The organism is Azonexus sp. GW821-FHT04F04 (assembly GCF_059420025.1).
In genome coordinates, this window is record NZ_JBWKSX010000004.1 from 111,811 (window position 1) to 168,405 (window position 56,595).

A 56,595-nucleotide genomic window follows, 5' to 3' on the forward strand; every position below is an offset into this window, starting at 1 on the left:
AACCCGTCACGCCATGGCAAAACCAGAACACGCCCCCGAAACGCAAGCCACCAAGTTCCTCAAGGCCAACAAGGTAGCCTTCTCGACCCATCTCTACGACTACGAAGAGCACGGTGGCACCAAAGTGTCGGCGCGCGAACTCAACGTCGATGAACACGCCGTCGTCAAAACCCTGGTTTTCGAGGACGAGAACGCCAAGCCGCTGATCGTCCTTATGCATGGCGACTGCAAGGTATCGACCAAGGAGCTGGCGCGGCAAATCGGCTGCAAGAAGGTCGAGCCGTGCAAGCCGGAAGTGGCCAACCGCCACACCGGCTTCCTGGTCGGTGGCACCAGCCCCTTCGGTACCAAGAAGACGATGCCGGTGCATATCGAAAAAACCATCCTCGACCTGCCGCTGATCTACATCAATGGCGGAAAACGCGGCTTTCTGGTCGGCGTCCATCCGCACGACATCCTGCGCACACTACAGCCAAAGGTGGTCGAGGCCGCGCTCAAAGGCTGATTGTCAATAACAATCGACAGTATTTAAGCAATCGATTGGCACTATAGCTCCGCAGTTCGTAAAGTGGCACTCAAGACAAAGGAGCGCCACCATGACCCAACTCGTTATCCAGCACTACACCCGGCCGACTGCCCCTCGCCATCTGTGGATCGGCATGGCAATGGCCGTTGTTGCCATCGCCTTCGGCATCGAACAGGCCGTCCATTGGCTGGCTGCCCACCCGATGGCCGCCCAGGGGCTTGAAGCCAGCCTGCTGGCCGGCGCGGCGACCGGGCTCGGCGCCATTCCCGTACTCATGCTCCGCCGTCCGTCAGAACGCTTGATGGCCCCGATGCTCGGCTTGGCTGGCGGCATGATGCTCGCCGCCAGCCTGTTCTCGCTCCTCGTCCCGGCCGTGCAGACGGTGATGGCCAGCGACGCCGTGTGGTCGCTCGGCACCGCCACGGCCGGCGCCTTGCTGGCTGGCGTCGCGGCCATGCAGATGCTGGATCGTCGTTTGCCGCACGAGCATGTCGAAGAAGTCGAAAGCAGCGGCATGCAGCCCAACGTCGCCCTCGTCGTCGCCGCCATCGCCATCCACAACGTACCGGAAGGCTTGGCGGTGGGCGTCGCGGCAGCGGCCGGCGCCGACCACGGCATGAGCCTCGGCATCGCCTTGCAGAACATTCCGGAAGGCTGGATCGTCGCCAGCGCCATGGTGGCGCTCGGTGCCGCACCCTTGCGGGCTGCCTTGATCGCGCTGGGCACCGGCCTCGTCGAGCCGGTCGGCGGCTTGTTCGGCGTCATCGCCAGCACCGTCGCCGGCGCCGCCTTGCCAATGGCGCTGGCCGCCGCGGCCGGGGCGATGCTCTGGGTAGTCAGCCACGAGATGATTCCGGCCTCGCACCAGCCAGGGCGAGTCGGCGCCGGGACGGCCGGCCTGGCCACCGGTTTCGCCGTGATGACGGTTCTCGCGGCGGCGTTTTGAGCTGATTCAGCTGGGGAAAGCCATTCCCACGGTCAACCGGAAAAAAGCCTCAAAAATTGAAATGCCCCTCGCCCGCTGGTGAGGGGCAAGAATGCTCAGAGCGAGCGTTCGATGATGACGCCGACGCGCTTGACGCCCGGCATCATGCCGAGCTTGGCGACCGACACACGGACCCAATGCACGGCGAAGGTTTCCAGCACGTAGCTCGCCACGTGTTCGGCCAGCGCTTCGATCAGATTGAAGTGCACGGCGGCCAGGTCGGCGCGCAGGCGCTCAACCACCACTGCGTAATCAACCGTGTCGCGAATGTCGTCGCTGGCCCCGGCCGAGGCCGTCGATACGCCGATCTGCAGTGAAATTTCGACCGTCTGCGGCATGGCCTTCTCGCGCGGATAGATGCCTATCCAGGTTTCGGCGCGCAGTTCTTCGAGGAAAATGATGTCCATAGGGCGGTCGACCGCAGCAGCGGTGTAAAATTTGGCGCGATTGTACCCCAGCGACCAAAGCCACCTAAGCGCCCCATGCAAATTGCCCTCGCCCTCGTTACCGCCTACCTGCTCGGCTCCGTTCCCTTCGCCATGATTTCCTCGAAGCTCTTCGGGCTGGCCGATCCGCGCACCTACGGTTCGGGCAATCCCGGCGCCACCAACGTGCTGCGCAGCGGCAACAAGAAGGCCGCGCTATTCACCCTGCTCGGTGATGCCCTCAAGGGCTGGGCCGCCGTCTTCATCGCGCAGCAGATGGGCTTTTCGAGCACCGTCATCGGCCTCGTCGCGCTCGCCGTCTTCCTCGGCCACCTCTACCCGGTTTTCCTCAAATTCAAGGGTGGCAAGGGCGTCGCCACCGCCGCCGGCGTGCTCATCGCCCTCGACCCGCTGCTCGGCCTGGCCGTCGCCGGCACCTGGCTGTTCATGGCCTACGCCTTCCGCTATTCATCGCTGGCCGCCGTCGTCGCCGCCGCCATGGCCCCGGTCATTTCCGTACTCATGCACGGCGGCAACGGCCAGACGGTCGTCGTCGGCATCCTCGGCATGGCCCTGATCGGCAAGCATTGGCAGAACATCCAGCGCCTGATGGCCGGCCAGGAATCGAAGATCGGCAGCAAGAAAAAGGCTTGAGCCCCAAGCCTCGCCACCACAACGCCGGTTCGCCGGCGTTTTTCGTTGGCGCGATAGCCAATTCCAATCCGCCGCATTCGATCAATCGATTGGATCAACAAATCGGCACTGCCTACACTGAGCCCATCAGGTCATCACAACCCGAACCACTTCAGGAGGCCACCATGATTTCGAATTTCATTGATCGCTGGTTCGACGAGCTGCTGGCATGGCAACCCTGCGTCGACATCCTGGCGACCCTGCCCGACAACTACTGAGCAATGAACCAAAACGGAGCGTCCCCGTCAAACGGTGCCTCCGATCCCAACACCAAGGAAACCGCATGACCCAAACCGTAACCCTCGGCGGCAACGCCATCACCGTCGCCGGCAAATTTCCGCAAAAGGGCGACACGGCCCCGGCCTTCTCGTTGGTCGCCAAGGATCTCTCCGACGTCGCCCTCGCCAGCTTCGCCGGCAAGCGCAAGATCCTCAACATTTTCCCGAGCATCGACACGCCGACCTGCGCCACGTCCGTCCGCCAGTTCAACGCCAAGGCCAACACCCTGCCGAACGCTGTCGTCCTCTGCATCTCGGCCGACCTGCCCTTCGCCCAGGCCCGCTTTTGCGGCGCCGAAGGTCTCGATAACGTCGTCACGCTGTCCACCCTGCGCGGCCGCGAGTTCATCGAAGCCTACGGCGTCGCCATCACCAGCGGCCCGCTGGCCGGGCTGACCGCCCGCGCCGTCGTCGTCCTCGACGAAAACGACAATGTCATCCACAGCGAACTGGTCAGCGAAATCAAGAACGAGCCCGATTACACCGCCGCCCTCGCCGCCCTCTGAGGCCAAGCCATGCTTTCAGGCACCTTCGATGAATTCAAGGCACTAGCCCTCGCCGAAAGATTCGACGAGGTGCTTAACGCACCTGACCGGCCGATGCCTTGTTCGATTCGCACAATCATCCGTTCGCGCCAAAGGCCCGCTTGGTACGCGGTGACATGTGGCTGAGCGCCGGCGCCACCTACCGGGTGGCCCGTCGGAACTGAATGGAGGCCACCATGGGCAAAAAATGCTGCAAGCGCCATCCGCCGTGCAAGGACTGCCCTAAGCTGAAAAAACAGAAGAAAAAGGGCATTGCCACGGTCGACCGGAAATTTTGGCCAATTTTCAAATCGCCGCCTGACGACAACCTTCAACCCATGAGGTAACGTCCGATCAGCGCAGCAGTTCGCTCAACGGCCAGCGTGGCTGAATGGCAAAACTGCCCGCCGCCTTCGCTGGCGTCCCGGCCTGCAGACGCAGGCAACCGGCCAGCGCGATCATCGCGCCGTTATCGGTGCAGAACTCCAGTTCCGGGTAATAAACGCTGAACCGCTTGCGCCGCGCCTCGTCGTCGAGCGTCGCCCGCAATTGCTTGTTGGCGCCGACGCCACCGGCCACCACCAGCTGCTTGAGGCCGGTCTGCTTCATCGCTTTGAGCGACTTCTTGACCAGCACCTCGACAATTGCTTCCTGAAAAGCCCGCGCCGCATCAGCCTTGAAGGTATCGGTCATGTCGTCGGCGTGCTCGCGGACCAGCGTCAAAACAGCCGTCTTCAGTCCCGAGAAGCTGAAACTAAGATCGCCCGAATGCAGCATTGGCCGCGGCAATTCATAAACCCCCGGCGTTCCTGCCTCAGCGAGCTTCGACAGCAAGGCGCCACCCGGATAGGGCAAGCCGAGCAGTTTGGCGCTCTTGTCGAAAGCCTCGCCGGCCGCGTCGTCGAGCGTCTCGCCAAGCAGTTCGTACTCGCCAACGCCGGTCACCCGCATCAATTGCGTATGACCGCCGGAGACCAGCAAGGCGACAAACGGGAAGGTCGGCGGCGTGGCCGACAACAGCGGTGACAGCAAATGCCCTTCGAGGTGATGCACCGGAATGGTCGGCTTGTCGATGGCCAGCGCCAGCGCTTCGGCGAAGGCACAACCAACGAGCAGCGCCCCGGCCAGCCCCGGGCCACGCGTGTAGGCCACGGCATCGACCTCGTCGAGCGAGCGATTGCCTTGCGCCAGCGTCTCGCGCAAAAGCGGCACGACACGCCGGATGTGATCGCGCGAAGCCAGTTCCGGCACGACACCACCGTACTCGGCGTGCATCGCCACTTGCGAATGGAGAGCGTGCGACAGGAGACCGGCTTCGCTGTCGTAGAGCGCAATACCGGTTTCGTCGCAGGAAGATTCAATACCGAGGACTAGCATGCTGCGGATTTTAACACTTGGATCAGCAGGGTTTTTTCGCATATACTGTTGGGCTACCCGCAAAGTCTGCGGAACAAATTTTGCGCGCACTGCCGTTTACTTGACCTGGCAGGCGCCTAACGGAAGGGGGTGATTTATATGCCGAACATTCGTGTCAAGGAAAATGAGCCGTTCGAAGTTGCTATCCGCCGCTTCAAGCGCACGGTCGAAAAGACTGGTTTGCTGACCGAGCTGCGTGCCCGTGAGTTTTACGAAAAGCCCACCGCCGAACGCAAGCGTAAGGCCGCCGCTGCTGTCAAACGCCAGCACAAGCGCCTCCGTAGCCTGACCCTGCCGCCGAAACTTTTCTAATCAGAAAAATATCGCAGCACGAAAGAGCCGCCCGCCCAACAGCTGGCGGCTCTTTGCTTTAAGAAAGCCGAAAATGAGTTTGAAAGCCCGCATCACCGAAGACATGAAGTCGGCCATGAAGGCCAAGGAAACGGCCAAGCTGAGCGCGATTCGTCTGCTGCTCGCCGCCCTCAAGCAAAAGGAAGTCGACGAACGTGTCGAACTTGATGACGCAGCGGTCGTCGCCATCATCGAAAAGCTGACCAAGCAGCGCAAGGACAGCGTCACCCAATACGAAGCCGCCGGCCGCCAGGAACTGGCCGACGCCGAAAAGTTTGAAATCGCCGTCCTCGCCGTCTACCTGCCGGAAAAAATGAGCACCGAGGAAACCGCCGCAGCGGTCGCCGCCGCCGTCGCCGAAACCGGCGCCAAAGGTCCGGCCGACATGGGCAAGCTGATGGCTGTGCTGAAACCGCAACTCGCCGGCAAGGCCGACATGGCCGAGGTATCGAAACTGGTCAAAGCGGCGCTGGCCGGTTAAGCAGCAATACACGCCATGATTCCGGATTCCTTTATCCAGGATCTGCTGGCCCGGGTCGACATCGTCGACCTGGTGGATAGCTACGTACCGCTCAAGAAAGCCGGCGCCAATTACGCCGCTTGCTGCCCCTTCCACAACGAAAAATCACCGTCCTTCACGGTCAGCCCGACCAAGCAGTTCTACCACTGCTTCGGCTGCGGCGCCCACGGCACGGCGATCAGCTTCGTCATGGAATATCAGGGGCTCGGCTTCGTCGATGCCGTCAAGGATCTCGCCACCCGCGCCGGCATGCAGGTACCGGAAAGCGAAGGACGCAGCTTCAAGGACGAAAAGCCCGGCCAGACGCGCACGCTGATCGAGATCATGGCGCGCGCCGCCCAGTATTACAAAGACCAGCTCAAGGCCTCGCCGCGCGCCATCGAATATTGCAAAAAACGCGGGTTGACCGGAGAAATCGCCGCCCGCTTCGGCATGGGCTACGCCCCGGACGGCTGGCAGAACTTGCAGGCAGTTTTCTCCGACTACAACGCCGACGAACTGAAAATAGCCGGACTGGTCATCGAAAACGAGTCCGGTCGTCGCTACGACCGCTTCCGCGACCGCCTGATGATTCCGATCATCAACCCGAAAGGCGAAATCATCGCCTTCGGTGGCCGGATCATCGACCAGGGCGAACCGAAATATCTCAACTCGCCGGAAACACCGCTGTTCGAGAAGGGCCGCGAACTGTTCGGCCTGCCGCAGGCCAGACAGGCGCTACGCGAGACGGATACCGCCATCGTCACCGAAGGCTACATGGACGTCATCGCGCTGGCCCAGAACGGCGTCGGCAATGCCGTCGCCACGCTCGGCACGGCAACGACCGCCACCCACGTCACCAAGCTGCTCCGTCAAGTCGACCGCATCGTCTTCTGCTTCGACGGCGACAATGCCGGTCGCAAGGCGGCGTGGCGCGCCTTGGAAAACTCGCTGGAAGCGCTGGCCGACAACAAGCGCCTGGCCTTCATCTTCCTGCCCCAGGAACATGACCCCGACAGCTACATCCGCGAATTCGGCAAGGAGCAGTTTGACCGCCAGGTCATCCAGGCTATGCCGCTCTCCGACTTCCTGCTGCGCGAGCTGGCCCAGCGCTGTGACCTGACCAGCTCGGAAGGCAAGGCGCAGCTCATCTATGAAGCTAAGCCGCTGCTGCTCAAGCTGCCGACTCCGCTGCTGCGATTGCAACTGGTCAAGCGCCTGGCCGAAGCCAGCGGCTTTGCCCAGGGTGAAGTTGAGCGCCTGTGCGAACTCAAATCCTACACCCCAGCTGCCCCACCCCGGGCCAAGCGTACCGCGCCGTCGCTGACCCGCAACCTCCTGCGCATTGTGTTGCACAAGCCACAACTGGCCAGCCAGCTGCCAATAGATCTTCTGCCCGACACACCTGAGCGCGCTGCGCTGGTTCGCCTGCATGACTTGGTCAGCGCCAACGACGAAACCAGCAGCTATGCCGGCTTGCGTGAGCAACTGCGCGGCCAGCCCGAGGAAAGCATGATCGAAAACGCCGCATCGGAACTTCTCGGCCAGCCGTTTGACGAAGATGAAGCAGACGAAGAGTTTCGCGACACCCTCGATAAATTGCAGGAAGGCGGCCAGAAACGCGCCTTTGCCGAATTGCAGGCGAAAGCCCATCAATTTGGCGTGGCCGGACTCAGCGCTGCGGAAAAAATGGCTTACATACAACTGCTCAGCAAGCAAGCAAATCGCAGCTAAGTTGTGGTAAAATTTATGGTTTTCTCGAATTCTATGGATCGTGTTCATGGCTAAGGCAAAAGACCCCGTCAAGGAAGCCCCGAAGGCTCGCATCAGCAAGGCCAAGGAGAAGGCAGCCGAAAAGGCGCTGCTGCAAGGCCAGATGGCTGAAGTTCCCGAACCGCTCGACGCCGAAGCGCGCAAGACGCGCCTCAAGACGCTGATCAAGCTCGGCAAGGAGCGCGGCTACCTGACCTACGCCGAAATCAACGACCACTTGCCGGACGATGTCGTCGACGCAGAAAGCATCGAAGCAATCATTTCGACCTTCAGCGAAATGAGCATCCAGGTTTTCGACGAAGCCCCGGCTGCCGAAGACCTCCTGATGTCCGACACCGCTGCGGTTGCTGCCGACGACGAAGAAGTCGAAGCACAAGCCGAACAGGCACTGTCCACCGTCGACTCCGAATTTGGCCGTACCACCGACCCGGTCCGCATGTACATGCGCGAAATGGGCACGGTCGAACTCCTCACCCGCGAAGGCGAAATCGAGATCGCCAAGCGCATCGAGGAAGGCCTGAAGCACATGATCCAGGCGATTTCCGCCTGCCCGACGACGATTACCGACATTCTCGACATGGCCGCCAAGGTCGAGAACGACGAGATGCGCATCGACGAACTGGTCGATGGCCTGATCGATCCGAACGCCACCGAAGAAGTCGCCGCCGCTCCCGAAATGCCGGAAGCCGATGAAGAGGAAGCGGACGACGAGGACGAGGACGGCGAAGGTGGTGCTGCCGGTGCCGCATCCGCCTCGCTGCTGCAACTCAAGACCGATGCCCTGGAGCGTTTCAAGGCCATCAAGAGCGTGCACGCCAAGATGCAGAAGCTGCTGTCGAGCAAGGGCCCGCATGACAAGGCCTATCTCAAGCTGCAGCAGCAGATTTCCGATGAACTGCTCAACATCCGCTTCACCTCGCGCTCGATCGAACGCCTGTGCGACAGCGTGCGTGGCATGGTCGAACAGATTCGCGGCTCCGAGCGCAAGATTCAGCAAATCTGTGTCGACCGCGTCAAGATGCCCCGTCCGCATTTCATCCAGACCTTCCCGGGCAAGGAAACGACGCTCGAGTGGGTGGACGCCGAAATCGCCTCAGCCCCCAAGACTTACTTGGCGATCCTGACCCGCTGCGCACCGGATATCAAGGAAGAGCAGAAGAAGCTGATCGCGCTCCAGGAGCGCATCGGCATTCCGCTCAAGGACCTCAAGGACATCAACAAGCAGATGTCCACCGGCGAAGCCAAGGCGCGTCGCGCCAAGCGCGAAATGACCGAGGCCAACCTGCGTCTGGTTATCTCGATTGCCAAGAAGTACACCAACCGCGGCCTGCAGTTCCTCGACCTCATCCAGGAAGGCAACATCGGTCTGATGAAGGCGGTGGACAAGTTCGAATACCGTCGCGGCTACAAGTTCTCGACCTATGCCACATGGTGGATTCGTCAGGCCATCACCCGCTCCATCGCCGACCAGGCGCGGACCATCCGTATCCCGGTGCACATGATCGAAACGATCAACAAGATGAACCGGATCAGCCGCCAGATCCTGCAGGAAACGGGTGCCGAACCCGATCCGGCAACACTGGCCAAGAAGATGGACATGCCTGAAGACAAGATCCGCAAGATCATGAAGATTTCCAAGGAGCCGATCTCCATGGAAACCCCGATCGGCGACGACGACGACTCGCATCTCGGCGACTTCATCGAAGATCAACTGACGCTGGCGCCGGCCGATGCGGCGATGTACTCAAGCCTGCGCGGCGTTACCAAGGAAATCCTCGACACCCTGACGACGAGGGAAGCCAAGGTCCTGCGCATGCGCTTCGGCATCGAAATGAACACCGACCATACGCTGGAAGAAGTCGGCAAACAGTTCGACGTCACCCGCGAGCGCATCCGTCAAATAGAAGCCAAGGCGCTGCGCAAGCTGCGTCACCCAACCCGCTCCGACAAGCTGCGCAGCTTCCTGGATCAAAACGGCAACTAAGCTTTCCGGGCCTGTAGCTCAGTTGGTTAGAGCAGAGGACTCATAATCCTTTGGTCCACGGTTCAAGTCCGTGCAGGCCCACCAATTTGCAGTGCTGCGACCAACCCTCCGGGGTTGGCCGCATGTTTCAGAAGTACCCGGTAGACACTTCGACAAAAGCCATGTTGCTGACACGAAGTGGCAGGTTTTTTAGGCATTTTTTGTAAAGGCATTCGACATGAATACAGAATCCATCCTCACGCACCTGAAAAAGCACGGCCAATTGCTTGATGCGGATATCGCCAAGGGCACGGGCATTGCGCTGTCGGATGTTCGTACATCGATCCTCGAACTGTCCGCTCAAAAAGCCATTTCAGTGTGCAGCATGACCACCTTCAAGAATGGCACACCGACCGAAGGCATGTTCTGCCGCGTTTCCGGCTACATGCCGTCGGCTGCTCCTGGCCGCAAGCCGGGCGTCAAGACCTGAGAAAAGGGCCAGCCGAGCTGGCCTGGCAACTTCCTGTTATTCAACGACGCGGCCGCGCTGTAGTTTTACCTGGCCGCGTTTTATTTTGCTCTCGAGGCGCTTGCGCTGGGAGTTCCGACTCGGCTTGGTCGGCCGCCGTACAGGCGGCACAAAGGCCGCCGAGGCGATCAGTTCGCGCAGGCGAACCAGCCCGTCTTCACGGTTGCGCTCAAGGCTGCGGAATTTTTGTGCCTTGATAACGACGACACCCTCGCTGCTGATCCGCTGATCGCGCATGGACCGCAGTTTTTCCTTGACCTCATCGGGCAAGCTTGACGCAGCGATATCGAAACGCAGATGGACGGCATTCGACACTTTGTTGACGTTCTGCCCGCCCGCCCCTTGCGCGCGGATGGCTGTGAATTCAACTTCGCTTTCGTTGAGGGTAAGGGCGTTCATTTTTTTGCTTCGAGTTGGTCGTACACCGCCGTTGCCACTTTGGCCAATTCGCCCTTGGCGGTGCTCGCCGACAGGGCGTAGCCAAATTTACCATCAACCCAGTAGAACACATTGACCTCGCCTTCGCGGGCGAAGCGGTAGCCGGTTTCCGGCCGGGCAGCGTTTTCGGTCGTCACGTACAACGTCATGCGCTGGCCGGTGGCGTCCTGGTACATGAACTGGGCAACCGGACCGGCGTTGCCGGGGAGCAGACGACCGCCCACCAACTCGTAGCCAAGGGCACCGAGTTTGGGCGGGCTGACCGGCGAGCCCAGACGTTTGGACAGCCATTTGACCAGCGCCTCTTCCTGATCGGCCGTCACTTCGACGGGGCGCCTGGCGTCGGGGCTGTAAACCACGTGGGCGACGGCAGCCTGGCGAGGCAGCGGCACAACCTGGGCCATCCGCTCGACGCCTTGGTACTGGCCATGCCCCAGCCAGCCGGCGACGCCACCGAGCGTGGCAACCAGAACCCCGGCGGCTATCTGCTGCAGCGGCCAAAATTTCAAATTTAGCCTTTTTTTCCGGTTGACCGTGGAATTCATTGGTTGCACGGTCAGCGCCTGCAGGTGGTCGGGCAAAGGCTCGACCAGCACAGGATTGAACAGCGCCTTGAGCGCCTCATTCTGGGCGCGATAGGCACGGACGCGCTCGGCATCCTCCGGATAGAGAACCAGATAAGCTTCGATCTCGGCCCGCCGCGCTGGCGTCAAGGCGCCGTCGACGTAGGCGTGCAGATCGTCTTCGGTAATATTGAGCGGGCTCATCGCACAACCCTCAAATTGGCGCCGGCCTGCCGGCCTTCCATGATCTGGCGCAACCGTTCGCGTCCACGCGACAGACGGGACATCACGGTGCCGATCGGAATGCCCAGTGCAGCGGCGATTTCGGCGTAACTCATTTCTTCCAGCCCGACGAGCAACAGTACTTCACGCTGGTCGTCCGGCAATTGACGGAGGGCTGATTCGAGATCCATCACTTCCAGCCGGTCGCTTTGGGTAGCGCGCGTCGGCACCTCGCAGGCGCCATCGTCGAGCGCATAGGTCGGCAAACTGCCCCGCCGCAGTTGGTCGACGCGCAGGTTGTGCATGATGCCGAACAACCAAGCCCGCAAATCACTACCGGCCCGCCATTGAGCAAAACGGCTCCAGGCGCGTTCGAGGGTGTCCTGCACAAGATCGTCTGCTGCCGCGCGATCGCCCAGCATCGCCCGCGCATAGCGGCGCAAGCGAGGCAATTCGGCGATGATCGCGCGGCTATCCACGTTGCTCGATTAAGGCTTGGCGACGTGCCAGACGTTGTTGAAACCGTCACCGGTCTTGTCGCCAGCCTTCTGGTCCTTGATCCAGAAGTACAGCGGCTTGCCCCTGAAGGCCCACTGTTTCTTGCCATCGTCGCGCATCACGATGCTGTAGTCACCGCTCGCCATGTCGCCATCCATGGCCATCAGCGGCGGCCAGTTGGTGGCACATGGGCCATTGCACATGCTCTTGCCGCTACCGGCTGCGTCCTTGTCGAAAACATAAAGCGTCATGCCATTGCTGCCGGTGAGCATGCCATCCGACACCATGGCCGGGGCAGCGGCGCGCGTCCCGTAACCGGAACAGGCGGCCAGTATGGTTGAGGTGAGCAGCGAGAGAAGCAGGTTTTTCGTTTTCATGATGATCTCCGTTGGTTTTGGGGGGCTACACCAACGTATACGGAAGACGCCTTCAGTTTATTCCATCGGCCCGGCCAAGCCGCCACAACGAAGTCACCTCAGCCGCCCGCGCCGCGTGCAGTGGGTCACTCGCATCCTGCGCCTTGGGATGTTTCGGCCGGATATCGAGACGCTCGATGACTTTCAGCCCTGCCATCTCAATCCACCCCAGCAGCTTCTGCCGCGAGCGCAGGCCGAGATGTTCGGCAATGTCCGAAATGATCAGCCAGCCCTCGCCATCAACCTCCAGGTGCGCAGCCAGCCGGCCGAGAAAGCCGCGCAGCATGCGCGACTCCGGGTCATAGACCGCGTGCTCGACCGGCGAAGTCGGCTGCGCCGGCAACCACGGCGGATTGCAGACAACCAGCTTGGCTCGTCCTTCCGGGAACAGATCGGTCTTGACGAGGCGGATTGCTGCGGTCAACCCCAATTTCTCGACATTTTCGGAAGCGCAAGCCAAGGCCCGCTCATCCATGTCGGTCGCCACGATCTGCTTGACACCACGCCGGGCCAGAATCGCCGCGATGATGCCGGAGCCGGTCCCGATATCGAACGCCAGATCGCAATTGGCTGGCAACGGCGCCTTGGCGACAAGATCGACGTACTCTCCTCGCACCGGCGAAAACACGCCGTAATGCGGATAAATGCGCCCCTCCACCGCCGGCACCGGCACACCCTTCTTGCGCCACTCATGGGCGCTGACGACGGCCAACAATTCACGCAACGACACCAGAGAATCCTCGCCGCTCGGCTGCCCGTAAGCCTCGATGCAAGCCTGCCGGACATCCTGTGCCCGGCGCAAGGGGATGCTGTAATCGCCACCAAGCGGGACCAGCAACAGACCGAGCGCCTGTGCCCGTCGCCCCTGATTCTGCCGATGCTGCTCGAAAGCCTCGGCTGGCGTTGCCGGCTTTTTCTGGCTACCTGATCGCGGCTGACGGTCGGCACGCCGACTCAAGCCCTGCAACAGATGCCGGGCATTCTGCCAGTCGCCCCGCCACAGCATGGCAGTACCTCCGCCGGCCAGTTTCCAGGCGGCATCGACACTCAGGCGATCATCGACCACAACGAGCTGTTCATAAGCCGGCAAGCCAGCCTCGGAGCGCCAGCGGGCGGACTTTGTCCCGCCCCCTTCGGTCCAGGCAATCACAGGAAATGGTGCGCGCGTCATGCCCCGCATTGTAGGGCAGAAGCCACCGCCCACTGCCTGCCACTTTGATGCAAAGAGCCTAATTGCTGAAATTGTGAATTATTCGATAGTCGACTGCAGCCTCGACGTTAACAATGTCAGCAATCACCCATTTGTTGCAGCAATCCAAACTTACAGGATCAACCCCGTGGCCACTTTGAGCACACACTCTGCCGGCGGCATCATTGAATCGGCCACCGCCTTTTTCGGTAGCAGCCCCCTCAGGCCCAGCCGAATGACGAACTCCCCCAGACGCCAGGAAAACCCCGCGGACGAAAAACAAAAAGATGCAATGGCCCGTCGTCTCGAACAACTTCACACCGCTCTCGGCGAATCGGCAGTCGCCCCTGCCAAGGCCGTGACAGCCCATACTCTTCCGCCTGCGCTCGAATCCGTAAAATCGTTCGGGGCAGGCTCGATCATCGCCACCGCCATGATTTCGGCCCTGTTTGGTGCCGGATTGATGTGGCTGGGCACACCGCAAGCAGAGACCCGAACCACCCCGGCGCCTCTTCCCCTGATTGCGGCGCCCCCCCAAACAGCAACCGCTGCGCGGAGCGAACCCGTACTTGCTGCGCCAGCCACAACAGAAATCAGCGAAAAGACAAAGATCGGCGAGCTTCTCAACACATGGCGAAACGCCTGGGCACAACGGGATATCGCAAGCTACCTGAACGCCTACAGCCAGCAATTTACGCCCGCCGACGGCAACACGCGCAATACCTGGGTTGCCGCGAGAACGAAGAAACTCTCAGCCGGCGCCCCGATCGACATCCAGATCCGCGAACTCGGCATCGAGCGGCTCAATGCCGATCAGTTCAAGGCAACCTTCCTCCAAGACTATGCCTCGGGTAGCTATCGGGAAACGGCACAAACCAAGGTTCTGCTGATCGCCCGCGAAAACGGCGAATGGAAAATCACCAAGGAATGGCTGGCAGAAAACAAGCTAGCGATGAAGTAAACAGCGCAGTTCGAAATTGGAAAGTCGGCCGATAAGCCGGGTTCTGTTCCCCCCTTGCGGGGTTCGGCAATCATTCCTCTAGGCCTGCCGTCACCGACAGGCTCAAGCAACCTACCCGGAAGCAGCGCGGGCCACGCCTCAGCTTCCCTATTTGGTCTTGCTCCGGATGGGGTTTACCGTGCCGCTGAACGTTACCGCCAGCGCGGTGAGCTCTTACCTCGCCGTTTCACCCTTACCTGTGCGCCTTGCGGCGCCATCGGCGGTCTATTCTCTGTTGCACTTTCCGTTGCCTTGGGTCACTCGACTTTCGTCTTGCGACTTATAACACCCAGCCGTTAACTGGCATCCCGCCCAATGGAGCCCGGACTTTCCTCCCGGCGCCGAAGTTTCCCCCGGACGCCCAGCGATTGCCTGGCCAACTTTCCGCTGCGGATTATACGCGCCTGCAAGCCAGCCCCGGGCCGCATTGTGGACACCACGAAAAAGTAGCCTGATTCGAATATCCAACAGGCAATTCGTGAAAAATCTGACAGCCCCTACCTCCCCTCATGGCTAAGCTAAGCACACGAGCGTCCAAAATAATGCAAAATAGATAGTCGCCGGTTTTTTCTGGAGAACAATTTCATGTCCATGCACAGCGCACTCAGGCGAGCCATCGAAAAGGGAAACCTGGATGCGGTCAGAACCGCCCTGGATCACGGCGCCCTTATCGAGGAAGCCGATATGCACGGCGACCCCGGCCTGCCGATGCGGATCGCCTGCTTCAAGGGTCATGCCGACATCGTGCGCGAACTGATCAAGCGCGGCGCCGACATCCATGCCCCCAACGCCCAAGGCGCCGGCGGCCCCATCCGCATGGCTAGCCGGGGCCAACACAGTCATATCGTCGAGCTACTTTTAGCCCATGGTGCCGAAGTACCTGAAGATGTCCAACTGCCGAACGCCAACAGCGGGGAACGCCGCAAGCGTGGTGAACGAAGAAGGCGGGACATCGGCCCACCCAGCGACATTCGGGAAAGACGCCAGTCGCGCGAACGCCGAGTCGTCTCCGTCCGCGAAGTCGAACTGTCTGACCGCCAATGGGAACGTTACTTCGCCCAAACCCAACCAAGTCCGCGGCCCGCGCATATTCATGACGTGGCTGATACCGTGTCGATGGTCTTCGAACGAGTCCGCGACTAAGACACAAGAACGGGGCAGACGGACCCCGTTGCCAAGCCGCTCCGCCTAAGCGGGCAAGGTTGTACGGTCGATCACCTTGCGCAGGACAAAACTGGTGTGCACGCCGGTCACGCCTTGAATGCGCGTGATCTTGTTGAGCAGCAGATCCTGATAGGCATCCATGTCCCGGACGACTACTTTCAACTGGTAGTCCGACTGCTGGCCGGTGATCAGCAAACACTCCAGCACCTCGGGTATGTCACCAATCGCCGCCTCAAGATTGGCGAACCGCTCGGGTGTGTGCTGATCCATTGAAATGCCGATCAACGCCATGAGCGTCAACCCCAGTTTCTTGGCGTCGAGCATGGCGCGATACCCGGTAATCAGCCCCGACTCCTCAAGCACCCGAACCCGACGCAGACATGGCGAGGGCGACAGACCGATGCGGTCGGCCAGATCCTGATTGCTGATGCGCCCATCGGCTTGCAGGATGGCAAGAATTTGCCGGTCGTAACGATCAACGTCCATAATATTTCCGTATGAAAAACTTTAGCGCAATTTTCTGCCAATAATACATCAAACGTGGCATCAGTTCGCAATCGCCTGCCGGCTCCTTTGGCCTAATATTTCGCTATCGAAAAATTTATCCGGAGCACGCCATGATTTCCCAGCCCGCCACCAAATACACCGCCTTCCCGCCCGTCCGTCTCGCTGATCGCCAGTGGCCGAACCGCATCATCGAGCAGCCGCCGGTGTGGATGAGTACCGATCTTCGCGATGGCAATCAGGCGCTTTTCGAGCCGATGAACGCCGAAAAGAAGATGCGCATGTTCAAGACGCTCTGCGCCATCGGTTTCAAGGAAATCGAGATTGCCTTTCCCTCGGCCTCGGAAACCGAATTCGGCTTCGTGCGTGAATTGATCGAAGGCGGCCACATTCCCGACGACGTCACCATCGAAGTCCTCACCCAGGCCCGCGAACATCTCATTCGCCGCACTTTCGAGTCGATCAAGGGTGCCAAACAAGCCATCGTCCACGTATATAACGCTACCTGCAAAACTTTCCGCGAGAATGTATTCGGCATGAGCAAGGCGGAGGTCATGGCCATGGCCGTCGATGCCGTCCAGCTCATCCGCCAGCTTGCCGATGAAATGCCGGAAACGAAGATCACGCTCCAGTACAGCCCGGAGCTTTTCACCGCCACCGAACTCGATTTTGCCCTCGAGGTCTGCGATGCAGTGACTGCCGCCTGGGGCGCCACACCGGAACGCAAGGTCATCCTCAACCTCCCGACCACGGTCGAAATTGCCACACCCAACATCTACGCCGACCAGATCGAGTGGATGCACAAGAATCTTGCCCGCCGCGACAGCGTGCTCATCAGCCTCCACCCGCACAACGACCGCGGCACGGCCGTCGCTGCCGCCGAGCTCGGCCTCATGGCCGGCGCCGACCGGGTCGAGGGCTGTCTTTTCGGCAATGGCGAGCGGACCGGCAATGTCGACCTCGTCACGCTTGCCCTCAACATGTACACGCAAGGCGTTCATCCCGGCCTCGATTTTTCGGACATCAACGCCGTCGCCCGTACCGTCGAACACTGCACCCAGCTCCCGATCCACCCGCGCCACCCGTACGTCGGGGATCTCGTTTTCACGGCCTTCTCCGGCTCCCACCAGGATGCCATCAAGAAGGGGTTCTCTGCTCAAGAGGCAGACGAGCAATGGGCGGTGCCCTATCTTCCGATCGATCCGGCCGACGTTGGCCGTAGCTACGACTCGGTCATCCGCGTGAACAGCCAGTCGGGCAAGGGCGGCATCGCCTACCTCATGGAAACCGAGCACGGCGTGGTCATGCCGCGTCGCTTGCAGGTCGAGTTCTCGGGTGTCGTCCAGCAACACACCGACGCGCACGGCGGCGAAGTGAGTGCTGACGGCATCTGGTCGATGTTCGCAAAAACCTACCTCGACGCCAGCAGCCCGATCCGCTACCGCGAACATCACCTTTTCGAGCATGGCAGCGCCCAGGGTATCCGCCTCAACATCGACATCGACGGCACGCCGCACATCCTGACCGGCGAAGGCAACGGGCCGATCAATGCCACGGTACACGCCTTGCAGAGTGCCGGCATCAACATTCAGGTGCGCAGCTACGAGGAACGTTCGATGGTACCGATGGGCGAGGACGGCAACGCCCGGGCCTGTGCCTTCATGGAGGTGGCCGGCAAAAACAGCGGCGAATGCTACGGCGTCGGCGTCGACAGCAATATCGTCACCGCCTCGATCAAGGCCTTGCTGAGCGGGGCCAATCGTCTCGGCGCCATGCAGATGCGCGGAGAGCAACCTCGGGCGGCCTGATGCGTCCCTGAATCCCTTGCCAAAACATCGGCAAGGGATTGAATATTCGGCGCTTTTCATTTTCGTCCCTTGCCACATAGGGGATCGGCGCGTAAGATGTTGGCTTCGTCGGAGTAAAAACATCCGACTCCACCGTTCTGCCCGCGTAAATGCCGTTCCTCTGCCGCCCCGTCAATCGACGATTTCCGGCACGCCGAAGTCACCATTTCCCGTCGCAAAGCGCTGTTTCATTGCTCGCCCGAGCCAGTCCGGATTGCCGGATACCGGACGATCATCACTTTCGGGGAATAAATGGTCCGCATTCAGTTCACTATCGATCTTCACTATGAACTGGGTTTTCAGGGCGCCGATTTCGTTTTCAACATCCACGCGGCCAAGACGGCCAGCCAGACGATCATCAACGAACAGTTGGTGATCAGTCAGCAGGTTCCGCACACCATCCAGACCGATCCGGCAACCTGCACCCGCTACCTGCGCCTGACCGGCGCCCCCGGTCCGCTGCATATCAGCTACAAAGCCGTGCTCGACATCAAGCAGCAGGTCGACCTGCCCGATCTGATCCAGGAAACACCGATCGCCAAGCTCCCGCTGTCGGCCCTGACCTACATCTACCCGAGCCGCTATTGCCAGTCCGACCGACTGGCAGCGTTGGCCATGAGCGAATTCGGCCATCTGCCCAAGGGCTACCGCCGGGTCGAGGCCATCCGCAACTGGGTCAACAAGCATGTGACCTTCAAGGGCAATACCACCAACTCAGCCACTGCCGCGCTCGATACGCTGATTGACCGGGTTGGCGTCTGCCGTGACTTCGCGCACCTGATGATTGCCATCTGCCGCGCCCTGAACATTCCGGCCCGCTTTACCACCGGTATCGATTACGGCGCCGACCCGTTGCTGGGGCCAACCGACTTCCATGCCTACGTCGAGGTTTTCCTCGGTGACCGCTGGTATCTGTTCGACCCTTCCGGCACGGCGATCCCGATGGGCTTTGTCCGTCTGGCTACCGGCCGCGATGCCGCCGATGTATCCTTTGCAACCATCTTCGGTGGCGTTCTCTCGCCGCCGCCGGTGATCACCATCAGCGCCATCACCGAAGCCGGCCAGCCGTGGGAGTTACCGCGCCACCGGCACGAAGCGCTTTCCACCGACGCAGCACCAGCCGCCGTCGCCACCCCCTGAACATTTTTACGATTACTGGAGAAGAACACTTGGCAAAAGAAGAACTACTGGAAATGCAAGGCGTCGTCGAAGACGTGCTACCGGATGGTCGTTTCCGTGTGACGCTGGAAAACGGTCACGTGATGATCGCCTACACCGCCGGCAAGATGAAGAAAAACCACATTCGCATTCTGCTCGGTGACAAGGTGACGCTCGAACTGTCGCCCTACGACCTGACCAAGGGTCGCATCACGTTCCGTCACATCGAGAACCGCGGCTCACCGATGCCGCAGCAACGCCGCCGCTACTAACAAGCCGGTTTTGCCATAGCCCGACGGCCAGGCCTGAATTGCCAGGTATCGTCGTAGTACGCCGGATCTTCGCTATCCGGCGTAACGCCAGGAATGCCCAGCAAGGGTAGCGGTTGAAAATCGCGTGGCCGGGTGTAACGACCGCTGATCAAATCGGCGGCCAGAAGCTTGTCGACCGCAGCAAGCTGCTCCGAATCGCCCATTTCAAGCCAAGCCTCGCTCACCTCGTAGAGCACTGCCTTGGCCGTCAGGCCACGAAATGGCTTGAGCATCTGCTCATAGGTGGCGTGGCCGAAGATCACGAAACGCATGCTGCGAATCACCTCGGCACGGCGCTCGACGAACAATTGCTTCCACCGAAAATCACGCAGCAGATCAAGCAGTTCAGGCTGACTGGTCAGGACGACAATGCCGCATTCGTCAAAATGGGTCAGCGCATCGCGGGGCATACCGCGCGCCCCGCCCGGCGCCTGCATGGCACGCATGTGGGCCGCGCTGACGGCAATCTTGGTTTGCGGAAAACCAAGCCAGACCAGGGCATTGAAGAAGTCATGCCAGTTGTCGCGGCGGGTTTCTACCTCACCGCTTTCCCAGATCCGGCATTCGTAAACCAAACCATCCGGACGCGGCGCGACGAAACGGACGCGCTGTCCGTTCGCGGTATAAATGGGAAACTGTTCGGCCAGTTCGGCCACCGCCAAGGCATCCGGCGTTTGCGGCAGGCGATCCAGCCAGTGCCGCAGCGGATTGAACAGCGGCGATGCGTAGAGCGAAACAGGGCTCACTCTTCAGCTGGCGATTCGTCTTTTTCTTCCTTGACGAAAACCAGTTCACCCTTCTTGACACGGAAGGTACCAACAAACTGGCCCATCCCCTCCGGGGGTTCGCCGTCCATCTTGGCGAAGTTCTCGCAGGTCTGCGTCTCGGTGGCAAACATTTTCTTACCCGCCTTGATGATGAAAGCCCCGGACGGCACCTGATATACCTCGACCCTGGTTTTTTCCGTGCCCGTACCGAGGCTATGCCGACGCATGCAGGCCGGCATGCGCGAAACAACCATGTACAACTCGACCTTGCTGTCCCAGAAATACGGCTGCTCACGAATCAGCGACAGCACGTGCTCGCGGGTGTTGTCGATTTCATACGTCGCGCCGTCATTGACACAGGCAGTGAGCAGCGGAGCAGCCAGCAGCGGCAGCAGGAGGTGGCGCAGACGCATGACGATATTCCTCAGAGCATTTTCCAGGACAACGTTTCGCCGGCGCGCAGCGGAACGATGGTGTCGGTGCTGATGTACGGGTAGTCGGCAGGTACGGTCCACGCCTGTTTGGCCAGCGTGATCTTGTCGCTGTTGCGCGGCAATCCGTACCAGTCGGGGCCGTTGAAGCTGGCAAAGGCTTCGAGCTTGTCGAGGGCACCGGCCTGCTCGAAGACTTCGGCGTAGAGCTCCATGGCAGCGTAGGCCGTATAGCAGCCGGCGCAGCCGCAGGCGTTTTCCTTGGCGCCCTTGGCGTGCGGAGCCGAATCGGTGCCGAGAAAGAATTTCGGATTGCCGGAAACGGCTGCAGCAACCAGTGCCTCGCGGTGCGTTTCGCGCTTGAGCACCGGCAGGCAGTACCAGTGTGGCCGGACGCCGCCCTGGAAGATGGCATTGCGGTTGTAGAGCAGATGATGGGCGGTGATGGTCGCTGCCACGGTCAACCCGGAATTTTGCACAAATTCTGCAGCGTCCTTCGTCGTGATGTGCTCCATGACCACCTTGAGTTTCGGGAAGCGCTGGGTCAGAGGCAACAGCACCGTGTCGATGAAGACCTTTTCGCGGTCGAAGAGATCAATCTTCGGATCGGTCACTTCGCCATGCACCAGCAGCGGCAGGCCGACGCGCTCCATTTCGGCCAGCGTGTCGTCGGCTTTCCGAATATCGGTCAGGCCGGCATCGGAATTGGTCGTCGCCCCGGCGGGGTAGAGCTTGACGGCCTTGACGAAGCCGGAAGCGGCGGCCTTGGCGACTTCGCTGGCCGGCGTGTTGTCGGTCAGGTAGAGCGTCATCAGCGGCTCGAAGCTGGCGCCGGCCGGTAGCGCCGCGACGATGCGCTGACGATAGGCGGCAGCCTGTTCGACGGTGGTGACCGGCGGCTTGAGGTTGGGCATGACGATGGCCCGGCCAAACTGCGCAGCCGTATGGGCGAGGACGGAAGCCAGGGCTTCGCCGTCGCGTAGGTGAAGGTGCCAGTCGTCGGGGCGGGTGATAGTGATCTGCATGGCGATTCTCGGTGCTGTTTGCTGCAATTTTAACAGGCTGCCCGGCCTAGTCGGAGCGATTCGGCGAGGCAGAACAAAACGGTTCTTTGCAAGTTCGCCACAATGCTTTACAAAATGACAGACGCAAACTGCTAATCTGTTTATGTCGATTTATCTGCGCGTCAGCGGCAGGGGTGCTGCCCTGCCGTGGCCAGGCGTGCATTCAGAAAGATCGACGCAAATGCAAACCAATTTCACTGACCATCATGCACGACAATATGGTTCACCATCCCTCGACAGAGGCCCCCAGCCCCGGCGGACTTGCCAGCACCTACCTGGTCCACGCAGCGGTGCTCGAAGTTTCATCACGCGCCGCCCCACCCGACGAAACGCTCTTGGGAAAGCTGATTCGCCGTCGACTGAGTCGCCTGGAGCGGGTTCTCGCCACTCACGGCGGCTCACTCGTCCGGCAGATGCCGCAAGGTCTGCTCGCAGCCTTCGACTCGGCCGAAACTGCCGTGCTCGTAGCCTGTGAAATGCAACGGCGCTGCGCGGTGATCCCGCAGATTCTGGAAACCCAGATCGGGCTGAAGATAGGCATCCATGCGACGACGCCTCAGAACGACTTGGAAGGCACCTTTGATGTTGCCGAAATCGAGGCATCCCGGCTGGCCAACTTGCTCGGTGAAGGCACTATTGTCGTATCCGGGACTGTGGTTAAAGCCCTGCCCGAAATATTGCGTGAAAACAGCGCCGTCCTTGGCCGTGAAAACATCGGTGCCGCTGCCCATCTGGTCGACTGGGGCGCCATTCCCATGCGCCCCGCACCGGCGCCACCCACGCAATCCGAGGCAAGGCCACTCACGCCAAAGGCCGCCCCACCGTCAGCCTCCCACCTTGTCTTGCGCAACGGCGGCCGCAGCTACCGCTTTGCTGGCGACAAATCAGTCATCACGATCGGCCGCGCACCGGACAACGACATTGTGATCAGCGCCCCCAACGCCTCGCGCCAGCATTGCCGGATCATTTACCGACTGGACAATCATGTGCTCGTCGATCTGAGCATGAACGGCACTTACGTCAAATCCGGTGATGCGCCGGAAACAATCATCCGGAAAAGCATGGTTACGCTGAGCGGCAGCGGACGCATCGGCTTCGGCCACTCCTGCCGTGGCGATGACGAGCAGACTTTCGAGTTTCAAATCGGCTGACGTCAGCCCGCAATCCGGATGCGCTTATCCAGCCTTGAGCGCCAGCGCCAGATCGTAGAGCGCATTCTTGGCGGCGCCGGTAATCGCCGAGGCCAGCTTGGCCGCCTGTTTGACCGGCAACCCTTCGGCCAGCAGCAGCTTCAGAACCCGCTCGCCTTCGCCGCTTTCGGCATTGGCCGGGGCGCCGGACAACATCAAAACGAATTCGCCGCGCTGGCGGTTGGGGTCTTCCTTGAGCCAGGCAAGGCCTTCGGCCACCGGCAGGGAATGGATCGATTCGAACAACTTGGTCAGTTCGCGGGCGATGACCAGGGTGCGGTTGCCGAATACCGTCGCCATGTCCTCGACCGTTTCGAGTACGCGGTGCGGTGCTTCGTAGAAGACCAACGCACATTCATGCTCGCGCAATTCCTCAAGCGCTTGCCGGCGCTGGCCGCCCTTGGAAGGCAAAAAGCCGTAGAACAGGAAATGTTCGTCGAGCAGTCCGGAACCAGACAAAGCTGTCGTCGCAGCGCATGGGCCGGGCAGCGGGATGACCTTGCAGCCGGCAGCACGAACGGCAGCGACGATGCGGGCACCGGGATCGGAAATGCCTGGCGTACCGGCATCGGAAATGAGCGCCACGGCTTCGCCGGCCTGCAGCTTTTCGACGATGCGCGCGGCGGCTTCGTGTTCGTTGTGCTGGTGGGCCGGAATGGTCCGCGCCTGGGCGCCGAGTTGCTTGAGCAGCGGGCCGCTGTGGCGAGTGTCCTCGGCGGCGACCCAGGGCACGGTGCGCAGGATTTCTTCGGCGCGGCGGGTCAGGTCGGCGAGATTCCCGAGCGGCGTCGGGACGACATACAATGCAGCGGATTCTTCCGTCATTATTATCAACATGCAGGCAAAGACCAACGATACCACCACGACGCGCGGCCGCGAAGCCGAAGAGCGGGCGGCGCGCTATCTCGAATCCCACGGTCAACCGGTAATTTCGCGCAATTTCAGAATCCGTGGCGGCGAGATCGACCTCATTTGCCGCGACGGCAAGGTCCTGGTTTTCGTTGAAGTCCGTCAGCGCAGCCGCAGCGACTTTGGCGGCGCCGGGGCCAGCATCACGGCGAGCAAGCGGAGGCGTATTGTCCTCGCCGCCCAGCACTACCTCATCGGCAAGCGGGATTGCGACTGCCGATTCGACTGCGTGCTGATCGACGGTGACCAGCTCGAATGGATCAAAAATGCGTTTTCTGCTGACGATTAGCCTGGTCTTGTGGCTGACAGCTGCGCAAGCCGAAAGCGTGCGCATGCTGGTCCAGAATTCACCACTGGCTGGCAGCCAGTTTTACGCGCTGGAAGCTTTTTGGTCAGAAATCAAGGTCGGCGATCCCCTCAAACTGATTCGCGAACCAGACAACAAGCACGACCGCAACGCCATCCGCGTCGAATGGCGCGGCCACCAACTGGGCTACGTACCGCGCGCCCAGAACCGCGCTGTGGCCGCCGCGATGGACGCCGGCGACCGGCTGACCGCCCGCGTGTCGTCTCTGAGCGACAACAAAAATCCGTGGCAACGGCTGGCGTTCGAAGTCTTCGTCGAGCTGTGAGGTAGAATGCTTTCACTTATAGCCCCAACTCATTGAACGATATGGATTTGATCGCCCGCGTTGCCAAGCATTTCGAGGACAGCGCCCAAACCAAGCTGAACGCCGTTGAAATGATGGCGGCCCCGATTGCCGCGGCGATCGAAACGATGACCAACTGCCTGATCAACGGCGGCAAGATCCTGGCCTGCGGCAACGGCGGCTCGGCTGGCGATGCCCAGCATTTCGCCGCCGAACTGATCGGCCGTTTTGAGGCCGAACGCCAGGAACTGGCGGCCATCGCGCTGACCACCGACACTTCGATCATCACCGCCGTCGCCAACGATTATTCGTTCAGCCAGATTTTTTCCCGCCAGGTACGCGGTCTCGGCCATGCCGGCGACGTGCTGCTGGCCATTTCGACCTCAGGCAACTCGGCCAACATCATCGAAGCCATCAAGTCCGCGCACGAGCACGACATGCACATCGTCGCGCTGACCGGCAAGGGCGGCGGGCTGATCGGCGAAATGCTGCGTGACGACGATATTCATCTCTGCGTGCCGGCCGAACGGACGGCGCGAATTCAGGAAACCCACCTGCTCGTCATCCATTGCCTGTGCGATGGGATCGATGCACTTTTATTGGGAGTCGAATGATGCAAAAAGCCAAACTCACCCTCGCCGCTGCGGCGCTGATCACCCTTTTGCCCATGCTTGAAGGTTGCGTTCCGGCGGTCATCGGCGGTGCGGCCGTCGGTGTCATGTCGGCCCATGATCGCCGCTCCACCGGCACGCAAACCGACGACGAAACGACCGAATGGAAGGCCGGCCAGCGCGTTCCCGATCAGTACAAGGCGTTCTCGCACATCAATTTCACCTCGTACAACCGGCGCGTGCTGATCACCGGCGAAGTGCCGAACGAGGAAGCCAAGGCCGCCATCGAAGCCGAAACGCGCAAGCTCGACGGCGTCCGCGAGGTGTACAACGAACTGGGCATCGGCCCGGCATCGTCGCTCGGTAGCCGCAGCACCGATTCGTACATCGACTCCAAGGTCAAGGCCCGGCTGGTCGATTCGAACCAGATTTCGGCCAACCACATCAAGGTCGTCACCGAACGCGCCATCGTTCATCTGATGGGCATCGTCAACGCCCGCGAAGCGAAGGTTGCCGTCGATGTCGCGCGCACCACCTCCGGCGTCAAGAAAGTGGTCAATGTGCTGGAAATCGTTGGCGACGAAGACACCCGCCGCCTCGACAACCAGACGCTCGGCGCGCGCAACCCGCCGCCGGCCAGCGCACCGGTCGAAAATCGCTGATTTGCCGGATTGACCGCTCCCGGGAGTAAGGGCTCCCGGGGTGTAGCCCCCCGGCCAACAAGAGCCGGGGCGCCGTAAGGGGGAAAGAACAATGAATCTCGAAAAGGTCATCTTCGGCTTCTTCATCGTCCTCGCCGCGACGCTGAATTTCGGCTTCTTCATCGGCGACATCGGGCGGCCGGAACTACACAACATCTATGAACTGGCCGCCGCGCTGTTCGTCAGCCTGATCGCCACCGCCCTCAAATTCGGCGACCGCACGCAGATCGGTGCCATCCACCTGTCCACCAGCCTGGTGGCTGACCTGCAACTGATCGCCGCCGCCATCACCTGGGGGGTGGCCGAACACATCACCGGCGTCGGCATGACCGTGCATGTCACGTCCAGCGTCGTCTCGCTGTCCGGCGGCGCGCTGTTCGCCAATATCGTTTCGGTCATCATCCTCATCGTCGAAACCGTCATGCTGCGGCGTTAGCCGGGAGCCGCGCGTGAACAGCGCCTTCTTCCTCGTCCTGCGTCGCATGCGGGCGCCGATCATTGGCCTGATCGTCATCTACGCCATCTCGATCATCGGCCTGACGCTGGTCCCCGGCGTCGACGCCGAAGGGCGGATGGCACCGCCGCTCAGTTTCTTTCACGCCTTCTATTTCATCAGCTACACGGCAACGACCATCGGCTTCGGCGAGATCCCGGGCGCCTTTTCCGACGCCCAGCGCCTGTGGGTCACTGTCTGCATCTACCTGACCGTCGTCGGCTGGTCGTATTCGGTGGTCACGCTGATCGCCCTGCTCCAGGACAAGGGCTTCCAGAACACCCTGACGACCAACCGCTTCGTCCGCCGCGTCCGCCAACTGAAAGCGCCGTTCTACATCGTCTGCGGCTGTGGCGAAACCGGCAACCTGATCGCCCGCACCTTCGACCGCCTCGACCAGGCCTTCGTCGTGCTCGAAAAGGACGAACTGCGTGTCGAGGAAATCGACCTCCAGGATTTCAAGACCGACACCCCGGCCCTCGCCGCCGATGCCAGCCTGCCCGACAACCTGCTGCTGGCCGGCCTCAAGCACCCGAAATGCCGTGGCGTGCTCGCTGTCACCAATGACGAGCAAACCAACCTGGCCATCGCCATTGCCGTCCGCCTGCTCAACCCGGACATCCCGGTCATCGCCCGCGCCCGCACGGCGTCGACCACGGCCAACATGGCCTCCTTTGGCACCGACCACATCATCAATCCTTTCGAGCGTTTCGCCGACCATCTGGCACTGGCCGTTGCCGCCCCCGAACGCTTTCGCCTGATCGAACTGCTGACCAGCCTGCCCGAAAGCCCGATCCCCGAACCGCACCGCCCACCGCGCGGCCACTGGATTCTGTGCGGCTACGGCAATTTCGGCCATGCCGTGGCCGACCGCCTGCGCCATACCGGCATCACGCTGACCATCATCGACCCTGCCGCCAAGGATGCCGACCAGCAACTGGTCGGCGACGGCACCGAAGCCATCACCCTGCGCCAGGCCGGCATCGAAACTGCCTCGGGCATCGTCGCCGGCAGCGACAACGACGTGAACAACCTGTCGATCGCCGTCACCGCCAGCGAAATCAAGCCCGAGCTCTTCGTCGTGACACGCCAGAACCACGCGGCCAACAGCGCGCTGTTCACCGCCTACGGTGCGGATTTCACCGTGCTGCCCAGCCGCATCGTCGCCCAGGAATGCATCGCCATCCTCACCGCGCCGCTGCTCGCCCGCTTTCTCGAACGACTGCACAGCCTCGATGAAACCCATTGTCGACAGTTGGTCGAACGCCTGCATGCCGAATGCGGCGGCCTGACCCCAGCCGTCTGGGACGTCCGCCTTAACGCATCCGAAGCGCCAGCCATCTGGCAAGCCTTGTTGCGCGAACGGCCGATCCGCCTCGGCGAAATCCTCCCCGATGGTGCCGACCGCAGCCAGCGCCTGCCCGCCGTCCCGTTGCTGGTCGAGCGCGGTACCGACTGCCACCTGCTGCCGGGCGATGATTTTTTGCTGGAGGCCGGCGATCAGCTGCTCATGGCCAGCCCGCTACACGCCCAGCGCGACCTCGAACTGACCCTCAAAAACGCCAACGAGCTGGATTTTGTACTGACCGGCCGGGAAAACTCGGGCAGCCTGCTCGGTCGCCTGCTCGCCGCTCGCTGAGCAATCTCACACGGTCAACCGTAAAAACCGGCGATTTTTGGCAACCATATCGCCAGCCAGGGCAAGGCCGAAATGGTCAGCGCGCCGATGAACATGGCGAACACCGCCGGCAATACGGCAGCAGCAACGTAGCGGATCGGCTTGCCGAACATCGCCGAGGCGAAATAGATGTTCATACCGGCCGGCGGGCAGAGAAAGCCCATCTCGATATTGGCCAGGAAAATCACGCCAAAGTGCACCGGATCGACGCCGTAGGCGATGGCTACGGGCAGGAGCAGCGGGACGAGGACGACGATGGCCGCGTAGATTTCCATCAAGGCCCCGGCCAGTAGCAGGAACAGATTGAGGGCAATGAGGAAGGCGAACTTGTTGGGCAGCACCGACTGCACCCACTCGATGGCCGCGTCGGGGATGCCGGCGTCGACGAGGTAGTTGGTCAGGCCGAGCGCCATGCCGAGGATGAGCATGATGCCGCCGATGACTTCGGCACAATCGACCAGCGTCGTCCGGAAATGCGGCCAATCGAGTTCGCGATGCGCGATGGACTGCGTGAGCAGCGCATACATCGCCGTCAGCGCGGCGCTCTCGGTCGGCGTCGCGATGCCGCTGACCAATGAGCCGATGGCGACGACCGGCGCCAGCAGCTCCCATTTGGCGACCCACAAGGCGCTGCCCAGACTTTTCGATTTTGGCTCTTTTTCCCGGTTGACCGTAGCAATGCCGCCGCGCCGCAAATAGCCGCCGACCAGCAACAGGCAGGCGACCATAAGCACGGCCGGCAGCACGCCGGCGAGGAACATGGTGTTGATCGGCACGCGGGCGATGATGGCGTACATGATCAGCGGCACCGACGGCGCCAGCAGCACGCCGAGGGCGCTGGCGCTGGTCACCAGACTGATGCCGCGCTGTTCGGGAAAGCCGGCCTTGGTCAGCAACGGCAGCAGCAGGCCGCCGAGGGCCAGGATGGTGACACCGCTGCCGCCGGTGAAGGCGGTAAAGAAGGAACAAAGCACCGCCGCGGCTATCGCCGTGCCGGCCACACCACTGCCGAAAGCGGCCGTGAACACCTCGCCGAGCCGAGCCGCCGCGCCAGTCCGGGCAAACAGCAAGCCGGCCAGCGTGAACAAGGGCAACGCCGGCAGCGAAGGATTGACGGTAATCTGGTAGTGACTGAGCGGCACCGAGGCGAGCGGCTGGCCTTCGCTCCAGAACAGCGCCAGGGCCAGGCCGCCGAGGACGGCGAAGATCGGTGCGCCGCAGAAGAGGATCAGCGTCAGCCAGAGAGCGAAGGGCCAGACGGGCAGCGTACTGCCGTCGAAATGCTGGGCGAAGACGTAGCCGGCGGCCGGCAGGGCCAGCGCCAGGACGATGCGGCCGGCCAGGTTGGGCGTGATGCGCGAGGCGAGCTTGAGGCCAAGCAACGCGAAGCCGAGCGGCATGGCGATTTCGAACATCCAGCCGGCGATGCCGTAGGCGATGTCGCGCGGCATTTCCATTTCAGTGGCGACGAAAGTCCAACTCGCTTGCGCCAGCATGCCGCAGAGCACGGCGGCGCTGGCCTTGCCGAAAACCACGGCGCTATTGCGAACGAGCGGATTGGCCGAGGCGGTAAAGCCGGCGCCGAGCGCACTGAGGTGCAGGCCGCGTTCGGCGAGCAGGGCCCCGAACATGGCGAGCAGCAGGCCGCAGTGCTGGACGAGCACCGGTGCATTATCGATGCCCGAACCGAACAACGGGCGCAGGACAATTTCGAGCAGCGGCACGAGCAGCATGACAAGCAGCGCGCCACCAGCGATCAGCGCATCGAATTCACCGAGACGGCGCAGGAAATGCATACTTTTCAGCTCGGCCGCCCTACTTCTTGCCGGCGCGGAAAGCCTTGAGCAGCGCGACGACTTCGTCAAACTGCTCGGCCGGCACCAGCTTGCCGCGGATACGCGGGTAGAGCCCGTCGGCCAGGGCATTCCATTCCTTCATCTGCTCGGCATTGGGCTTGTTGACTGTCAGGCCGCGCTTTTTCATCGCCTCGACCGCCTCGTCGACCTCCTGCCGGGCCTTGGCGCGCAGTTGAATGCCGGCCTTGGCGCCGGCTTCGCGGACGATGACCTGGCCTTCCGGCGTCAGTTCGTCCCAGGCCTTTTTGGTGATGATCAGGGCGCCGACAATTGGCGACCAGTTCATGTCCAGCATGTTGTTGGCCGTCGTATAGATCTGCGTCGCCAACGCGAAATAGGGCGTCGACGGCACGGCGTTGATCATGCCGGTCTGGATGGCCGGCAGGATGTCGGCCGTTTCCAGCGGCACTGGCGTGTAGCCGAGGTTTTTCATGATTTCCTGCTGGTCGGCCTCGGCGCCCCAGGCGAAGAACTTCATGCCCTTGAAATCATTCGGCGCGAAGGCCGGCGTCTTGCTGAAAAAACGCACCCAGCCGGCGTCGCCCCAGGCGAGCACGACAAAGCCCTTGTCGAGAAATTTCTTTTCCATCGCCGGGCGCATCTTCTCGCGCACGTAATCGACCTCTTCCCAGCTCTTGAACATCATCGGCATGTTCTGCAACGCGGCAATCGACGGCTCGATCTCGCGCAGCCCGACCACCGAGAGCAGGCCGCCCTGCAACTGGCCGATGCGCATGCGGCGCACCATGTCCGTCTCTCCCCCCTGGCTGCCATCCGGATAAACGAGATACTTGCCTTGGCCGCCCTGCGCCGTGCGCCAGGCTTCGCCGAGTTCCATGAGCTGGCGGTGGTAGAGCGAATTCTTCGAAGCCAGCGTGCCGATGCGCAACTGCTTGTCGGCGGCGTAGGCATTGAGAGCAAGCACGGTGCCGAGCAGGAGCGCAGCCAGTCTGGTTTTCATTGTCATCTCCGGGAGTTTCAGAACAGGTCAGGCGCCTGTTCCAGCAGCCATGCCGCACGCCGGCGCATGACTTCGTTTTGCAGCGCCAGCGGGCTGTCCGGCGCATCCTTGATAGCCACGGCCTGCTTGAGCAGGCTCTCGAACAGCGCCCGGTCGCCGGCCGGCTGGGCGTAGCCCTCGGCCTTGCCGACCAGCGCGCCGGCACTGTTACCACCGCCCTGGGCTATCGCCTGGTCGTACCAGACCAGCGCCTGCGCCTGGCTGCCGCCCGGGCGTGACGCTTCAAAGGTAGCCAACAAGCCGGTCAGCGCGCCCTGCCCCCAGGCCGGGTCAGCCTGCCAGGCCAGTTGCGTCAGGCGCACGGCCTGCGGCAGATCGGCCACTACGTCCGGATCATCCTTGGACAGCGAAATCCAGCCGCCCCACGACGCTGCGGCCCAGTAAGCGAGGCCGACCTGGGCCGGCTCCAGCTTCGGCCAGTCGGTCGCCTGCGGGGCGTTGAGAGCGCGAACGAAGCCGGGACTTTCCTTTTCCAGCGCCGCCATCGCATGCTTGTGCGCCCGGCGATAAAGCAGCGCGGCGCGGCGGCGCAGTCGATCGGCCGCCTTGGCATCCTTGGCCTCGATGCGGTCCGCCTCGAAAGCGACGAAGGCGTAGGCATACTGCGTGAAGCCACCGGCCACCGACTCGGCCAGGCCGCGATGACCAGGGTCACTGCGCAGCGCGGATTCAGATAACTTCAGGTAGAAGGCGCTCGCCTCGCGGGCCAGATCGAGATCGTTTTCGCTGGCCTGTCCTTGTGCCGCCAGTTCATCAGCGATGCTGCCGACCACCAGCTGACGCGGCGAGCAGGCTGTCAGCAAGACGCTGACAAGGAGCGCAACGAGGGCCGAAAAGGTGCTGCGCCGGAGCAAGGGCAATTGAATTCCGCTGGGTTCGATGGAGTGCCCTGCACACTAGCCAGCCGATGTTACATGGGGATGACAGGGGGCCGACGCGACAATCCGGCGCCACCCGCCAACTGGCACTAAAATGACGGCCTGTCCTCAATCCGTGATGTCGCCATGACCTACGCCGCCCCCCGCTTCGAAGCCAAAATCTGCCCGCCCGACCAGCTCGCCACGCGCGCCGCCCAACTGCCCCGCCCGCTGGTCTTCACCAACGGCTGCTTCGACATCCTGCACCGCGGCCATGTCACTTATCTGGCGCAGGCTGCAGCGCTCGGCACCAGCCTGATCGTCGCGCTCAATACCGATGCCTCAGTCAAACGTCTGGGCAAGGGCGACGACCGACCGGTCAATGCGCTCGAAGACCGCCTGGCCGTCATGGCCGCGCTCGAATGCGTGGCGCTGGTGACCTGGTTCGACGAAGAAACGCCGCTGCAACGCATCCTCGAATGCCGACCGGAGATTCTCGTCAAGGGTGGCGACTGGCCGGTGGACAAGATTGTTGGCTGCGGCGAAGTGCTGGGCTGGGGGGGAACGGTGCACTCCATACCCTTCATTCACCAGAAATCCACCACGGCATTGCTGGAGAAGATTCGGCGGCTTTGATCGGACGCGGGTTCTGACAACCGGAGGGTTTCGCGCTTGAGGTGTGGGTGCCTCTTCGTAAGCCTTGTTTTCCGCGCTTGAGGCGCGGGCGTACTTTCTTCTTGCTTCGCCAAGAAGAAAGTAGCCAAAGAAGAAGGCGACCCTGGGTCGGTGCCGGCTGCGCCGGTTCCCTGTGCTACTCGGAACTGGCGGGGGCTGCGGAACTCGGGCTTCGCCCTCAGACAGTCCTCGCCCTTTTTCCGCCAGCCCCTCCGTTGCTCGGCACCTCTCAAGGGGCCCGGTGAAACGATCCGTGATTGAGATTGGGTGCCTGAATAACAGATTTCATTTTTGGCCGTTTTTTCCGGTTGACCGTGGGAATCTGCTTTTCCGGCAAAACGGTTGAGCCCGGACGCCTTTGGGGCCCCCGTGGAAGGCGCTGAGCAACGCAGGCGGGCCGGGGGCAGTCGGCTTGCGTTGTCTGAGCCGCAGGCGAGTTTAGCAAGCCGCCCGGCCTGCCGAGTAGCGCAAGGAACCCGAAGGGCGCCGCCCCCGGGGTCGCCTTTTAGCTGCGCTAGCAATAGCCTTTGGCTACTTTCTTTTGGCGAAGCAAAAGAAAGTACGCCCGCCAGCAAGGCGGAACCCCAAGCTCATTCAACGGAACCACAAGCCGAATCGAACGCCTACAACACCACCTGCGTCCCAAGCTCAACAACCCGATTACTTGGAATTTTGAAGAAGGCCGTCGCCGACCCCGCATTCCGGAACATGGCGACGAAAATCTTCTCCCGCCAGAACGCCATTTCCGAGCCAAGCCGGGGTATCAGCGTTTCGCGGCCGATGAAGTAGGACGTCTCCAACGGGCTGAAGTCCAGGCCGAAGACGGCGCAACGATCGAGCGCACCGGGCACATTGGGGTCGTCCATGAATCCATAGTGAATGACCACACTCCAGAAATTTTCCTTGAGCTGGTGTACTTCGACGCGATCGATGTCCGGCACGTAAGGGACATCGAAGAACTGCACCGAGAGCAGCACGACGCGTTCGTGCAGGACTTTGTTGTGCATCAGGTTATGGAGCAGCGCATGCGGCACGCCCTTGGGGTCGGCGTTGAGGAAGACCGACGTACCGGCGACACGGGTCGGCATCGAGGAGGCCAGCGAATCGAGGAACATCGACAGTTCCAGACGTTCGCCTTGCAGGCGTGCGGAGAGCAACTGGCGGCCGCGCTTCCAGGTCATCATGACGATAAAGATGGCCATTCCGGCGAGCAGCGGGAACCAGCCGCCATCGGGAATCTTGAGAACGTTGGCGGCCAGGAAGACGAGCTCGACGGCGAGGAAGCAGGCGAAGAGCAGCCCGGCCTTGATCCAGCCCCATTTCCAGACCTTGGCGACGACCACAGTGGCGAGGATGGAGGTGATCACCATGTCGCCGGTCACGGCGATGCCGTAGGCCGCGGCCAGATTGTTCGAGGATTTGAAGCCGAGGACGAGGATCATCACGGCGACCATCAGGCCCCAGTTGACCGCCGGCAGGTAGATCTGGCCTTGCTCCTTGTCCGACGTATGCTGCACTTCCATGCGCGGCACGAAGCCGAGCTGCATGGCCTGCCGCGTCACCGAGAAGGCGCCGGAAATCACCGCCTGCGAGGCGATCACCGTCGCCATGGTGGCCAGGGCGACCAGCGGAATCAGCGCCCAGTCGGGTGCCGACAGGAAGAAGGGGTTCTTGGCCGCTTCCGGCTCGGCCAGGATCAGGGCGCCCTGACCGAAATAGTTGAGGACCAGCGCCGGCAGCACAAAAGCGAACCAGGCGCGGGAGATCGGCTTGCGGCCGAAGTGGCCCATGTCGGCGTACAGCGCCTCGGCCCCGGTCACGGCGAGCACGACGTTGCCCATGGCGATCAGCGACATGGCCTTGTTTTCGAGCAGAAACTCAATGCCATAGACCGGATTGATCGCCATCAGGATGCCCGGATGCGCGACGATATTGTGCAGCCCGAGCAGGGCCAGGACAGTAAACCACAGCATCATGACCGGCCCGAAAAAGGCGCCAACCTTGGCCGTGCCGCTCCGCTGGACGAAGAACAGCACGAACAGGACGATCATCGTGATCGGAATGACGAAGGACTTGAAGGCCGGGGTGATGACCTCCAGCCCCTCGACGGCGGAAAGCACGGAAATGGCTGGCGTCACCATCCCGTCACCGTAAAACATGGCCGCCCCGAGGACGCCGAAAATCATGATCAGCCGGGTCTGCTTCGGCTTGTTCTGGGCCGTGTGCAGGGCCAGCGCGATGAGCGCCATGATGCCGCCCTCGCCGCGGTTGTCGGCGCGCATGATGAAGCTCACGTACTTGATCGAGACGACGACGATGAGCGCCCAGAAGAAGAGCGACAGGCTGCCGTAAATATTGCCGACGGTAACCGGGATCGGGTGGTTACCGGCGAAGACTTCCTTCACAGCGTAGAGCGGGCTGGTCCCGATGTCGCCATAGACGACGCCGAGGGCAGCCAGGGCCAGGGCCGCGAAACGCTTGCCGGAAGACTCCACCTCGTGATGACTCATTAATCCAGCTCCCCGCTGATTCGGCACGCGACTGGCCGAGCTGGCCCCAAGCCCAGGGGCTTAGCCCCCGAGCGCCGCCTTCAGCGACTGCACTTCCTCTTCCGACTCTTCAACGATCTCGGCCAAGGCATCGGCGTCGAAAAGCGTGTCAAGAATCGTCGTATCGATCTCGCCGTCCAGTTCCTTGTCGCGCCAGCTGGAAGTACGGTTGGCGATCTTGTTGGCGATGAACAGCACGTTGGACAGGTTATCGACGGCCGTTATTTCGCGTTCGGTTTCGTGATCCCGAACCGCTTCGAGCACCGACTCCGGCAAGCCCATCGCCGAGAGCAAGGCGTGACCGATATTGTCGTGCCAGCCAACCAGCAAGGCATGCAACTCAACCTTGTCGCTGGCCAGTTCCGGGAAGTTGGCGGCCCGTGACATCAAATAGAAGACGCCAAGATCGTGGACCAGGCCGGCAAACATCGCCTCGTCGCCATTGATCCGGGCCTTCTTGCGGGCCAGCACGCGGCACAGCGCTGCCACGTGCGAGGTGTGTTCCCACAGCCGATGGGAAATCTCCTCGAACGGCTGCATCTGCTTCGATTTGAGTAACTGCTCCATGGCCACGGCAAATGACACGGTGCGCACGGCTTCCATGCCGACCCGGACGATGGCGCTCTTGACGTCGGCCACTTCGCGACCGCTCGGGTTGAGCGCCACCGAGTTGGCCATGCGGATGATCTTGGCGCTCATCAGCGGCTCGGCACCAACCAGCTTGGCCAGTTGTTCGACGCTCAGATTCGGATCCTTCAGCGCGGCACGCACCTGAAAGGTGATGTCGAGGAAGGTCGGGAAAGTGATTTCATTGCTGGAAAGATCCCGGGCAATGTCCTCAAGAATCTTGAAAGTGACAGCGCTGGCCATGCTGGTTTACCTCTGGGCAAAAAGGGAATTGCGCCGCATCACACGAGCAGCGCAAGCAATGCCATTTTTAAAATGGGATGTCGTCACCGAGATCGTCGAACGATGGCTTCGGCTTGTTCTTGGCCGGGGCCGGGGCGTAATCGGTCGGCTCGCTGTCGTAACCGCCGCCACCGCCGGCCGGGGCGCCCATGCCCTGGCGCGAGCCGAGCATTTTCATTTCGTCGCCACGGATTTCCGTCGTGTAGCGCTCCTGGCCTTCCTTGTCGGTCCATTTACGGGTGCGGATGCTGCCTTCGACATAAACCTGCGAACCTTTTTTCAGATACTGGCCGCAGATCTCGGCCAGCTTGCCGAAGAAGGAAATGCGGTGCCATTCGGTCAGTTCCTTCTTCTCGCCGGTCGCCTTGTCCTTCCAGTTTTCGCTGGTCGCGACCGTGATGTTGCACATCGCCTCGCCGCTCGCCGTGTAACGAACTTCCGGGTCCTTGCCCAGATTGCCGACGATGATTGCCTTGTTAACCGATGCCATGAAATGTCCCCTAAGCAGTTTGTGTCGCAGCGGCAGTGACGCGCCGTTGCGGAAAATTCATCGAGTTTGCCACCACCAGCCAGACCAGAACCAGCCCGGTGCAGGCAGCAAAAACAGCATTATCGCCGAAATTCTGCGCAATATAGCCGCCGGCTGCACCGCCAACGAATAGCCCGAGCGCCTGCGTCGTGTTGTAGACCCCGAGCGCCGCACCCTTGGCGCTGGGCGGCGCGGTACGCGAAACCAGCGAAGGCAAGGTTGCTTCGAGCACGTTGAAGGCCACAAAGAAAAGCACCAGCCACAAGGCCAGTGCCCACAGGCTTGCGCTGTAAAGGAGCAGGCCGGACTGAACGACGACGAGGAGCGCGATGGCAGCGAGGAAGATCGGCCGCATCTTGTCCTTGCGCTCGGCGGCGATGATGGCCGGAACCATGATGGCGAACGAGAGGAGCACGGCCGGCAGGTAGACCTTCCAGTGCGCGGCAGCTTCGAGGCCACCGTGATTGACCAGGGCATGCGGCAGGACAACGAACATCGCCATTTGCACCATGTGTAGCACGAAAATACCGACGTTGAGGCGGATCAGGTCGGGGTCGAAGACAACCTGACGCAGCGGCAGCTTCTCATGGCCGAGCGGCGGCGGGGCCGGCGGTACGGCCTTGAGCAACAGAATAATGGCGGCCAGCGCCAGTGCGCCGGTCATGATGAACAGGCCGGCCATGCCGATCCAGCCGTAGAGAATCGGCGCGCCGACCAGCGACAAGGCGAAAACGAGGCCGATCGACGAACCGATCATGGCCATCACCTTGGTCCGGTGCTCCTCGCGCGTCAGGTCGGCGGCCAGCGCCGTCACCGCGGCCGAGATGGCGCCCATGCCCTGCAGCACGCGACCGACGATGATCCATGTCATGTCCGGCGCCCAGGCGGCGACAAAGCTGCCCACCGCGAAGACGAGCAGGCCGACGACGATGACCGGCTTGCGTCCGAAAATATCGGAGGCGATGCCGTAGGGAATCTGGAAAAAGGCCTGCGTCAGGCCGTAGGCGCCAAGCGCGAAACCAACCAGCGCCAGGTTGTCGCCGCCGGGCAGCGTTTTCGCATAGACCGAAAACACCGGCAGGATTAGGAAAAGCCCGAGCATGCGCAGGGCAAAGATGGAAGCCAGGGAGGCGCCGGCGCGGCGTTCCTCGGGGCTCATGCGGTCGTTTGGGGGGGCCATTGTCGTTTTTAATTGTTGCATTGCAGCGAGACAACAATATTAGCAGGTTTGGTGAAACGCCATCGAGACTCGGCGGCTCCCACGGTCAACCGGAAAAAACGGCCAAAATTGAAATAATTGCGCCATTGGCTCGCCATCTTGCCGATGCTATGCTGGCCAAAAGCATGGCGAGGAGAAACGGTGAGCAATAACATAGAAGAACGCGAGGCAAGCGCCGTTTCCGGCTGGCTGGCGCTGATCGTCTGGCTGGTACTGTTCGCCGGTTCGCTGTGGCAGGTTTTTGGCAATATTTTCATTTACAACCGGCCGCCCGCCGTCCTCGGCTTTGTTGCATTGCCCATCTTGGTCTTTCTCGCCAAAGGCTTCGTCATTCTGGCGCCAAATATCGCCGCCGTTTTCACCTTTTTTGGCCGCTACGCCGGCACGCTGCGCGACGACGGCTTTTTCTGGGTCAATCCGTTTTACCAGCGACTACGCCTGTCGCTACGCGTGCACAACCTGAACACGCCGACGCTGAAGGTCAACGACCGCGCCGGCAATCCAATCGAGGTCGGCGCCGTTGTCGTCTGGAGAGTGGCCGACACGGCGCGAGCCGCCTTTGATGTCGAGGACTATGCTGCCTACATCCTGATCCAGACCGAATCGGCCGTCCGTGTCGTGGCAAGCGCCCGTTGGTACGACGGCGACGAACATGGCAATAACTCCCTGCGCGCCGACCTAAACAGCGTCGCCCAGGCACTTTCCGACACCATTCAGGAACATGTTTCCCTTGCCGGGCTGGAAATCATCGAAGCACGCATCGCCCACCTTGCCTACGCTCCCGAGATCGCCAACGCCATGCTCCGTCGTCAGCAAGCGCAGGCCGTCGTCGCTGCCCGTAGCTACATTGTCGAAGGTGCTGTTGGCATGGTGCGCCTGGCTATCGATCATCTGGAGCGCGAATGTGTCGTCAAACTAACAGAAGCCGACCGTGTGCACCTTGTCGGCAATCTGCTCACCGTACTCGTATCAGACAACGAGACACATCCGGTCATTTCGGTAGACAAGGCTGGCGCCTGAGCCAGGATAAGCGTGAAGAAAAAGCATCCACAAGCCCCCTTTCGCCAACAATGGCAGCAGATACGGTGCGCCAACGATCTCTGTCATTCGACACGCTGCATTGATCAGGACACGCTTAACAGCGAGGTTTACAAGGTTTTCGAAAAGCACCCTGAACTGCAGTGTTTGCCGGTTACCGGCAAGGACCGCATTATTGGTCTGATCAATCGGGAGTCTTTCATGACCGAGATGGCCGGGCGTTTTCATTGGGAAGTTTACAGCAAGAAGCGTTGCGTCAAACTGATGCAGGACGACCCGCTGATCATCGACGCCGACATGACGATTCCCGACATCGCCAGTCGCCTCCTCGATACAGGCGCCGTAAATACCCTTGCTGACAATTTCATCGTTACCCGAGCTGGCCAGCTACTTGGCATCGGTTATACCAGAAACGTCATGGCCGTCCTTCTTACCCAGGAACAGCAGGCCACCGAAGAGCTTCGCCGGCACCACGAGCGACTGACACAAATGGTCGAAGAACGGACCCATGACCTGCTTCAGGCAAAACTTGCTGCCGAACGCGCCAATCTTGCCAAAAGCGAATTTCTCTCCAACATGTCGCACGAATTGCGCACCCCGCTCCACGCCGTACTGGCCTTCTCGCACAAGGGCCTGGAAAAGGCCAAGGAGGCGCCGCGCGGCAAGCTGGAGAATTACTTCAACTACATAACCGAGAGCGCGACCAGACTCTCGAAGCTCGTCCACGAACTGCTTGACCTGAGTGCTCTGGACTCCGGAAATGCACAATTAAAGCCCGTCCCCGCCGATCTCTGCGCACTGGCCCGGCGCGTTGTAGACGAAGCGTTTCTGCTCGCCGAGGGCCGGGCCATTTCTTTAGTCTTCGAGGCAAAAATCGAGACAGCGCCGATCATTTGCGAGCCAGAGCGCGCCCGCCAAGTGCTACGCAACGTAATCGGCAACGCCATCAAATTCTCCCCCCCGGCTTCGACAGTCAGGGTCCTGACTCGCTGGAAATATTCGGCGACCGCCAACGAACACGACCTGCCAACAGGCGCCGTGGTCCACGTCATCGATCAAGGGCCAGGTATTCCCGATGACGAACTCGACGGAATTTTCGAGCACTTTACCCAGTCGACCGTCACCCGCACCGGTGCCGGAGGAAAAGGGTTGGGTTTGGCCATTTCCCGCGAAATCATGCGCCTGCATGGTGGCTCGATCAGCGCCCGGAACAATCCTGAAGGCGGCGCGTGCTTCGTTATAGAGTTTCCGGTGCGCCAACCCGCCGCCCATACAGCCGCATACCCGGCTGAAGGCGGTTCGCCCCCTGCTTCAGGCATTTAAACTTCCCGGCTGCCCGTACACGCAGGGAAACTGGTGCAGCCCCAATCCACCTGAACGGTGGTTCCTCCCTGCTTTTTCATTCGCGGCATCATCACCTTGCCGCAATTCGGGCAGGCCGGTGGTGCCGGGTCATGGTGCCGCCGCGAGAACATCGGCGAAATGGTGACTTCGCCGGTGCTCGAAGCCGACACTTTCTTGATCAGCCGCCGCAAGGAATCGGCCGGAACGACACGAATCGAGCGACCCAGTGCGGCTTTTCTCGCTTCATCGGTGAACCGGCCGGAGGCCACGATGAATCCGCCGACGGCCCGTTCCGCGCTGATCACGGCAGCCAACTCGCGCACGGCCAGCGCATCGACCGTTTTTTCCTTCCACCGGCGGCATTGCACGAGATAGCGGTCACGCCCCATGAACAACTCGAGGTCAACGCAACCCTGATGCCGCGAACCGGTGCGCTCGACGACGAGAAACCCTTCACGACGAAAGCCCTCGGCAACCAGCTTTTCAAAGTCATGAACGCTCATCCGCGCCAGCGCATCGGTCGTCGGACTCAGCATTTCTACCGGGGCTCCCCGGCCGTGGCGATGCACGAAGGAAATCAGCGCAACGATCAACAGCAGCCCGGGAACGATGTACTGGGGAAAGCTGGCCAGATTCTGGTCGACGCCCTTGCCGAGAACCATCCATGCCGCGAGGTCGTGAAAAACCCAGTACGCGACCAAGGCCAGCAATCCGCCAATCTGCCAGGGGAGACTGGCCGCAAGATCGATGGCGCCGGCAAGCGGCGGACACACTTTCCGTGCCATGAAAAATCCATAATAAATGTATGGCGCATATTTTGACGGCAAGTCCGGCGCACGGCAAGTCCGCTTGCCCCGCGCGGCATCCGCGGGATTTCAAAATTCGCCGTTTTTCCCGGTTGACCGTGGGATCGGCTCTTGCCCGGCTGAATGGCGGATTTTCATCCGGATGCAAACGAAGCCGGGGCGAACCCGGCTTTTTTGCGTATAGTTTCCCCTTCCCCAACCCCGAAAAAAACAGCGATGGAATTCATCCGCATTCGCGGCGCGCGCACCCATAATTTAAAGAACATCAACCTTGATCTGCCGCGCAACCAGCTCATCGTGATCACCGGGCTGTCCGGCTCGGGCAAGTCCTCGCTCGCCTTCGACACGCTCTACGCCGAGGGGCAACGCCGTTACGTCGAGTCGCTCTCGGCCTATGCCCGGCAATTTTTGCAGCTCATGGAGAAGCCCGATGTCGACCTGATCGAAGGCCTGTCGCCCGCCATTTCCATCGAGCAGAAGGCGACTTCGCACAACCCGCGCTCCACCGTCGGCACCGTCACCGAAATCCACGATTACCTGCGCCTGCTCTTCGCCCGCGCCGGCACGCCATATTGCCCCGACCACAACCTGCCGCTCGAAGCGCAGACGGTGTCGCAGATGGTTGATTCGGTCCTCGCCCTGCCAGCCGAAACCAAACTGATGATCCTTGCCCCGGTCGTCGCCAACCGCAAGGGCGAACAGCTCGACCTCTTCGCCGAACTGCGCACCCAGGGCTTTGCCCGCGTTCGCGTGGACGGCACGGTCTATGAAATCGACGACGTGCCGAAGCTGGCCAAGACACACAAGCACACCGTCGACGTCGTCGTCGACCGCCTGAAAGTGCGCGATGACATGCGCCAGCGCCTGGCCGAATCCTTCGAAACTGCGCTGCGCCATGCCGAGGGCCGGGCCATTGCATTGGAAATGGACACGGCCAAGGAATACATGTTCTCGGCCAAGTTCGCCTGCCCGGTCTGCTCCTACGCCCTGCAGGAACTCGAACCGCGCCTGTTTTCCTTCAACAACCCGATGGGCGCCTGCCCGAAGTGCGACGGGCTGGGCGTCATCCAGTTCTTCGACCCCAAGCGCGTCGTCACCAACCCGGCCGCCTCGCTGGCCAACGGCGCCATTCGCGGTTGGGACAAGAAAAACCAGTTCTATTTCCAGATCATCGAATCGATCGCCGACCACTACGGTTTCTCGGTCGACACGCCTTTCGAGCAACTGACCGAGGCCGAGCGCCAGCTGATCCTCTACGGCTCCGGCAAAACCGAAATCAATTTCCGTTACCTCAACGAGAAGGGCACGCGCTTCGACCGCAGCCATTCCTTCGAGGGCATCATCCCCAACCTCGAGCGGCGCTACCGCGGCAGCGAATCGAATGCCGTGCGCGAGGAATTGTCGAAATACGTCAGCAGTTCGGCCTGCCCGAGTTGCGCCGGTACCCGGCTGCGCGTCGAGGCCCGCCACGTGCGCGTCGGGGAAAAGACTTTGCACGAAATCAGCCGTCTGCCGCTCGGCGAGACGCGCAATTACTTCAACTGCCTGACGCTGGCCGGCAACAAAGCGCAGGTTGCCGACAAGATTCTGAAAGAAATCACCGCCCGCCTGAGCTTCCTGATCAACGTCGGCCTCGATTACCTGTGCCTCGAACGCTCAGCCGAGACGCTGTCCGGCGGCGAAGCGCAGCGCATCCGGCTGGCCTCGCAGATCGGCTCGGGCCTGACCGGCGTCATGTACGTCCTCGACGAACCGTCGATCGGCCTGCACCAGCGCGACAACGACCGCCTGCTGCAAACACTCAAGAACCTGCGCGACATGGGCAACACGGTGCTCGTCGTCGAGCACGACGAAGACGCCATCCGCAGCGCCGATTACGTCGTCGACATCGGACCCGGCGCCGGCGTCCATGGCGGCGCCGTTGTCGCCCAGGGCACGCCGGCCGAAGTGACGGCCAACCCGCTGTCGATGACCGGCGACTACCTGTCCGGCCGCAAATCGATTTCGGCACCAAAATCGCGTCGACCGCAGGACCGGAACAAGCAGCTCAAGGTTGTCGGCGCCTACGGCAACAATTTGAAAGACGTCACCCTCGAAATCCCCGGCGGCCTGCTCACCTGCATCACCGGCGTTTCCGGCTCGGGCAAATCGACGCTGATCAACGACACGCTCTACGCCGCGGCCGCCCGCCATCTCTACGGCTCGACGACCGAGCCGGCGCCGTACAAGGAAATCATCGGCCTCGAACTGTTCGACAAGGTCATCAACGTCGATCAGGCGCCCATCGGCCGCACGCCGCGCTCCAACCCGGCAACCTACACCGGGCTCTTGACGCCGATCCGCGAACTGTTCGCCCAGGTGCCCGAATCGCGCGTCCGCGGCTACGGCCCGGGCCGCTTCAGCTTCAACGTCAAGGGCGGCCGCTGCGAAGCCTGTCAGGGCGACGGCATGATCAAGGTCGAGATGCACTTCCTGCCCGACATCTACGTCCCCTGCGACGTCTGCCACGGCAAGCGCTACAACCGCGAAACGCTGGAAGTCCAGTACAAGGGCAAGAACATTTACGACATCCTCGGCATGACCGTCGAGCAGGCCCGCGAATTCTTCGACCCGGTGCCCAATATCGCGAGAAAGCTGCAAACCCTAGTCGATGTCGGCCTGAGCTACATCACCCTCGGCCAGAGCGCCACCACGCTGTCCGGCGGTGAAGCCCAGCGCGTCAAGCTGGCCCTCGAACTCTCCAAGCGCGACACCGGCCGCACGCTCTACATCCTCGACGAACCAACCACCGGCCTGCATTTCCAGGACATCGAAATGCTGCTCAGCGTGCTCCAACGGCTGGCCGCCAACGGCAACACCATCGTCGTCATCGAGCACAACCTCGACGTCATAAAGACGGCAGACTGGATCGTCGACCTCGGCCCGGAAGGCGGCGACGGCGGCGGCCGCATCCTCGTTTCCGGCACACCGGAACAGGTCGCCAAGTGCAAGGCCAGCCACACCGGGCGTTTCCTCAAACCGCTGCTCGACAAGAAATAGCCGGAAACGACGATGCCACGGTCAACCGGAAAAATCGGCCAAAATTCAAAACGCCAAGGCAAGACAGGACGATGAGCGCGCCCGAGAATTTCAAGGGCAAACGCGGCCTGTGGCGACTGATCAACGCCCTCGGCTATTCGTGCGAAGGCCTGCGGGCGGCATGGCAAAACGAAGCGGCCTTTCGGCTGGAAATGCTGAGTGCCGGCATCGCCATTCCGCTGGCCTTTTACCTCGGCAAAACCGGCGTCGAACGGGCCTTGATGATCGGCAGCGTCGCCCTCATCCTGATCGCCGAAATCCTCAATTCGGCGGTCGAAGCCGTCGTCGACAAGGCCTCGCCGGAAAAAAACGAACTGGCCAAACGGGCCAAGGACATGGGCAGCGCCGCCGTGCTGCTCAGCCTGCTCAATGCCGCAGCCGTCTGGGCCTGTCTGCTCTGGAGCTGAACGGCCCGAAAAACCTCAGATGGCCTCTCAGAACAGGCTGGCCGTGCGCGTATCCGGCTCGTTTTCGAATGCCGACTCGGGCACCGGCGGCCCGGACAGCACGACCCGGTTGCGGCCGAGGCGCTTGGCTTCGTAAAGCGCCTCGTCGGCGCGCTTGAGCGCAATCTCGATCGGACATTCGCTGGCATCGGCCAGCCCGATGCTGACCGTAGCCTTGACCGAGCGGCCATCGGGCAAAGGGACTTCCATGGCATCACAGCGAGCGCGCAGGCGTTCGGCCAGTTTTTCCGTCTCGGCCGGTCCGATTTCCGGGAAAAGGAAAGCGAACTCCTCGCCGCCGTAGCGGCAGACCAGATCCGACTGACGCAAGGTGTCCTGAACCAGTTCGGCAAAGGCACGTAGCACGGCATCGCCGGCGGCGTGGCCGTAGGTGTCGTTGAGTTTCTTGAAGAGGTCGAGGTCGGCCATGGCCACTGTCACCGGCCGCCGATAGCGCTGGGCACGCTGCAGTTCGACTTCGGCCGACTGCATGAAATGGCGGCGGTTCATGAGCCCGGTAAGACCATCCTTGTTGGCCAGCTTTTCGAGCACCTGCCGGGTTTCTTCGTTCTGGATAAGCAGCGCATGGTGTTCGCAGATGGATTCTTCGACGGCCTGGATTTCGAGCATCGTCGACGGTTTGAATTCGGGCGCCGGGCGGTCGGCGCTCAGCGTCGACAGGGCGAGGTTGATCTGCTGAAGTGGCTGAATCAAATGACGGCGAACAATGATCATGAATCCAAGCAGGAAAACGCCAACCAGAATCAGCGCCATCATCAGCTTCGAACGCGCCAATTTCATCGCACTCGTCGCCACTACCAGATCGTTATTGGCCAGATTGATGCCCTGGATCGATACATCGTCGACCTGCATGCCAAGACGCGCGGCAAGACGCTGCCACTCGTCGTAGCGCATGGCCGGGCGGCGATCGTCGGCGACAGCCTGGCGCACGACATCGCCGAGAAACTGCTCGGTTTCGCGCGCCAGCTGGGCGGCGCCGGGATGTTCGAGGATGCTTGGATGACTGGCGATCAGGGTCACGACGAACATCGACTGCTGACGCGAGGCATGCGAACTGACGGCAAAGATGCGCTCGCCTTCCTGGCGAAGTTGTTCGAGATTTCTGGCCAGACGCTGGAAACGGATGATTTCCGGCACCGTCTGTTCCTGTAACCGGCTGGTTGCTTCGATGACGCGTTGCTGGTCGAGCGCCAGCAGGACGACAGCGGCCCCGAAGGCTGTCACGAAAAGTGCAGCCAGCAACGCAAAGGCCCGACCGGCCTGGATCGCCTGAAGCGACTTGATCACGGCAAGCCACCTGCCGCTCGATAGCGGACTGGAATCTGGGAGATAACTGGCATCAACTCACCCGAAAGGGCAAAAACCGGGAATTGATCCGATCATACGTCCCATTGCGCTTGATGCGTTCGAGCGCCGCGTTAATTTCTTTCTGCAATTCGGGCCGATAGGGTGAAATGCCGAACGAAGCATCGCCGCCCAGCTCGGGGGCTTGCAACACCGTCGTGGCCAGGTCCAGTTGCCGGAAAGCCGCGTTTTTCTGCAGGCTGATGCCGGTGATCATCGGCACCAGCACAGCCTGGGCTTCGCCGGAAACCAGCGGCGCGCCCAATTCACCATGGGTGGCAACCGGGTGCATTTCCCAGCCCTGCTTGCGGCCATAGGCCTCCTGGGCCGAACCGCCAACAACAGCGACTTTGACCCCGGCTTGCCCGGGGCTGACGCCGGAGCGAGCCAGCCACAGTGACATCGACCGGTAATAGGGCTTGGCAAATAGCATCTTGGTGCGCCGCTCAGGCGTTTCAAGCAGGCCAACCGCGGCGATGTCGGCCTTGCCCTGGCTGAGGGTCGGCAGCAACGCGCTTTGCGTGACGACATCGAAAGCGCAATTGACGCGCATTTCACTGCACACCGCCCGGGCAATCTCGACGCTGAAACCGGTCAGCTGGCCAGACTCGTCGCGAAAGGACATCGGCGGCGCATTGTCGAGCACGAGGACGCGCAAGGCGGGCTCATCTGCCGCCAGAGCTCCACTTCCGAGGCTGGCAGGGAGCGCGCAACACAACAGGAAGACAAGCGCAGCGCGAGACATGTTTATCGCATAAATTCGACCGGACCGGCATTATAGTCGATATGAATATAACGTTGCGCCTCGTCGTTACCCTAGCCCCCTCGTTTACGGCACTCCGGCCAGCTCGACCAGCCGCCCCTGCACCGGGAAGAAAATGGCCAGCCTGAGCGGCAGCCCGCCGTCGGCGAACAGATCGGCATAGCGTTCGAGCTGCGGCCGGTAGCTTTCGGCGCGTTGTGGCAGTTCGGCATCGGGCAGGCGCGCCGTCTTGTAGTCGATGATCCAGCGGCAACCATCGGCGACGAAAATGCGGTCGATCACGTGGTTGACCGCGACCTCGCCATCGCTGCTGCTCCAGGCCTGCTCGGCAGCAGCTTCGCGATGCTCGGCGAGCACCCAGCGACCGCTGTCGGAGTTCAGCGTGGTGCGCAGTGCCGCGATGACTTCCGCCGCACCGCTGACAGCCTCTTCCTCGCCATGGCCCTGGCTGCGCAGCCAGCGCTGACAGGCCGGCTGGAGCGTGGCAATTCTTGCGGTCGACCAGCTTTCCAGGCCATTTTTTGCGATCAGTTCGAGGTAGCGGTGAACCAGCGTACCGACCGAGGCTTCGAGCGACAGTCCAAGCTCCACTTCGTCGAGATCGAGCGGGTTGTCAGCCGGGCGCAGGCCTTCGGGTAGCGCGCCGAGGCTGGCGGGCAGCACCGTTTCGCGCAGGCGGACGAGCGGCGGGATGAAGGTCGCAGGGTCGATACCGAGGCTGGCCGGCAGAACGGCTTCGTTCCCGGCCAGCGCCGCGACGAATACCGGCTGGGCGACACCCGGCCAGAGCAGATGGAGCAGCGTGCCGGCAGCCGGTGGCTTGAGACCGTCGTCCTTCTTGTCATCGGCGACGGCCACGCCGAGCAGATGCAGCTTGCGGATGGCGCGCGTGGCGGCGACATAAAGCAGGCGCTCATCCTCATGGGCGGCGCGTTCGGCTTCGAGCTTCTTGAGGTAGTCGTAGGCGGTCGGCTCGCCGTTGCCGGCGCCCTTTTGTTTCATCGGCGCGACGAGCAGATGTTCGTCGCCATCGGCCCCGGCCACTTCATCCCAGAGCAGCAGGCTGCTGTCGTTGCCGCCGGTGCCCCGGTCGAGGCCGGGCAGGATCACGGTGTCGAATTCGAGGCCCTTCGATTTGTGCACGGTCATCATCTGCACCGCATCGCCGAGCGGGTCGGACGGGGCGTAGAGCTCGGCGGCGTGGGCGGCCAGCGTTTCGGCGCTCAGGTTGCGGCTGGCGACGAGTTTGTCGACAAGCTTGAAGAAGGCGGCGACGTCGTTCAATGCCTCGGGCGCTTCGAGGCAGCGCGGCCCGCCGAGCATGAGCCAGATGCCTTCGAGCCAGCGCCGCGGATGCTGGCGGGCGCGGCCGGCGAAGGCCAGGTGCAGGACTTCGCGGACGTGCAACAGACGTTGCCGGCCATCTGCGGACAGACGGGCGATACGGGTTTCGTCCTGCATCAGCTGCCAGATCGTCGAATTCCGGTCGTCGGCGGCCAGCACATGCAGGTCGGCCAGCTTGAGACCGCACCACGGCGCGCGCAGGAGCGCCAGCCAATGGACGCGGTCGGCGCGGTGATGGAGAGCGCTGAACAGGGTAAGCAGGTCCTGGACATGCTGACGACCGTCCAGCCCTTCGATGTCGACGGCCTGGAAACGCAGGTCGGGCGCGCTGCGGCGGATTTCGGCGACGAGCGCGTCAAGGTGGCTGCGGGCGCGAACGAGGACGGCGATGCGCTCTTCCGGCGCCTCGCGACGCGCCTGCTGGATGATGGCCAGGATGCGGCAGGCTTCTTCGCCAAGGGCATCGGTGCCGTCGCGCGCGATGACCGGATGCACCTCGACACCACTATCGGCGCGCGCCGGCCGGGTCGCCGCCGATTCGGCGTAGCGCACGGCGCCGGCTTCGGGGCTGTCATCGGCCGGAAAGATGCTCGGGAACGCAGTGTTCACCCAATCGACGATGCCCGGATACGAGCGGTTGTTGCGGAACAAGCGCAGGTGGCCGAGCTTGATGTCGCCGATGCCGCGCTCGCGGACGCGCAAGAAGAGACCAACATCAGCCTTGCGGAAGCGGTAGATCGACTGCATCGGGTCGCCGACGACGAACAACGTCCGCCCGTCACCGGGCATCCAGCCGCGCGTCAGTTTTTCGATCAGTTCGACCTGGGTCGGGCTGGTGTCCTGGAATTCATCAACCAGCAGGTGACGGATGCGGTAATCGAGGGCCTGGGCCAGATCGGTCGGCGCTTCGTCATCACCGAGGGCCAGCCCGGCGCGGGCGGCAATTTCAATGAAATCGACCTCGCCGGCTTCCTGAAAGGCCAGCCACAACTGCCCGGCGGCCAGCCGAAGCAGGCGCGAAAAGCATTCGACGGTGGCCCATTCGCCGTCGCTCAGCTCTGGCCGAGGCAGCTTGACGAGCATGGCCAGCGCTTCTTCGAGGCCGGCGACGCCACGCAGTTCGGCGAGCAGTTCGAGCATGGCTTTTTTCTGGTCGGCAAATTCCTTGTCGGCCGGGAAACCGATGCGTTTATCGACCGTCTTGCGCAGCGTGCCGGTGCCGGTCATGAGCAGGGCGGCCACTGCCTGCCAGCGCGACAAATCGGCGATTTCCACGGTCAACCGGAAATTCCAGTCAAAAATGGAATCGAGCGTTCCCGGCACATTGGCCGCCGCAAAGCGGGCCAGCGGCATGAGCAGGCTTTGCAGACGGCCGTCGAGCCGTTCGCCGACGATCGCCAGATCGCGTTCGATCAGGGCGGCGAAACCAGCCTCGACCTCGGCCTTCATCACCCCGCTTTCGATGCGCGAAGCGTGCTGCAGCCATTGATCGCGCCGGCCGAGCATGGCGATCAGCAGTTTTTCGAGACGCCCGGCGTTGTTGTCCATGAAGGCCAGCGCCTCGGCCACGATGTCGGCATCGGCACCGCCGGCTTCGACCATTTCCAGCGTCCGCCGCGCCGCCGTCGCGTAGTGCGCCTCGGCGTCCTCGGCGACGCCCGGCTGGGCGCCGAAGCGGCTGAGGTAGGGCATCTGCCGGGCCAGGCTGGCGCACAGGGCGTCGAGCGTCGTAATGCGTAGCCGTCCCGGGTGGCCGAGCAGGTGCCAGCCTTGCGCCGCATCGTGGGCGAGAACCTTTTGCGCCAGGCCGAAAGTCAGCTGCTTGTGGGGCTCGGCCGGCAGATTTCCACTCGCCGCCCGCTCCAGGCTGCCGAGAATGCGGTCGCGCATCTCGGTCGCCGCCTTGTTGGTGAAAGTCAGCGCCAGCACTTCTTCGGGATCCTCGACGACGGCCAGCAGGCGCAGATAGCGCTGGGTCAGCAACTCCGTCTTGCCCGCCCCGGCGGGCGCTTCGACGATGAACGAGGCGACTTCCAGAGCGCGCAGCCGAGCGGTTTTGTCTTCTTCGAGGCGGTCGACCGCAGCAGTCACAGGCAGGGAGCTTTCCGAGGAGGGAGCCGAGGCAAACGAATGTTGCCCGGCGGCGGCAAATCGTACGCCGGGCAGCGCTTTGCCTCAAGTGATCGATGGCTTTTCCGGTCTGGCCTGTTCCCGACGCTTCAGCGCCTTGAGGACAGCCGAGAAAAGCAGGCCGGGCGGGCTGGGCTTGGCGAGAAAGTCGTTCATGCCGGCTGCCAGACAATTGGCCTTGTCCTCGGCGAAGATGTTGGCCGTCACCGCGATGATCGGCACGTCAGCAAGGCCAGGCATGGCGCGTATCTGCCGCGTTGCTTCGAGGCCATCCATGCCAGGCATCTGGATATCCATGAGGATCAGGTCGTAAATCCCCAGTGTGACTTTTTGCACTGCCTCCCGGCCATCGACGGCGATATCGACGGCCAGCCCGGCACTTTCCAGCAAGGCCGTCGCCACCTCGCGGTTGATCGGTTCGTCCTCGACCAGCAGTATCCGTCGGCCGCCGTATTCCCGGCCGAGAACCGCCTCGGCGGGTTCCACCGGACTGGCAAGATGCACCGAGGCACCCGGCCCGCCTTTTTTCAGGCGCACGGTAAACCAGAAAATACTGCCCATGCCCGGCGTGCTGTTCATGCCGGCGGTGCCGCCCATCAGTTCGGCCAGCTTGCGGGTGATGGCCAGGCCGAGGCCGGTGCCGCCATACTTGCGGGTGGTCGAATTGTCCGCTTGCTCGAAGGCCGAAAAGAGGCGGCCAGCCGCTTCGGGATCGATGCCGATACCCGTATCCTCGACCTCGAAACGCAGTACGACATCGCCATCCGTTTCCTCGGCTGTCAGAACGCGAACGATCACCACGCCATGGTCGGTGAACTTGACGGCATTGGCCACATAGTTGAGCAGCGCCTGCTGCAGCCGGGTCGCATCGCCGAGCAGTGGGAATGGCAGCTCCTCGGCATCGGCATACAGCCGCAAGCTTTTCGCCGTGGCCCGCTCCTGGAGCATGGAAACGACATTGCGGGCGATGCCGGCCGGGCTGACCGGACTTTCCACCGTGGCAAACTTGCCGGCTTCGATTTTCGACAGTTCGAGCACCGCATTGACGATTTCCAGCAGATGGTGCCCGGCTGCATCGATTCTTTCCAGACGGGCCATTTGTTCCGGCGGCAACCCGGCGCGCCGGATGATGTGGGCCATCCCGGTGATGGCATTGAGTGGCGTCCGTATTTCATGTGACATGTTGGCGAGAAAGGCGCTTTTCGCCACGTTGGCTGCCTCGGCCGCCTCCTTGGCCGCAATCAGGGCTGCTTCGGCTTTCTTGCGCTGGCTGATATCGCGCACGAAGGAAATCATCCTGGCTGGCAGGCCATCATCGGCTGGAATGTAATACAGGGTTACCTCGACCGGAATCAGCGCGCCGTTCTTTGCCCGGTTCTGCGTCTCGATCTTGAACCAACCCTTTTTCCGGATCATGGCTACCGCCTGCTCGGTCTCGTCCATGGCCTGTTTCGGATAAATGTCCCCAACCCGCAGCTGGAGCATCTCCTCGACCGAGTAGCCGAGCATCTCGGCGGCAAAACTATTGACGTCGATCAGGCGCTTGGTTTCGAAATCGCTCCAGCGGATGCCGATGCCGACGCTGTTCATCGCAAACTGGGTATCGAGCAACTTGCGATGCACTTCGCGCAGGTCGGCCGTCCGCTTCTGCACCAGATCTTCAAGTTGATGCCGGTATTGATCGAGCTCGGCTTCGTTCTGCTTGCGCTCGCTGATATTCACCGAAATGCCGCCACCGCGCAGCGGGCGCCCATCGGAATCGCGCTCGACGACCATTCCCCGGGAATGAATCCAGCCCCAGCCGCCAGCCTGGAGACCAACCCGGTACTCGACGGAAAATGGTGCCCCACCGACCCTCGCCGTTTCCTGATAGGCCGCCGCGAACCCGGCCTGGTCGTCCGGATGCACGGTCGCCAGCCAGCTCTGCAGGGTCATTGGCGGCGGCTCTCGCGGAATATCCAGAATCGTCAGCAACGAGGGGTCGTAACGCAGGGAGCCATCGACAAAATCCAACTCCCAACTACCCATCCGAGCCGCCTGCAGCGCCGTCATCAAACGGCTTTCCAGGCTGGACATATCTCGCGCCAGTGAAACCCGCTGCTGTTCGGCCAGCTTGCCCAGCAGATAGCCCACCACGACCAGTGCCGGCGGCGCGGCCAACACCGCCGCCACCAACCCCGTCAGCAGATAATCCCAAGGCACCGAGCCTTTGAGCAGAAGCCCCATCGCCGACACGATCAGCTCGACCATCACGACAACACCGACTGTGGCGACCGCGGACAAGCGCCACCCTTTCAAGCGTTGCAATAGCGGGACAAGATCAGGCGACACGTTGAGGCACCTCCAGACAAAAGGGTGAGCGAAGCAAAGCCCTTTAGCTTATTTTTCGCCCATCCCGACGCCGATGGGTTGACCTATAACAAACGTATTAGATTGAGCCTCAGTCCTTGCTAACCGGCCTGCGCGGCGGCCAGCAGACGACGCCGTTCGGGTAGTCTGAGCAGCGGCAGGACCTCGCAATATTGCAATGCCTTTTCGTCGGCAAAAACGACACCGGCCCGGCCCTGCTTGACCTCTTTGGCGACGGCGTGCAGCCGCTCGCGCCAATGGGTGATGACGGCGACCCAGTCGGGGAATTCGGCCGGGTCGAAGATTTTCTGCTTGTCGTCGCCGATCCCCTGAACGCCGGGCAGGATGTCCTTTTCGTCGGCCACACCGGCAAAGGCCGGCTTGTCGAGCAACACCTTGGCGAAGACGACGGCGGCGACATCTTCGTTGACCAGTGCGGCGTAGATCGGCAGTTGCGGCTCGGTGATGCGCTGCTCGGCCCAGTTCTTGGTGTCGACGGCGGCGCCGGTCTTGTAGTCGATGATGACCTGCCGGCCGTCGGCCAGCTGATCGATGCGGTCGACGATCATCTTGACCTTGATGCCCTCGATCTCGACTTCGGCCGGCGCTTCGCAGGCAATGACGTCAAAGCTCAGGCCACGCTTGGCCTCGACCTGCAGCCACACATCCACCAGTTTCGCCAGACGCGCCGCTTCGAGTACGCGAAAGCGAGCCGGCAGCGTGATGCGGCGGTCGAGCTCGAAAGTATCCAGCGCCTTGGCGACGGCTTCGGCGATGGTTTGCTGGCGGCTCAGGTCGCCCAATGCGGCGAGCGCCTCGGATGACTTTACGGCCGTCCAGAAAGCTTCCAGTGCCTCGTGCACCAGCGTGCCGCGCGCCGCCGGGTCGAGGCCTTCGACCGGCTCATCCATTGCCTCGCCGCCGAGACGGTACTGAAAGTAGGCCCAGGCCGGGCATATCGCCTGGGCCCGCAGGACCCAGCTGCCGCCGGAGACTTTTTCGCCCTCGCCGACCGGCGGCGCCATGGCGTCGTCTATCTGCTCCAGCGCCGCGGCCGATTCGTCGGCCATTTGCCGGGCCAGCGTCGTGACGTCGGCCGAAGCGTTGGCGGCGAGCGGAATCCCGGCAATGAGCGGACTCGGCCGCAGGACGCGATTGCCGTCGGCTTGCGCGAACGAGAAAGTCACCTCCGGCGCCGACTGCGCCAGCCGGGCATGGACGCGCCGGGCAAAATCGAGCTCGACTTCGGCGCTGGCGTGGGCCGCTCCGGCCGCCCGCAGCAGCTCGGCCGGCAAGAGCGGATTGGGGCGCGGCGGCGGCGGCCACAGGTCGTCGTTCATGCCCATGACCCACAGGACGTCGAAATCAAGGCCGGCGCTTTCGAGGACGCCGAGCACCTGGATCGCCGGCCGGCCGCGCGTTTCCGGCTGGAACAGGCGCTGGCGGCAGAGTTGCGCCAGGCGGCGCACGGCTTCGGCGAAAGCCAGCGGCCCGAGCAGACCGTCGAGCCGGCCGAAACCGTCGAGCACTTCGCCAAACGCCCGGCGGGCCTGGAATTCATGGCTGGACAACGGCCGGTCGCCGGGCCAGCCGGCCGCTTTGAGGCAGTTGCGGAAGACCCCGGCCCATTGCCCGGGCGGCAGCTTGCGGCTGGCTGCCGCCGCAGTTTCAGCGAAAGCGTCGAGGGCGTCGACGGTTTGCGGACAGAGCGGTGCTTCGCTTTCGGCCAGGCGCCGGGCCAGACGGATCAAGGCCGGCAAGGTCGTGAAATAGGGTAGATCGCGGCGCAGAGCGGCGTCGAGCCGGGCCCGGCCATCGGCCTCGCCGTCGGCGGCCGACCAGCCGCCCGCCAGCAGCAAGGCCGACAAGCGGCTTTGCTCGACCTTGGCTCGGCCGCTACCGAGAGCCAGCAGATCGAGGGCAACGCGGATCAGCGGCAGATCGGCCAGCGCCCGGCCGAGCGAGAAATTGAAAGCGCGCGGCACTTCGGCTGCATCGGGACGAATCAGCGCCGGATGCAGCGCGTCGTCGAGCAGGAACTCCAGCCGGTCACGCACGCCGGCCAGATCGGGCGCCACGATGCCGAGCCGGCACGCCGGATTGGCGGTCAGTTGGTCCTGCACCCACGCGACCACGGCGGCGCATTCGGCGTCGCCGTCGGCGCAGGCGACGACGCGGTGCCGGCCATCGTCATTGCCACGGTCAACCGGAAATTTAGGCTGATTTTGAACACTGACGCCGCGCGCCGTCAGCGCTGCCATGAGGTCACGTTCGAGCGGCGTGTAGCGGTCGAAGCCGATGAAAGCGATGCTTGCCGGCAGGGCAAAATGACCGGCCGCGATCAGTTCAACAACTTGTCGCTGCAACCCGGCCGTGTCGATCCAGCCGTTGCTCCGGCAGCGTTTGTCGAATTCCGCCTGCCAGCCGATGAACAGTTTCGCCTCATCGGACAACTCGCTGCCGTCCGCCCTGATTTTCCAGACCCGGGCCAGCGCCTGCGCTTCGGCGGCCGAAGCCGCCATGCCCTGGATGTCGAAGAGTGGCGCCGCTTCGGTCAGCGAAGCAGCGATGACCTTTTCCCAGAGCAGGCGTTCGGAAAAAGCGTCGAGCCCGACGGGCAGGTCGGCGATGCCGCTGAGCAGCGCCTCGTCGGCCAGCGAGGCAAACCACTGGCCGAGCGTCAGGGCCTGCCGGGTGCGCCAGACGGCCCGCTCAGCCGGCAGCTCGCCGCGCAGGGTTTGGGCGAGACGGGTCGTTGCGCAGAGGTAGAGGCTATCGCTCAAACAGGCCTCGATATTTCGCCACTGTTATCAGTACGCCGCCGGCTGCGCCGGGCTGGCGGGTTTTGCTGGCGCACCGGGCATCGCCGGGCCGGCTGGCTTGGCGACAGGCGACGCGGGCTTGGCCGGTGCGACAGACGGTGCGGCTAGCTTGACCTCGGGGACAGCCGGCTTGGCCGGAGCCGAGGCCGGACCGGCCGGCTTGCCCGGCATGGCGGGGCGGGCCGGGGCAAGCGCCGCAGGTGATTTTTCCTCAGCGGGCTGCGCGGTGGCTACCGGCTTGCTCTCGCTGGCAGGCTTGCCGGGCATCGCCGGTCTGGCCGGAGAGGCCGGGCCGGCGGGCTTGGCCGTGTTCGTCGGCGCTGGCGCGGCAGGCTGAGCGGCTTCGTCAACTGGCTTGGCGAGCGGTTTGGCGACTGTTTTTGGCGGCGGCAAGGCTTTCGGTTTTGCCGGCTGAACCGATGGGCTGGCGGGAGAAGCACGTTCGGCTTTGCGGCTTTCGCTCTTGTTGTCGGTCTCGGCGCCCGAAATCCTGGTCGGGCCAGTGTAGGTAATCCGCCCTTTCAAGCCCTCGGCAACCGCGCCGCGTAGCTCGGGAATCTTGCGCAAATCGTCAATCGACTTGAACGGCCCGTTCTCACGGCGAAAATCAATGATCAACTGGGCCCGTACCGGACCGATGCCATTCAGGGTCTGCAACTCTTCGGCGGTAGCGGTATTGACGTTGACCCGGGCCAGGGCCTGGCCAACGCACAGCAGGCCAGCCAGGGCAAACATCAGAAAACGTGATTTCATGCTTTTCTCCCGGAAAATTAGTCGTTCAGTATGCCATTCGCCGCAGCGTCAGGGCGTCCCGACGAACAGGAAGAGATTGGAGACGCCGCTCGTCGAATAGCCGAAGCCGACATAGGCCGGCCCGAACGGCGTCTGGCCGCCAAGATACAGAGCCGCCGAGTCGAGTACGCCGACCCGCGTCGATTCGGAGTACGGCGAGCCGACCTTGGCCATTTCCAGCGCCAGCCCGACGCGCATGTCGCCACGCAGGCCGAGCGGCAGGCGGCCGATGATTTGTTCGCCGCGCACGCCGAGGTAGCGGATGTCGTCACCGATGATCTGACCCGGCGCGAACGCCGTCAGGTTGAGGAAGCCGCCCAGCGTGCCGGCGTCGAAAACCGGCAGATTGCCGCGCGGCGATCCGGTGTAGCGCAGCCGGGCGTTGACCACCGTACCGCCGAAGGCGAAGGCGCCGCGCAGGTCGGCATCAGCGCGCGCGTAGTTGCTGCCGGGCGACTCGAACCACGAAAGTTGCGCTGCCCAGCCGCGCGTCGGGAAGTACACGCGGTCGAACTGGTCGAAATCGAGGCTGGCCTTCCAGCCGGTCAATTTCTTGTCGCCCCTGGGCAGCGACGGGTCGCCGATATCAAGCTCAAAGTAGCGATGGCGCTGGACCCAGCCGAAACGAAGCGGCCCGAGCAGGCCGATGTTGGTGCCGAGAAAAGCGCCGACACTGGTTTCACTGTCACGGTACTGGGCGATGCGCTTGTCGTCTTCATAGACATTGAGACGGGTTTGGCCGACCCCGGCGGTGCCTTCGAAGAAGACGCGCTGGCGGGCGTCGAGCGGCTGGTAGTAATTGATGCCGAGGCGGTTGTTGGAGCCGATTTCGCCGTGGTAGATCAGCTCGCCACCGAGGTGGTTGAGCCAGGTCTGGTGATAGGCAGCGCGCAGACCGAAGGTCGAACCCTGGCTGTTGTCGGCCTGCAGATTGATG

The 56,595-nt window shown here is 62.2% G+C and carries 55 protein-coding genes, 1 tRNA gene and 1 other RNA gene (1 of these 57 only partly in view); 29 read left to right on the forward strand and 28 right to left on the reverse strand.

The genetic code is table 11. The annotated features are described in order from the left end of the window. The first annotated feature begins 13 nt into the window (after positions 1-13). Together ybaK and AC07TV_RS09920 are read left to right on the forward strand one after the other, a co-directional pair. Positions 14-505: a Cys-tRNA(Pro) deacylase gene (ybaK, locus tag AC07TV_RS09915; protein ID WP_226403688.1), complete on the forward strand. Its 492-nt coding sequence runs from the start codon at positions 14-16 to the stop codon at positions 503-505. 91 nt (positions 506-596) lie between these two features. After that, on the forward strand, positions 597-1,472 hold the full coding sequence (locus AC07TV_RS09920) for a ZIP family metal transporter (protein ID WP_494648230.1): 876 nt from the start codon (positions 597-599) through the stop codon (positions 1,470-1,472). Between the two features lie 95 nt (positions 1,473-1,567). Here AC07TV_RS09920 and AC07TV_RS09925 read toward each other — a convergent pair whose 3' ends face one another. Continuing rightward, positions 1,568-1,918, reverse strand: a complete 351-nt coding sequence (locus AC07TV_RS09925; protein WP_494648231.1) for a dihydroneopterin aldolase — start codon at positions 1,916-1,918, stop codon at positions 1,568-1,570. A gap of 75 nt (positions 1,919-1,993) precedes the next feature. Between AC07TV_RS09925 and plsY the strand changes: the two genes are divergently transcribed. The 3 genes from plsY to tpx all read left to right on the forward strand — a co-directional run bounded on the left by plsY (position 1,994) and on the right by tpx (position 3,413). After that, entirely contained in the window at positions 1,994-2,590 is a 597-nt protein-coding gene (plsY, locus tag AC07TV_RS09930) for a glycerol-3-phosphate 1-O-acyltransferase PlsY (protein WP_494648232.1), read from the forward strand. Beyond that, on the forward strand, positions 2,587-2,847 hold the full coding sequence (locus tag AC07TV_RS09935) for a hypothetical protein (protein ID WP_494648233.1): 261 nt from the start codon (positions 2,587-2,589) through the stop codon (positions 2,845-2,847). Before plsY ends, AC07TV_RS09935 begins: the two co-directional genes overlap by 4 nt. Positions 2,848-2,912: 65 nt before the next feature. After that, entirely contained in the window at positions 2,913-3,413 is a 501-nt protein-coding gene (gene tpx / locus AC07TV_RS09940) for a thiol peroxidase (RefSeq protein WP_494648234.1), read from the forward strand. A gap of 372 nt (positions 3,414-3,785) precedes the next feature. Here tpx and tsaD read toward each other — a convergent pair whose 3' ends face one another. Further along, positions 3,786-4,808 (reverse strand): tRNA (adenosine(37)-N6)-threonylcarbamoyltransferase complex transferase subunit TsaD, encoded by a 1,023-nt coding sequence (gene tsaD / locus AC07TV_RS09945; RefSeq protein ID WP_494648235.1) that lies wholly within the window; start codon positions 4,806-4,808, stop codon positions 3,786-3,788. 138 nt (positions 4,809-4,946) lie between these two features. Between tsaD and rpsU the strand changes: the two genes are divergently transcribed. The 6 genes from rpsU to AC07TV_RS09975 all read left to right on the forward strand — a co-directional run bounded on the left by rpsU (position 4,947) and on the right by AC07TV_RS09975 (position 9,923). Next, on the forward strand, positions 4,947-5,159 hold the full coding sequence (gene rpsU / locus AC07TV_RS09950) for a 30S ribosomal protein S21 (RefSeq protein ID WP_117607760.1): 213 nt from the start codon (positions 4,947-4,949) through the stop codon (positions 5,157-5,159). A 73-nt stretch (positions 5,160-5,232) separates the two neighbouring features. Continuing rightward, positions 5,233-5,679, forward strand: coding sequence for a GatB/YqeY domain-containing protein (locus AC07TV_RS09955; protein ID WP_494648236.1), 447 nt, complete (start codon positions 5,233-5,235; stop codon positions 5,677-5,679). 15 nt (positions 5,680-5,694) lie between these two features. After that, entirely contained in the window at positions 5,695-7,431 is a 1,737-nt protein-coding gene (gene dnaG, locus AC07TV_RS09960; protein WP_494648237.1) for a DNA primase, read from the forward strand. Positions 7,432-7,477: 46 nt separating this feature from the next. Beyond that, positions 7,478-9,454: an RNA polymerase sigma factor RpoD gene (gene rpoD / locus AC07TV_RS09965; RefSeq protein WP_494648238.1), complete on the forward strand. Its 1,977-nt coding sequence runs from the start codon at positions 7,478-7,480 to the stop codon at positions 9,452-9,454. A 7-nt stretch (positions 9,455-9,461) separates the two neighbouring features. Then, a tRNA-Ile gene (locus AC07TV_RS09970) sits at positions 9,462-9,538 on the forward strand. 133 nt (positions 9,539-9,671) lie between these two features. After that, the gene (locus AC07TV_RS09975; RefSeq protein ID WP_226403662.1) at positions 9,672-9,923 is read left to right on the forward strand and encodes a transcriptional regulator; all 252 of its coding nucleotides are present in this window, start codon (positions 9,672-9,674) and stop codon (positions 9,921-9,923) included. 36 nt (positions 9,924-9,959) lie between these two features. Here AC07TV_RS09975 and arfB read toward each other — a convergent pair whose 3' ends face one another. The 5 genes from arfB to AC07TV_RS10000 are packed head-to-tail and all read right to left on the reverse strand — an operon-like array spanning position 9,960 to position 13,270. After that, positions 9,960-10,361, reverse strand: a complete 402-nt coding sequence (gene arfB, locus AC07TV_RS09980) for an alternative ribosome rescue aminoacyl-tRNA hydrolase ArfB (protein WP_494648239.1) — start codon at positions 10,359-10,361, stop codon at positions 9,960-9,962. After that, positions 10,358-11,167, reverse strand: a complete 810-nt coding sequence (locus tag AC07TV_RS09985) for an anti-sigma factor family protein (RefSeq protein ID WP_494648240.1) — start codon at positions 11,165-11,167, stop codon at positions 10,358-10,360. Before AC07TV_RS09985 ends, arfB begins: the two co-directional genes overlap by 4 nt. Beyond that, positions 11,164-11,664, reverse strand: coding sequence for an RNA polymerase sigma factor (locus tag AC07TV_RS09990; protein WP_494648241.1), 501 nt, complete (start codon positions 11,662-11,664; stop codon positions 11,164-11,166). The genes AC07TV_RS09985 and AC07TV_RS09990 overlap by 4 nt, the downstream gene beginning before the upstream one ends. 9 nt (positions 11,665-11,673) lie before the next feature. Beyond that, positions 11,674-12,060, reverse strand: a complete 387-nt coding sequence (locus AC07TV_RS09995) for a COG4315 family predicted lipoprotein (protein ID WP_494648242.1) — start codon at positions 12,058-12,060, stop codon at positions 11,674-11,676. Positions 12,061-12,112: 52 nt separating this feature from the next. Further along, complete coding sequence (locus AC07TV_RS10000; RefSeq protein ID WP_494648243.1) at positions 12,113-13,270, reverse strand: 50S ribosomal protein L11 methyltransferase; 1,158 nt, start codon at positions 13,268-13,270, stop codon at positions 12,113-12,115. Between AC07TV_RS10000 and AC07TV_RS10005 the strand changes: the two genes are divergently transcribed. Further along, complete coding sequence (locus tag AC07TV_RS10005) at positions 13,269-14,249, forward strand: L,D-transpeptidase Cds6 family protein (RefSeq protein WP_494648244.1); 981 nt, start codon at positions 13,269-13,271, stop codon at positions 14,247-14,249. The genes AC07TV_RS10000 and AC07TV_RS10005 overlap by 2 nt on opposite strands. 16 nt (positions 14,250-14,265) lie before the next feature. Here the strand turns inward: AC07TV_RS10005 and rnpB are convergent. Continuing rightward, an RNA gene (rnpB, locus tag AC07TV_RS10010) (RNase P RNA component class A) lies at positions 14,266-14,672 on the reverse strand. A 201-nt stretch (positions 14,673-14,873) separates the two neighbouring features. Between rnpB and AC07TV_RS10015 the strand changes: the two genes are divergently transcribed. After that, complete coding sequence (locus AC07TV_RS10015; RefSeq protein WP_494648245.1) at positions 14,874-15,431, forward strand: ankyrin repeat domain-containing protein; 558 nt, start codon at positions 14,874-14,876, stop codon at positions 15,429-15,431. Positions 15,432-15,476: 45 nt separating this feature from the next. Here the strand turns inward: AC07TV_RS10015 and AC07TV_RS10020 are convergent, their stop codons facing one another. Further along, positions 15,477-15,938 carry an Lrp/AsnC family transcriptional regulator gene (locus tag AC07TV_RS10020; RefSeq protein ID WP_494648246.1) on the reverse strand — a complete coding sequence of 154 codons (462 nt, stop codon included), beginning with the start codon at positions 15,936-15,938 and terminating at the stop codon, positions 15,477-15,479. A 131-nt stretch (positions 15,939-16,069) separates the two neighbouring features. Here AC07TV_RS10020 and leuA point away from each other — a divergent pair, with 131 nt between their 5' ends. From leuA to infA, 3 genes are all read left to right on the forward strand, one after another. After that, positions 16,070-17,764, forward strand: a complete 1,695-nt coding sequence (gene leuA / locus AC07TV_RS10025; protein WP_494648247.1) for a 2-isopropylmalate synthase — start codon at positions 16,070-16,072, stop codon at positions 17,762-17,764. 291 nt (positions 17,765-18,055) lie between these two features. Continuing rightward, positions 18,056-18,943: a transglutaminase-like domain-containing protein gene (locus tag AC07TV_RS10030; protein ID WP_494648248.1), complete on the forward strand. Its 888-nt coding sequence runs from the start codon at positions 18,056-18,058 to the stop codon at positions 18,941-18,943. A 29-nt stretch (positions 18,944-18,972) separates the two neighbouring features. Next, a complete protein-coding gene (gene infA / locus AC07TV_RS10035; RefSeq protein ID WP_226403651.1) occupies positions 18,973-19,233 on the forward strand; it encodes a translation initiation factor IF-1 in 261 nt (86 codons plus the stop codon). Here infA and AC07TV_RS10040 read toward each other — a convergent pair. Genes AC07TV_RS10040 through pyrC form a run of 3 tightly spaced genes read right to left on the reverse strand, consistent with a single transcriptional unit; the run spans position 19,230 to position 21,495 of the window. Further along, entirely contained in the window at positions 19,230-20,018 is a 789-nt protein-coding gene (locus tag AC07TV_RS10040; protein WP_494648249.1) for a DUF3025 domain-containing protein, read from the reverse strand. The two genes, infA and AC07TV_RS10040, sit on opposite strands and share 4 nt — an antisense overlap. Further along, positions 20,015-20,452 (reverse strand): hypothetical protein, encoded by a 438-nt coding sequence (locus AC07TV_RS10045; protein ID WP_494648250.1) that lies wholly within the window; start codon positions 20,450-20,452, stop codon positions 20,015-20,017. Before AC07TV_RS10045 ends, AC07TV_RS10040 begins: the two co-directional genes overlap by 4 nt. A gap of 11 nt (positions 20,453-20,463) precedes the next feature. Next, positions 20,464-21,495, reverse strand: a complete 1,032-nt coding sequence (gene pyrC, locus AC07TV_RS10050) for a dihydroorotase (protein ID WP_494648251.1) — start codon at positions 21,493-21,495, stop codon at positions 20,464-20,466. A 245-nt stretch (positions 21,496-21,740) separates the two neighbouring features. On the opposite strand from pyrC, the gene AC07TV_RS10055 reads away from it, so the two are divergent. Further along, complete coding sequence (locus AC07TV_RS10055) at positions 21,741-22,685, forward strand: FHA domain-containing protein (RefSeq protein ID WP_494648252.1); 945 nt, start codon at positions 21,741-21,743, stop codon at positions 22,683-22,685. A gap of 24 nt (positions 22,686-22,709) precedes the next feature. Here AC07TV_RS10055 and rsmI read toward each other — a convergent pair whose 3' ends face one another. Continuing rightward, complete coding sequence (gene rsmI, locus AC07TV_RS10060) at positions 22,710-23,549, reverse strand: 16S rRNA (cytidine(1402)-2'-O)-methyltransferase (RefSeq protein WP_226496186.1); 840 nt, start codon at positions 23,547-23,549, stop codon at positions 22,710-22,712. Positions 23,550-23,559: 10 nt separating this feature from the next. Between rsmI and AC07TV_RS10065 the strand changes: the two genes are divergently transcribed. The 6 genes from AC07TV_RS10065 to AC07TV_RS10090 all read left to right on the forward strand — a co-directional run bounded on the left by AC07TV_RS10065 (position 23,560) and on the right by AC07TV_RS10090 (position 27,727). After that, entirely contained in the window at positions 23,560-23,922 is a 363-nt protein-coding gene (locus tag AC07TV_RS10065; protein WP_494648253.1) for a YraN family protein, read from the forward strand. Further along, entirely contained in the window at positions 23,900-24,265 is a 366-nt protein-coding gene (locus AC07TV_RS10070; protein WP_494648254.1) for an HIRAN domain-containing protein, read from the forward strand. The genes AC07TV_RS10065 and AC07TV_RS10070 overlap by 23 nt, the downstream gene beginning before the upstream one ends. A 41-nt stretch (positions 24,266-24,306) precedes the next feature. After that, a complete protein-coding gene (locus AC07TV_RS10075; protein ID WP_494648255.1) occupies positions 24,307-24,897 on the forward strand; it encodes a phosphoheptose isomerase in 591 nt (196 codons plus the stop codon). Beyond that, positions 24,897-25,556, forward strand: a complete 660-nt coding sequence (locus tag AC07TV_RS10080) for a BON domain-containing protein (protein ID WP_494648256.1) — start codon at positions 24,897-24,899, stop codon at positions 25,554-25,556. The genes AC07TV_RS10075 and AC07TV_RS10080 overlap by 1 nt, the downstream gene beginning before the upstream one ends. Before the next feature lie 91 nt (positions 25,557-25,647). Then, positions 25,648-26,031 carry a DUF6394 family protein gene (locus tag AC07TV_RS10085; protein WP_494648257.1) on the forward strand — a complete coding sequence of 128 codons (384 nt, stop codon included), beginning with the start codon at positions 25,648-25,650 and terminating at the stop codon, positions 26,029-26,031. A gap of 13 nt (positions 26,032-26,044) precedes the next feature. Further along, entirely contained in the window at positions 26,045-27,727 is a 1,683-nt protein-coding gene (locus tag AC07TV_RS10090) for a potassium channel family protein (protein ID WP_494648258.1), read from the forward strand. 14 nt (positions 27,728-27,741) lie between these two features. Here the strand turns inward: AC07TV_RS10090 and AC07TV_RS10095 are convergent, their stop codons facing one another. The 3 genes from AC07TV_RS10095 to AC07TV_RS10105 are packed head-to-tail and all read right to left on the reverse strand — an operon-like array spanning position 27,742 to position 31,503. Then, positions 27,742-29,562 (reverse strand): TRAP transporter large permease subunit, encoded by a 1,821-nt coding sequence (locus tag AC07TV_RS10095; protein ID WP_494648259.1) that lies wholly within the window; start codon positions 29,560-29,562, stop codon positions 27,742-27,744. A gap of 19 nt (positions 29,563-29,581) precedes the next feature. Beyond that, entirely contained in the window at positions 29,582-30,583 is a 1,002-nt protein-coding gene (locus AC07TV_RS10100) for a TRAP transporter substrate-binding protein (protein WP_494648260.1), read from the reverse strand. 17 nt (positions 30,584-30,600) lie between these two features. Next, complete coding sequence (locus tag AC07TV_RS10105; protein WP_494648261.1) at positions 30,601-31,503, reverse strand: TRAP transporter TatT component family protein; 903 nt, start codon at positions 31,501-31,503, stop codon at positions 30,601-30,603. Positions 31,504-31,647: 144 nt separating this feature from the next. On the opposite strand from AC07TV_RS10105, the gene AC07TV_RS10110 reads away from it, so the two are divergent. After that, entirely contained in the window at positions 31,648-32,136 is a 489-nt protein-coding gene (locus AC07TV_RS10110; protein WP_494648262.1) for an adenylyltransferase/cytidyltransferase family protein, read from the forward strand. 662 nt (positions 32,137-32,798) lie between these two features. Here the strand turns inward: AC07TV_RS10110 and AC07TV_RS10115 are convergent. From AC07TV_RS10115 to AC07TV_RS10130, 4 genes are all read right to left on the reverse strand, one after another. Further along, positions 32,799-34,685, reverse strand: coding sequence for a potassium transporter Kup (locus AC07TV_RS10115; RefSeq protein WP_494648263.1), 1,887 nt, complete (start codon positions 34,683-34,685; stop codon positions 32,799-32,801). A 60-nt stretch (positions 34,686-34,745) separates the two neighbouring features. Beyond that, positions 34,746-35,594, reverse strand: a complete 849-nt coding sequence (locus AC07TV_RS10120; protein WP_494648264.1) for an HDOD domain-containing protein — start codon at positions 35,592-35,594, stop codon at positions 34,746-34,748. Between the two features lie 67 nt (positions 35,595-35,661). Continuing rightward, a complete protein-coding gene (gene ssb / locus AC07TV_RS10125) occupies positions 35,662-36,123 on the reverse strand; it encodes a single-stranded DNA-binding protein (RefSeq protein WP_226403635.1) in 462 nt (153 codons plus the stop codon). Positions 36,124-36,133: 10 nt separating this feature from the next. Continuing rightward, positions 36,134-37,342: an MFS transporter gene (locus AC07TV_RS10130; protein ID WP_494648265.1), complete on the reverse strand. Its 1,209-nt coding sequence runs from the start codon at positions 37,340-37,342 to the stop codon at positions 36,134-36,136. Between AC07TV_RS10130 and AC07TV_RS10135 the strand changes: the two genes are divergently transcribed. The 3 genes from AC07TV_RS10135 to AC07TV_RS10145 are packed head-to-tail and all read left to right on the forward strand — an operon-like array spanning position 37,342 to position 39,742. Beyond that, positions 37,342-37,533: a hypothetical protein gene (locus AC07TV_RS10135; RefSeq protein ID WP_494648266.1), complete on the forward strand. Its 192-nt coding sequence runs from the start codon at positions 37,342-37,344 to the stop codon at positions 37,531-37,533. The genes AC07TV_RS10130 and AC07TV_RS10135 overlap by 1 nt on opposite strands. After that, positions 37,523-38,401 carry an SPFH domain-containing protein gene (locus tag AC07TV_RS10140; RefSeq protein ID WP_494648267.1) on the forward strand — a complete coding sequence of 293 codons (879 nt, stop codon included), beginning with the start codon at positions 37,523-37,525 and terminating at the stop codon, positions 38,399-38,401. Before AC07TV_RS10135 ends, AC07TV_RS10140 begins: the two co-directional genes overlap by 11 nt. 12 nt (positions 38,402-38,413) lie before the next feature. Further along, on the forward strand, positions 38,414-39,742 hold the full coding sequence (locus tag AC07TV_RS10145) for an ATP-binding protein (RefSeq protein WP_494648268.1): 1,329 nt from the start codon (positions 38,414-38,416) through the stop codon (positions 39,740-39,742). On the opposite strand, the gene AC07TV_RS10150 is transcribed toward AC07TV_RS10145, so the two are convergent. Continuing rightward, positions 39,739-40,548, reverse strand: coding sequence for a restriction endonuclease (locus tag AC07TV_RS10150; protein ID WP_494648269.1), 810 nt, complete (start codon positions 40,546-40,548; stop codon positions 39,739-39,741). The two genes, AC07TV_RS10145 and AC07TV_RS10150, sit on opposite strands and share 4 nt — an antisense overlap. A 237-nt stretch (positions 40,549-40,785) precedes the next feature. On the opposite strand from AC07TV_RS10150, the gene uvrA reads away from it, so the two are divergent. Together uvrA and AC07TV_RS10160 are read left to right on the forward strand one after the other, a co-directional pair. Then, positions 40,786-43,608, forward strand: coding sequence for an excinuclease ABC subunit UvrA (gene uvrA, locus AC07TV_RS10155; protein WP_494648270.1), 2,823 nt, complete (start codon positions 40,786-40,788; stop codon positions 43,606-43,608). 71 nt (positions 43,609-43,679) lie between these two features. Continuing rightward, positions 43,680-44,054 carry a diacylglycerol kinase gene (locus AC07TV_RS10160; protein ID WP_494648271.1) on the forward strand — a complete coding sequence of 125 codons (375 nt, stop codon included), beginning with the start codon at positions 43,680-43,682 and terminating at the stop codon, positions 44,052-44,054. A gap of 27 nt (positions 44,055-44,081) precedes the next feature. On the opposite strand, the gene AC07TV_RS10165 is transcribed toward AC07TV_RS10160, so the two are convergent. The 7 genes from AC07TV_RS10165 to AC07TV_RS10195 form a co-directional block, all read right to left on the reverse strand. After that, a complete protein-coding gene (locus tag AC07TV_RS10165) occupies positions 44,082-45,401 on the reverse strand; it encodes a GGDEF domain-containing protein (RefSeq protein WP_494648272.1) in 1,320 nt (439 codons plus the stop codon). Between the two features lie 52 nt (positions 45,402-45,453). Beyond that, the gene (locus AC07TV_RS10170; RefSeq protein WP_494648273.1) at positions 45,454-46,203 is read right to left on the reverse strand and encodes an ABC transporter substrate-binding protein; all 750 of its coding nucleotides are present in this window, start codon (positions 46,201-46,203) and stop codon (positions 45,454-45,456) included. Between the two features lie 84 nt (positions 46,204-46,287). Further along, a complete protein-coding gene (locus AC07TV_RS10175) occupies positions 46,288-49,656 on the reverse strand; it encodes a UvrD-helicase domain-containing protein (RefSeq protein WP_494648274.1) in 3,369 nt (1,122 codons plus the stop codon). Between the two features lie 84 nt (positions 49,657-49,740). Then, a complete protein-coding gene (locus tag AC07TV_RS10180) occupies positions 49,741-52,026 on the reverse strand; it encodes a hybrid sensor histidine kinase/response regulator (RefSeq protein ID WP_494648275.1) in 2,286 nt (761 codons plus the stop codon). 119 nt (positions 52,027-52,145) lie between these two features. Continuing rightward, positions 52,146-54,827: a PD-(D/E)XK nuclease family protein gene (locus AC07TV_RS10185; RefSeq protein ID WP_494648276.1), complete on the reverse strand. Its 2,682-nt coding sequence runs from the start codon at positions 54,825-54,827 to the stop codon at positions 52,146-52,148. A 27-nt stretch (positions 54,828-54,854) separates the two neighbouring features. Continuing rightward, the gene (locus AC07TV_RS10190; RefSeq protein ID WP_494648277.1) at positions 54,855-55,619 is read right to left on the reverse strand and encodes a ComEA family DNA-binding protein; all 765 of its coding nucleotides are present in this window, start codon (positions 55,617-55,619) and stop codon (positions 54,855-54,857) included. Positions 55,620-55,667: 48 nt separating this feature from the next. Continuing rightward, positions 55,668-56,595 carry the final stretch of a patatin-like phospholipase family protein gene (locus AC07TV_RS10195; RefSeq protein ID WP_494648278.1) on the reverse strand. 1,265 nt of this gene lie beyond the right edge of the window, so 928 of the gene's 2,193 nt are visible here — the last part of the coding sequence; its start codon lies beyond the right edge, outside the window — the gene reads right to left on this strand; its stop codon occupies positions 55,668-55,670.

Excerpts from the sequence above, each read along its gene's own strand:
- ybaK (WP_226403688.1), top strand. The coding sequence starts at position 14 with ATGGCAAAACCAGAACACGCCCCCGAAACGCAAGCCACCAAGTTCCTC.
- AC07TV_RS09920 (WP_494648230.1), top strand. The coding sequence starts at position 597 with ATGACCCAACTCGTTATCCAGCACTACACCCGGCCGACTGCCCCTCGC.
- AC07TV_RS09925 (WP_494648231.1), bottom strand. The coding sequence starts at position 1,918 with ATGGACATCATTTTCCTCGAAGAACTGCGCGCCGAAACCTGGATAGGC.
- plsY (WP_494648232.1), top strand. The coding sequence starts at position 1,994 with ATGCAAATTGCCCTCGCCCTCGTTACCGCCTACCTGCTCGGCTCCGTT.
- tpx (WP_494648234.1), top strand. The coding sequence starts at position 2,913 with ATGACCCAAACCGTAACCCTCGGCGGCAACGCCATCACCGTCGCCGGC.
- tsaD (WP_494648235.1), bottom strand. The coding sequence starts at position 4,808 with ATGCTAGTCCTCGGTATTGAATCTTCCTGCGACGAAACCGGTATTGCG.
- rpsU (WP_117607760.1), top strand. The coding sequence starts at position 4,947 with ATGCCGAACATTCGTGTCAAGGAAAATGAGCCGTTCGAAGTTGCTATC.
- AC07TV_RS09955 (WP_494648236.1), top strand. The coding sequence starts at position 5,233 with ATGAGTTTGAAAGCCCGCATCACCGAAGACATGAAGTCGGCCATGAAG.
- dnaG (WP_494648237.1), top strand. The coding sequence starts at position 5,695 with ATGATTCCGGATTCCTTTATCCAGGATCTGCTGGCCCGGGTCGACATC.
- rpoD (WP_494648238.1), top strand. The coding sequence starts at position 7,478 with ATGGCTAAGGCAAAAGACCCCGTCAAGGAAGCCCCGAAGGCTCGCATC.
- AC07TV_RS09975 (WP_226403662.1), top strand. The coding sequence starts at position 9,672 with ATGAATACAGAATCCATCCTCACGCACCTGAAAAAGCACGGCCAATTG.
- arfB (WP_494648239.1), bottom strand. The coding sequence starts at position 10,361 with ATGAACGCCCTTACCCTCAACGAAAGCGAAGTTGAATTCACAGCCATC.
- AC07TV_RS09985 (WP_494648240.1), bottom strand. The coding sequence starts at position 11,167 with ATGAGCCCGCTCAATATTACCGAAGACGATCTGCACGCCTACGTCGAC.
- AC07TV_RS09995 (WP_494648242.1), bottom strand. The coding sequence starts at position 12,060 with ATGAAAACGAAAAACCTGCTTCTCTCGCTGCTCACCTCAACCATACTG.
- AC07TV_RS10005 (WP_494648244.1), top strand. The coding sequence starts at position 13,269 with ATGCCCCGCATTGTAGGGCAGAAGCCACCGCCCACTGCCTGCCACTTT.
- AC07TV_RS10000 (WP_494648243.1), bottom strand. The coding sequence starts at position 13,270 with ATGACGCGCGCACCATTTCCTGTGATTGCCTGGACCGAAGGGGGCGGG.
- AC07TV_RS10015 (WP_494648245.1), top strand. The coding sequence starts at position 14,874 with ATGTCCATGCACAGCGCACTCAGGCGAGCCATCGAAAAGGGAAACCTG.
- AC07TV_RS10020 (WP_494648246.1), bottom strand. The coding sequence starts at position 15,938 with ATGGACGTTGATCGTTACGACCGGCAAATTCTTGCCATCCTGCAAGCC.
- leuA (WP_494648247.1), top strand. The coding sequence starts at position 16,070 with ATGATTTCCCAGCCCGCCACCAAATACACCGCCTTCCCGCCCGTCCGT.
- AC07TV_RS10030 (WP_494648248.1), top strand. The coding sequence starts at position 18,056 with ATGGTCCGCATTCAGTTCACTATCGATCTTCACTATGAACTGGGTTTT.
- AC07TV_RS10045 (WP_494648250.1), bottom strand. The coding sequence starts at position 20,452 with ATGCGTCTGCGCCACCTCCTGCTGCCGCTGCTGGCTGCTCCGCTGCTC.
- pyrC (WP_494648251.1), bottom strand. The coding sequence starts at position 21,495 with ATGCAGATCACTATCACCCGCCCCGACGACTGGCACCTTCACCTACGC.
- AC07TV_RS10055 (WP_494648252.1), top strand. The coding sequence starts at position 21,741 with ATGCACGACAATATGGTTCACCATCCCTCGACAGAGGCCCCCAGCCCC.
- rsmI (WP_226496186.1), bottom strand. The coding sequence starts at position 23,549 with ATGACGGAAGAATCCGCTGCATTGTATGTCGTCCCGACGCCGCTCGGG.
- AC07TV_RS10065 (WP_494648253.1), top strand. The coding sequence starts at position 23,560 with ATGCAGGCAAAGACCAACGATACCACCACGACGCGCGGCCGCGAAGCC.
- AC07TV_RS10070 (WP_494648254.1), top strand. The coding sequence starts at position 23,900 with ATGCGTTTTCTGCTGACGATTAGCCTGGTCTTGTGGCTGACAGCTGCG.
- AC07TV_RS10075 (WP_494648255.1), top strand. The coding sequence starts at position 24,307 with ATGGATTTGATCGCCCGCGTTGCCAAGCATTTCGAGGACAGCGCCCAA.
- AC07TV_RS10080 (WP_494648256.1), top strand. The coding sequence starts at position 24,897 with ATGCAAAAAGCCAAACTCACCCTCGCCGCTGCGGCGCTGATCACCCTT.
- AC07TV_RS10085 (WP_494648257.1), top strand. The coding sequence starts at position 25,648 with ATGAATCTCGAAAAGGTCATCTTCGGCTTCTTCATCGTCCTCGCCGCG.
- AC07TV_RS10095 (WP_494648259.1), bottom strand. The coding sequence starts at position 29,562 with ATGCATTTCCTGCGCCGTCTCGGTGAATTCGATGCGCTGATCGCTGGT.
- AC07TV_RS10100 (WP_494648260.1), bottom strand. The coding sequence starts at position 30,583 with ATGAAAACCAGACTGGCTGCGCTCCTGCTCGGCACCGTGCTTGCTCTC.
- AC07TV_RS10110 (WP_494648262.1), top strand. The coding sequence starts at position 31,648 with ATGACCTACGCCGCCCCCCGCTTCGAAGCCAAAATCTGCCCGCCCGAC.
- AC07TV_RS10115 (WP_494648263.1), bottom strand. The coding sequence starts at position 34,685 with ATGAGTCATCACGAGGTGGAGTCTTCCGGCAAGCGTTTCGCGGCCCTG.
- AC07TV_RS10120 (WP_494648264.1), bottom strand. The coding sequence starts at position 35,594 with ATGGCCAGCGCTGTCACTTTCAAGATTCTTGAGGACATTGCCCGGGAT.
- ssb (WP_226403635.1), bottom strand. The coding sequence starts at position 36,123 with ATGGCATCGGTTAACAAGGCAATCATCGTCGGCAATCTGGGCAAGGAC.
- AC07TV_RS10130 (WP_494648265.1), bottom strand. The coding sequence starts at position 37,342 with ATGGCCCCCCCAAACGACCGCATGAGCCCCGAGGAACGCCGCGCCGGC.
- AC07TV_RS10150 (WP_494648269.1), bottom strand. The coding sequence starts at position 40,548 with ATGGCACGGAAAGTGTGTCCGCCGCTTGCCGGCGCCATCGATCTTGCG.
- uvrA (WP_494648270.1), top strand. The coding sequence starts at position 40,786 with ATGGAATTCATCCGCATTCGCGGCGCGCGCACCCATAATTTAAAGAAC.
- AC07TV_RS10160 (WP_494648271.1), top strand. The coding sequence starts at position 43,680 with ATGAGCGCGCCCGAGAATTTCAAGGGCAAACGCGGCCTGTGGCGACTG.
- AC07TV_RS10170 (WP_494648273.1), bottom strand. The coding sequence starts at position 46,203 with ATGTCTCGCGCTGCGCTTGTCTTCCTGTTGTGTTGCGCGCTCCCTGCC.
- AC07TV_RS10190 (WP_494648277.1), bottom strand. The coding sequence starts at position 55,619 with ATGAAATCACGTTTTCTGATGTTTGCCCTGGCTGGCCTGCTGTGCGTT.